Below are 57,671 nucleotides of genomic sequence, written 5' to 3' on the forward strand. Positions count from 1 at the left end.
GTGGATTTTGCAAAAAAATATCTTAATTTAACAAAGGATGAAGGATATAACTGGGGAATGATTAGAGGCGGTATGACCTCTGTTGCTGAAACGGCAATTTTTCAGATGCAAGATATACTTGGTCTTGATAATTCTGCTAGGATGAATTTTCCAGGAACTAGGTCTGGAAATTGGAAATGGAGAATGAAAAAGGGAGATTTTAGTGAAGATTTAGTTGAAAAACTAAAACTTTATACTCAAATGACTGGTAGATTAAAAAAATAAATTAAAAAACCTTCTTTGTATTTTATAAAATGCAATGAAGGTTTTTAATTAGGAAAATTTTATTCCAAAAATAATATGTATCACACACCCAGCTTCGCAAAAAAGTCACAATGCGTTAATTTAGTAGCCAACTCGCTTCAGGCACCCTTGCGGCACACAAAACTAACTACTTAATGCTGCTTCCTCCCGGACCTGACATGGTTCATAGCGCCCTGTTGCGCAAGACCCAAAGGTCAACATCACTTGCTAAATGCAGCCACCACTTCTTTTTTTCTAAGCTGGGAATTCAACCCTGCTGTAGCGGATTGCAGGTTACAGGGCGCCGCTAACCCCCCGTCTAGTGTGAATGGCGGAGAATAAGGGATTTGAACCCTTGAAACACTATTAATGTTTACACGATTTCCAATCGTGCGCCTTAAGCCAAACTCGGCCAACTCTCCATATTCCACTGAAAAAAGATTATACTAAAAAATTTACTCTTTGTCAAATCAAAAATCTTAAAAATAATTTTAGAAAATAATTAGCTTTGCTTTTGAAATGGTGTAAATTTTTTTATATTAAGTTTTTATGGTATAATATGAAAGATGAAGGAGGAAAAATTATGGCAATTTATAGGGATTTTAGACCCAAAACTTTTGATGAAGTGCTTGGACAAGATGCGACTATTAAAGTTCTCAAAAATCAAATTAAAACAGGGAATATTTCTCACGCCTATATTTTCTCCGGAATAAGAGGATCTGGAAAAACTTCTTCAGCAAAGATTTTTTCAAGGGCAGTAAATTGTTTGAATCCAAAGGATGGGAATCCTTGCAATGAGTGTGAAGCTTGTAAAAGTATTTTAAATGGAGAAACTATTGATGTAGTAGAAATGGATGCCGCTTCTAATAGGAAGATCGATGACATTAGAGATCTTAGGGAAAAGGTAATGTATCCTCCAAGCTTTTTAAAGTATAAAGTTTATATAATAGATGAAGCTCACATGATTACCAATGAAGCTTTTAATGCTCTTTTAAAAATAATGGAGGATGCTCCAAGTCACCTTATATTTATTCTGGCTACAACTGAGCTATCGAAAATTCCAGAAACGATTCAGTCCAGGTGCCAGAGATTTAATTTTCAAAGAATAAATGATGAAATGATAGCCTATTCTTTAAAAAATATTTCTAATAAGCTGGGATATAATTTAAGCGATGAAGCAATCTCTCAGATAGTAAAGGCATCTAATGGTGCTCTTAGAGATAGCCAATCGATTTTAGATAAGGTTATTTCTTCCTCTTCTTCAAAAGAAATAGACGAGATGAGTGCTTCAAGGGCAATTGGCTTAACTGAATCTTACCTTGTAAGAGATATTTGCTCTATGATTTTAAATAGGGATTTAAGAGGATGTTTTATCTTAATTGATAAAATATATAGTGAGCTTTTAGATGCAAAAGATTTTCTAGGGTCCATACTAGAGACTTTTAGGGGACTTATCCTATACAAATATGGCATAGACCAAGATTTTTCAAAGGAAGATATAGATTTTTTTGAAAAATATAAGGATGTTGGGGATGAGAAACTTATCTTTTTCATTGACACTCTTTTAGAAGATGAGCTTAAGATTAAGACTTATGAATTAAAAAGAGTAATACTTGAAAGCTCAATGGTAAAACTTGTTAATTTTGAAGGAGCAAATGAAATAAATTCAAGGCTTTTGGCCCTAGAGGAAAAAATGAAAAGTCCTATTATAGCGCATTCTGCAGTGGATAAGATAGCTTCTACAAATTATGATTTTGAAAAAAAATTAAAAGAAAAAGAGAAAAATTATAATTCAGCTGATGATATTTTCTCCAATAACAAGAATATGAATGAAGCTAAAGAAACTAAAGAAGCTAAAGAGACTAAAGAAAACCTAACAGATTCTAAGAAAGGCTCTAGTGAATCTAAGGAAGGTTTAATAAGTGATTCAGATAAATACACTGATTTAAAAAATAGTTTTAAGGAGATTTTTAAGAATATACTAGAAAAAAATGGCGAATTAACTTCTCTTAATGAGTCTTTATTAAATAGGCTTTATGTTGATAAGATTAAAGATTCAGTCATTTACCTATCTTATGATATAGATATAATCTGGGAAATTATAATGAAGCATAGACAAGAGCTTTTAGACACTTTAGATGAAAGATTTAATGAGAAATTTTCTATTAGTAAACATGAGCCTGATGCAGAGATTAAGGAAGATCTTCTAAATTATTTCGAGGGTAAAATAAAATTTAAGTAAATAAAAAAATATATTTTAGGAAAGGATGATTTTTATGGCAAGAGGTGGATTTCAAAGAGGCGGAAACATGGGAAATATGATGAAACAAATGCAGCAAATGCAAAGAAAGTTAGAGGAAACTCAAGCTAGACTTGAAGAGCAGCTTGTAACTAAATCTTCAGGTGGAGGTGTTTGTGAAGCAACTGTAAATGGGAAAAAAGAACTTGTTTCTATTAAGCTAGACAAGGAAGTAGTTGATCCTGATGATGTTGAAATATTACAAGATTTAATTGTTGCAGCTGTAAATGAGGCCCTAAAGGAAATTGAAGAAATTTCTGAAAGAGAAATGGGTAAACTTACTGGCGGATTAAATATTCCAGGTCTATAAAATGGATTATTATCCTGAGCCTATAGAAAATTTAATATCCGAGTTTGCAAAACTACCTTCTATAGGAAAAAGATCTGCTGAAAGACTGGCTATTTCTTTAGTTTTTGAGGATGATGATAAGGTTAACTCTTTCATTGAAGCAATTAGATTAGTTAAGTCTACAGTTAAACAATGCACTATTTGCGGAAATCTTACAGATGGTGAAATTTGCTCTGTATGTAGTGACAGATCTAGAAATGGTAAACTTTTATGTGTGGTTGAATCGGTTAAAGATCTTATAGCGATTGAAAAATCAGGAGAGTTTAGGGGAAAATATTTTGTTTTAGGAAATCTATTATCTCCTATAAAAAATTTAGAATTATCTGATATTGTGATTGATAAACTAAAAAATAGGGTAAAAGATGGAGTAGAGGAAGTTATACTTGCAATAAGCCCAACTATAGAAGGTGAAATGACTGGTATATTTATTAAGGAAGTTCTAAAAGAATTTGATGTGGTTGTTACAAAAATTGCTTCAGGTATTCCTGTAGGGGGAAATCTTGAGTATTTTGACGGCGACACTTTATTCAAAGCCTTAGAAGACAGAAGAGAAATTTGATTTGAAAGGAAGGTCTAAATGAAAGTTTTAGTAAAGAATATTTCTGAAATTGCAACCCCACTTGGTTTTGAAAAAAAATGCGGAAAAAGCATGAAGGATATTAAAGTTTATAAAAATGCTTATATTCTCACTGAAGATGGGGTAATTGTAGAAGTTGCTGAAGGTAAATTTGATGAAAGTGGATTTACTGGAGATATTATCGATGCTGAAAACAAGGCTGTAATTCCAGGATTTTGCGACTCTCATACCCACTTTATCTTTGGAGGATATAGGGATGAAGAATATGATATGAGACTTAAGGGTGCAAGCTATATGGAAATTCAAGAAGCTGGAGGAGGAATTAAGTCAACTGTTGCTGCTACTAGAGAGGAGTCCTTTGACACACTTTATGAAAAAGGACTTGATAGGCTTGATTCTATGCTTTCTATGGGGGTTACTACAGTAGAAGGAAAATCCGGATACGGACTAGATATAGAAAATGAACTTAAACAACTTGATGTAATGGAAAAACTTGACAGTGTTCATGCTCTTGATATAGTAAAGACTTATATGCCAGCTCATGATGTTCCTTTTGAATATAAAGATAATAAAGAAGGATATATTGACCTTATGATAAATAAGGGAATTCCATCTGCAAAGGGAAAGGCAACTTTCTTCGACATATTTACTGAAAAGGGAATTTTTGAAATTGAAGAGTCAAGAAGACTTTTACAGGCAGCAAAAGATGCTGGTTTTAAGCTTAAACTTCACGCTGATGAAATAGTTGACATTGGCGGCGGATATCTTGCTGGAGAAATGGGAGCTGTATCTGCTGACCATCTTCTAATGGCTAATGATAAGTCCATAAACAAAATGATTGAAGCTGGAACTATTCAAACCCTACTTCCTGTAACTGCTTTTAGTCTTAATGCTGATTATGCAAGGGCAAGAGTAATGATTGATAATGGTGGAGCTGTTGCACTTGGCTCTGACTTTAATCCTGGTTCTTGTCACTCTAATTCTATAAGTTTGATGATAGCCCTAGCAACTATCTATATGAAAATGACTATAGAAGAAACCCTTACAGCACTTACTTTAAATGGAGCAGCAGCTATGGGAAGAGAAAAAGAAGTTGGATCTATTGAAGAAGGAAAACTTGCTGATTTAGTTATCTTAGATAAAGATCGCTATAAATTTTTATCATATACAATAGGCGTAAATATAGTAGAAAAGGTTATAAAAAGAGGAGAGCTTGTTTACGATAAGAAACAAGCCTATATAGACTAAAATAAAATTAAAAATTAAAGGAGATTTAAAATGTTAGTTGAAAAAAGTGTACATGATTTTATTGAAATTGTTGATTCAAATGAACCTGTTCCAGGAGGTGGATCAGTTTCAGCTCTAGCTGGATCTATTGCAGCTGCCCTTGGAAGAATGGTTGGATCTTTAACTTTTAACAAAAAAGCGTTTAAAGAATATGATGAAAGTATTCAAAATTGTCTTAGAGAAAGCTCTGAAAAACTTCTTTCATTAAAAGAAGAATTAGAAAAGGGCGTAGACAAAGACGCCAATGCTTTTGATAAAGTAATGGAAGCTTTTGCTATGCCAAAAGAAACTGAAGAAGAAAAGAAATTAAGAAGCGAGAAAGTTCAAGAAGGATATAAAATTGCTCTAGAAACTCCTAGAAGAGCTGCTAAAGCTTGCATGGAAGTTCTTGATCTATTAGAACCTTTTGTAAAATATGGAACAAAAGGAGCGGTATCTGACGTTGGAGTTGGAGTTCTTATGGCTACAAGTGGAGTTGAAGGATCTATATTTAATGTAAAGATCAATCTTCTTGCTATGAAAGATGAAAAATATATTGAAGAAGCTAACAAGGAAGCTGATGAAATAATCGAAAAGATGAATAAAAAAAGAGATGAGCTTCTAAAGATAGTTTATGAAAGACTTAAATAATTAAAATTTTGCCTGGCTAATAGCCAGGTTTTTTTGTTGCTTTTTTTTGGATAATATAAAATTTACTTTCCTATCTTTCTAATATTAATTGTTGTGGTTTAAAAGTAAAAACATTAAAAAATTTTTTATTTACAGAAAAATTGTTATAGCTTAAAATATAAGTATAGAGCTAAAAAAGGAGGCCAGTATGGAAAGACACTTAAAAGATAGCGAATATAAATTTACAAAAGAAGAACTAAGAGATTTTGCCATAGAAAAATTAAAAGAAAGAGGAGTAGAATTAGAAGATATTTGTGAAATTATCTATATTCTACAAAAAGATTATGTAAAAGATTTAAATCTTGATATCTGTATGCACCACCTAATGAGAGTGCTTTCAAAAAGAGAGGTAGTCAATGCCATCTTAACTGGAATTGAAATTGATATTCTTGCAGAGAAAGGTCTACTATCTGAGCCTATGCTTTCAGTTATTAGGTCTGATGAGGGACTTTATGGTATAGACGAGATTCTACCTCTTTCTATAGTTAATATATATGGTTCAATAGGACTTACCAACTTTGGATATTTAGACAAGAAAAAAATAGGAATAATTGAAAAAATAGATAAGGCAAAAGATGATACAGTTAACACTTTCTTAGATGATATTGTAGCTGCTCTTGCAGCAGCATCAGCTTCAAGACTTGCCCATTCAAACAAGGAAAAATATGGCGCCTAAAAAATATTATGCAGTTGCAAAAGGTAGACTTACTGGGATTTTTACAAGCTGGGATGAATGCAAGAAGCAAGTTGATGGATTTTCAGCTCCAATTTATAAAAGTTTTAAAAGTCTTGAAGAAGCAAAAGAATTTTTAGATAAAAATATGGCTTCTACTAATAGTGACAGAATAGCCTTATTTGGGTCAAATAATAGTTTTGAAAGAGAGATTAATGAGCTTTATAAAAAACTTGACGAGAAAGAGGCTCTAGCCTTTGTTGATGGATCTTTTTTAAAAAATGAAAAATCTGCTGGATATGGTTTGGTTTATGTTAAAAAAGGATCCTACAAGTTAGTTTCAGAAAATGCTGTCGGAGATTTAAGTTTAAGAAATGTTTTAGGCGAAATATTAGCTGCTATGGAGGCGGTAAAGCTTGCGATAGAAGATGGACTTGATAAAATTTCAATCTACTATGACTACACAGGCCTTGAATATTGGGCAAATGGTTCCTGGAAGAGAAATAACAGTCTTACAAAAACATACTTTGAATTTATGCAGGAAGCAAAAAAGCAAATTAAAATAGAATTTTTTAAAGTTGAAGCTCATAAAGGCATTATTTTGAATGAAAAAGCTGATAGCCTAGCTAAAGCTGGTGCATTAAAAAAATAAATTTTTTAAGAAAATTGGCTTTATTAAAAGCAATAAAAATATAAAATATTTGATTTTTATAAAAACTTACCTTTAAAATCCCTAGAAATAGGGATTTATTATTTACATATTATTTTTTAAAAAATACACTATATATTGTGTATCCTCTTGAAGATGATAACTATTTGTAGTATAATTTATTAAAAGAAGAAGGGAGATGTTTAGGGTGAAAGTTATAAAAAGAAATGGCTCAAAAGTAGATTTTGATAAAGAAAAAATTGTTGTAGCCATTGAAAAAGCCATGAACTCTTCATCTGGAATATACACACCAGGACTTGCTGATAGAATTGCGTCGGAAATTGAAGACTTTGCAAGGGTTTTAAATAGAGATATAACCATATATCAAATTGAAGATCAAGTTTATTATAAATTACTTGAACACAAAAATCCTGCTACGGCTAGGGCTTACGAAAACTACAAGGCAGTTCAAGCATTTAAAAGAAGAGAAAACACAACTGATGATGATATTATTGGACTATTAAATAAGTCAAATGAAGAGCTTATGACAGAAAATTCCAATAAAGATGCTTTTATAGTATCAACTCAAAGAGATTTAATAGCTGGGGAAGTATCGAAAGATATCGCAAGAAGAAAACTAATTCCTACAGATATTGTTCAGGCTCATGACTCTGGAGCAATCCATTTTCACGACATGGATTATATTATTCAGCCAATGTTTAATTGCTGCTTAATAAATCTTGAAGATATGCTTACAAATGGAACTGTAATCAATGGCAAAAAAATTGATTCGCCAAAGAGTTTTCAAGTTGCCTGCACAGTAACTACTCAAATAATTGCTCAAATTGCTTCCGGTCAATATGGTGGCCAGTCAATTAATGGAATAGATAGGATTCTAGCACCATTTGTGAGAAAATCATACAACAAATATTACAAACAAGCTACTGAAGAACAAAAAGAGATTTACCATATAGAAATAGACGAAGAAAAAGCCAGCGAGATTGCACTTAAGAGGACAAAAAAGGAAATAAAAGATGGTATTCAAACTATGCAATATCAGATAAATACCCTAATGACTACAAATGGTCAAGCACCTTTTGTTACCTTATTTATGTACACAAAACCAGGCTATGAGTACGAAAAAGGAAGCTGCTCTAATAACTGAAGAAATTCTTAGACAGAGAATAGAAGGAATTAAGAATGATAAAGACGTATATGTTACTCCAGCTTTTCCTAAACTTATCTATGTACTAGATGAGCACAATGACCATGAAGGTTCAAAGTACTATTATTTAACTAAGCTTGCCGCAGAGTGTACAGCAAAGAGAATGTACCCAGACTATATTTCCGCTAAAAAGATGAGAGAAATTTATGACGGTAATGTCTTTAGTCCAATGGGATGTAGGTCTTTCTTAGCTCCTTGGAAAGATGAAAATGGAAATTATAAGTTTGATGGAAGATTTAATATGGGAGTTGTTTCTATTAATCTACCTCAAATTGGCCTATTAACAAAGGGCGATGAAGAAGCTTTCTTTAATCTTTTAGATAAGAGATTGGAGCTTTGCAAGAAGGCACTTTTATTTAGATATAATCTTTTAAAAGATGTAACTAGTGATGTTTCTCCTATCCACTGGCAGTATGGTGGCATTGCAAGACTTAAACCAGGAGAAAAAGTTGAAAAATTCTTAAAGGGTGGATATGCTACTATATCCTTGGGTTATATAGGAATATATGAAGCATCTTTACTTATTACTGGAAAGACTCATACAGATCCAGAAGGTAAGAGATTTGCCTTGAAGATAATGGATGTTTTAAATGACCATGTAAAAAAATGGAAGAGTGAAACTGGAATTGGTTTTGCCCTATATGGAACTCCAGCTGAAAATCTTACAAATAGATTTGCAAAAATTGACAGAACAAGGTTTGGAGAAGTTGAAGGAATTACTGATAAGGGATATTATACAAATTCTTACCATGTATTTGTTGGAGAAGAAATTGACGTATTTTCTAAATTTAAATTTGAATCAGATTTTCAAGCAAGATCAACTGGCGGCTGTATATCTTATGCAGAAATTCCTAATATGACTAATAATGTTGAAGCAGTTCTTACTATGGTAAAATATATTTCAGACAATATAACTTATGCAGAATTTAATACAAAACTTGATTATTGCCATGAATGTGGATATGACGGAGAAATTATTGTAAATGATGACAATGAGTGGGAATGTCCACATTGTCACAATAAGGACAAGAAAAAGCTTACTGTAATTAGAAGAACATGCGGTTATCTTGGGGAAAACTTCTGGAATGAAGGCAGAACCAAAGAAATTAAAGCAAGGGTACTTCACATATAATGAAATATGCACAAATAAGAAAGTTTGATGTCGCCAACGGACCAGGCATTAGAACAAGCATATTTGTAACGGGCTGTACACATAATTGTAAGGGATGTTTCAACAAGGAATATCAATCTTTTTCCTATGGGGATGACTGGACTAATAAAGAAACAGAAAAAGTTATAGAGTATTTAAAAGATAAAAATGTATCGGGCCTTACTCTTTTAGGCGGGGAGCCTTTTCAAAATGTTGATGGTCTTTTAGAAGTTATAAAAGAAGTTAAAAAAAATATAAAAAAAGATATTTGGGCATACTCTGGTTATACATTCGAAGAAATAATAAATGACCCAAAAAGACTTAAACTTTTAGAAGAGGTTGACGTTTTAGTAGATGGAAAATTTGTAGAAGAAAAAAAGAATTTAAAGCTCAGGTTTAGAGGCTCATCTAATCAGAGAATTTTAGACTGTAAGAGAAGTCTTGAAGAGCAAAAACCCATCTGGTTAGAGGAATTTAAATAGAAAAAATCTTACTTTTTTGCAAGATTGATAGTTTTGGCAAAATCCAAAAATTTTACCTAGAAAAATTAATTTCTAAATCATATAAATATGTAAATCTAAAGCTTATTAAGGCGTGGATAGTTTGATTTATACCCCCTTTAATTTGATTTATAGTAGATTATTTTTGTTAAAGGTTTATATTTGGATTTTGTCATTTTATTAAGATTATAGTCTTGCTTTTGGCAAGATTTTTTTATTTAAAAAAACAAATTGAATATAAGTAAAATTTTACTTATAACCAATTTATAAGCCTTATTATTGGGTATATATAAATAGCTATTAAGTTAAATTTTATATAATTTTTGAATAGTGATTTAATTAAGACATAAGAAAAGGAAAAATTATATAAGTATATTCAATTAGAATATAATATTTAAAAATCACCAAAAAATCATTTTAAGGAGGATGCGATGAAATTATCTATATTAGATCTTATGCCTTTTTTTGAAAACGACACAGAAGCAGCTGTTATCGAAAGGACCAGAGAAGTTTGCGTAGCAGCGGATGAAATAGGATACAATAGATACTGGATTGCTGAACACCACAACGCCCCAAATGTTATGAGTTCAGCCTCAGCCATTATGGTTAAAGACTTACTTGAGAGGACTAAGAATATAAGAGTTGGGGCTGGAGGAGTAATGCTTATAAATCACATACCATTTTTGATTGCGGAAACTTATGGAATGCTTGATGTAATGTATCCGGGTAGAGTTGATTTAGGCCTTGGTAGAGCTCCAGGTACTGACTATAAAACAGCCCAAATTATATATAGAGGAGACATACAAGAAGAAAAATTTTTAGAAAGCGTAAACCTACTTAGGAAGTATTTTGATAAAGATGATTCTTCACTAGAATCAAGACCATATCCAGCTGCAGGTAGGAATATTCCAATAATAATTTTAGGATCTTCTTTATCTTCAGCAAAAATAGCAGCTGAAATTGGCGCTATATATTCATTTGCTGGCCATTTTTCTCCTTCTCTATTAGATAGTGCAATAAAAACATATAGAGATAACTTTAAAGCTAGTAAATATCTTGAAAAGCCTTATTTAATATTAGGATATTTGGCTTATGCATCCGATAGCAAGGAAAGATCTGAATTTTTATTTAGTTCAGCTCAGCAGGGAATCCTAGATATAGCTAGAGGGAATAAGGATCTTTTTAAACATCCAACTGAAAACTTTTTAAATAGCTTAAATTCTGCTGAAAAAATTCTTCTAAAAACTAGAATGGGAATTAAACTTTTGGGTGACAAGGAAGATGTTAAAAAGCAGCTCAAAGAATTTAAAGAAAAATATAATCCAGATGAACTTGTTGGAGTAACATACATGAAAGATGCTAAGGATATTATAAATAACTATAAAACTATTTTAGAAGCATCAAAAGAAATCTAAATTTTTCATTGATTTAAAAGACATATTTTTGATATGTCTTTTTTTTTATTTTTCATTAAATTAAAAAGAAAGTTTATCACGGAACATATATTCTTTTTTTAAAATGTATAGTATAATCATAGTATGGAAAAAAATATTATAATATTATCTAAAAAAGCGGGCTCAGGTAAGAAGCTCTTAAACAAGGAAAAAATTGAAGAAATATTTTCTAAAAACAACAAATTAGATAGTCTAACTATCATAACTACTAAAGATAAGGAAGATGTATATAATCTTTCAAAATATTATTCTGAAAAATATGGAGAAAATCTTAAGCTATTTATATCAGGCGGAGATGGAAGTATAAGCGAAGCGATAGGAGGAATTGTTGGAACTGAAACAAAACTTGGAATTTTGCCGACTGGTACAGCTAATGATTTTGCTAAATATTTATATAAAAAGAATGTTGATCCATATAAACTTATAGAATCTAGCTTTGAAGCTGAAAGCAAAAAGATGGACCTTATGGCTTTTGGTGATAGCTTTGCCGCTAATATTATTTCACTTGGCTTAGACTCTGTAGTATTAAGAGATGCACTTATTGGAGTAGAGAAAAATCCATCCCTTGGACATCTAAATTATCTTAAGTCAGTTTTTAAGAATCTAAAAAATAAAAAAGATTATAAGATTTCCTATGAATTTGTATTGGAAAATGGAGAAATTGTTAAGGACGAGGCAAATATTCTCATAATGGCTATTTGTAATGGCGCATTTTATGGATCAGGATTTAACCCAGCTCCATCTGCATCAGTTTTTGATGGAGTTTTGGATCTTGTTATAGCTTATAAAATGAAGCTTGGGAGATTTTTACTTGAAATTGTTAAATATAAATTTGGAAAAAATAAAGAAAGTCAGTATTTTAAAAGATTTAGAATTAAGGAGCTTTCTATAAAGTCATTATCCGAAAAAATTCCAGCTAATTATGATGGAGAGCTTTTCTACCTTGATGAGCTTAATATAAAAGTTTTAGAGAAAAAAATTAATTTATTAATTCTTAAACCCTAGAATTTCAAACTTTTAAAATAAGGATTTTATTATTATATAATTTTATTTTTCTTGAAAGGAGGAGAAATTTATGGAAAAAGTATATTTTGCTATTGACCTAAAATCTTTTTATGCATCATCTGAATGTGCTATAAGAAAACTAGACCCACTTACTACAAACCTTGTTGTTGCAGACACTACAAGAACTGATGGTTCAATCTGCCTTGCGGTTTCTCCTTCTTTAAAAGAATTTGGCGTTCCTGGTAGGCCAAGATTATTTGAAGTTAAAGAAATTATAAGTAAAATAAATTATTTTAGGAGAAAAAAGCATCCTGAAATAAAGGAATTTAAAAAATCTCCATTTAAAAAAGATCTAAATGATGATAGGGTCCTAGTAGATTTTATAATTGCTAGACCAAGGATGAGCCTTTACCTAGATTATTCGGCAAAAATAGTAAATATATATAAAAGGTTTGTTCATCCTGAAGATATACACATCTACTCAATAGATGAGGTTTTTATAGATGCTACAAGCTATATTAAAAAATATAAGTCTAGCCATGACATGCTTCTTGAAATAATAAAAGCAGCCCTATACGAAACCGGAATTACAGCAACAGCAGGCATTGGACCCAATCTATATTTGGCAAAGATTGCTATGGATATTATGGCTAAAAAAATGAAAGCAGATAAAGACGGGATTAGAACTTACTTTTTAGATGAGAGAAAATATAGGGAAGAACTTTGGGACCATCTTCCACTTACAGATTTTTGGAGACTTGGCAAGGGAACAGAAAAAACCTTAAATAAGAATGGAATTTACACCATGGGAGATATTTGCCTTGCCTCCTTAAATAAATTTGGCGACTCTAGATGTGAGGACCTTCTCTATAAACTTTTTGGAGTTGGGGCTGAGCTTCTAATTGATCATGCATGGGGGAAGGAGACATGCACAATAAAAGATATTAAAAATTATAAGCCAAAGAGAAATTCTATCTCCTCTGGCCAGGTTCTTTTTAGACCCTATTCTTTTGAAGAAGGTAAAACTATACTTTCAGAAATGGTGGAGAATTTTACCTATAAGCTTATAGAATCCTCTCAGCTCACTGGCCACATATCCCTTACCATATCCTTTGATGAAAAAAGTTTGGAAAATATAAAAGATGACTACAAGGGAGAAATTAGAATAAATTCCTATGGACGAAAAGTGCCAAGATATGCACATTTATCCAAAAAACTTGATAGCCTAACTATGTCTGTAAATACTTTAAAAAGTGAATTTTTTGAAATATATGAAAAAATTGTAAATAAAGATTTCTACCTTAGAAAAATTTCAATTTCCTTTGGAGAACTTGTTGATTTAAAAAAGGCTAGGGAGGAAGACCTAATATATAAGCAGCAGTCTTTATTTGACCTTGAGAAAAACTATTCCAGCAAAACTGAGCTGGACCAGGAAAAAGAGTTGAGACTGCAAAAAACCCTTCTAAATATTAGACAAAAATTTGGGGCAAATTCAATTATGAAGGCGGACAGTCTAAAAGAAGAAGCTACTGGAATAGATAGAAATAATCAGATAGGAGGTCATAGAGCCTAATGGATAAAAAATATATGGATATTATTAACCTAGACTATAAGCCGTCTTTAAAGCACCCAAGGATGCCAAGGCAAAATAGAGCCTGTCAGTTTCAAGCCTTTAAAGCTCTTAGGGGATATGAGGAGCGAATTTACGAATCATCTAAGGAGAAAATAAAAAAAAAACATCTAGCAAGCGACCAAAAAGATTTAATAAATTACCGCCTATCGGAGATAATATCTGGAAAAATTAAAAAAAATTATAAATTTGTTTTCTTTAAAAGGGACGACTCTTTCATATATGGAAAGTACGAAAACGTTTGTGGAAAAGTACAAAAAATAGATTCCTATGAAAAAATTATCTATTTAGAAAAAGGAGAGAGGATAAACATAGAAGATTTAATAGCAATAGAGGAATTATAAAAAACTTTTTTTAATCTTTAATTAGAGATTTTATAAAAAACATAGTAAAAATATAAATTTTTTGCAAAAATATAAAATAAGCTTCTTTAAGAGGAAAAAGATTGTAAATTAGTTAAAATATTTTCTTAAAGGTAAAATTTTGCAAAATTTTACAAATCTATAAATCTTAAATTCAAATATTAAACTAATCTTTTAAATATTATAGGTTGGATTTTATAAATACTATGCTTTTTAAAATTAATTACAAGGGTCATATAACTATGACCTTTTTTTAATTCCAATAAATAAAACAAAAATTTAACCGAAAAATAGGATAGTGAAAACATTTGTATTGTATATTTTACACAAATGGGATATAATAAAGTCGTATAAATACAAAGAAAGGATGTGCATAAATTGCAAAAATTTCAAAAAAGAATATTAGCATTCTTTTTAGCACTAGTAATGATATTACCATCATTTGCAGGAACATATGCTGCTGGAAATGCTAATAAGCCTGTACAAAAAAGTACAAGCCAAAAAGTTGAAAATAAGAAATTTAACAGAACTATAGATCCGACACTTAGAAAGATGATAAGTGGCAATCAATCTGTTAAAAAGGTTAAAGTTATTATTGAGTTAAAGGAAGACTCAGTTTTAGAAACTGCAGCTAAAGAAGGTAAGGCTCTACAAGACTTATCAGCTACAGAAGTTAAAAACATAACTGAAAAAAATACTGAAGCTCAAGAAAAACTTGTAAAAGATCTTGATATTAAGGCTGAAGATAAGTTCTCAAACGCTATCAACGCTATAAGTACAGAAGTAAGCTTATCTGAAATAGAAGATATAGCTAAACACAAAGACGTTAGAGAAATTCGCCTTTCAAGAAGATATTTAAGACCTGCTGAACCAACAATGTCTGAAGCAGTTAAAATAACTGAAGCAGATAAAGTTTGGGCTGATTATGGTTATAAGGGAGAAGGAAGCGTTGTAGCTATTATTGATACAGGCTTTGATGTAAATCACCCTGACTTCAAATTAACTGATACAGACAAAGTTAGATACAAAGAAGCTGATATTGAAGCTTTAAAAAATAGCGACAATACTCTTCTAGGAGTATACCACAATGAAAAATTCCCTTATGTGTATGATTATCAAGACTCTTCAACAAATGTAAGAGAATACAAAGATGAATCTCACGGCCAACACGTTGCTGGTATTGCAGCAGCTAATGGTAAGGTAGTAGGGGTTGCTCCAGAAGCTCAAATTCTTGCAATGAAGGTTTTCTCAAATGAAATGACAAATGATTCTGTTTGGGAAGAACAATATATTAGAGCTATAGAAGATGCAACAAAGCTTCAAGCTGACGCTTTAAATATGTCACTTGGTGGAATCGCTGGAAACTCATATTATGACGATGAAAATACAACTTTAAATAAGGTTTTAAACGATGCAAATAAAGCTGGAGTTGTATGTAATATAGCTGCTGGTAATGATAGAAACCAAAATGACGGAAGAGATGTTCCTCACAACTTCTTAACTGACCCAGACGTAGGAGTAGTTGGAGATCCTGCAACTTATGAAGGCTCTTTTGCAGTTGCTTCATATAACAACGACAAGAGTATGTTCAACTATGTATCTTTTACAGGTAAAGATGGAAAGACTCTTGAAATTCCTGCAATTCTTCACGAAGGTTCACCTCATGATAATCTAGGAAAAGAATATGGTATAGTTTCAGTTGGATATGGTGCTAGTGATGATGATTATGCTGGAGTAGACGCAAGTGGTAAGATTGTTCTAGTACAAAGAGGAAATGCATCATTTACTGAAAAAACAAGACTTGCTGAAAAACATGGAGCTACAGGAATAATTATCTACAACCACGAAGCAGGTGGAAACGACTTAATGGGCATGATAATTGATGCACCATATCAAATTCCTATGGCCTTTATTGGACACGCAGATGGACTTAAATTAATAGATGCTACAAAAGCTACTATAGGAAATGATAAAAAACTTATAGATAGCCCTACAGCAAAACAAATGGCTAAATCTTCTTCTTGGGGACCTGCACCAGATTTAAGAATGAAGCCAGAAATTACAGCACCAGGTAACAACATTTACTCTCTTCAAAATGACGGAGAATATATGGTTATGAGTGGTACTTCTATGGCTACTCCTCATGTTACTGGAGCAACTGCTCTTATTGCTCAAGCTCTAAGAGATAGATTTAATATTACTAGAGACAAGCAAGCATTCCTTGCAAAGACAATAATGATGAATACAGCTCACCCTATAGCTGACCCAACTACAGATGGATCTTACTATTCAGTTATGGAAGCTGGAGCTGGTTTACTAAATGTATTAGATGCTGTTAAAACAAATGTATATGCAACAGCAGTTGGTGGAGCGGACACAAAAGCCGATGGAAAACTTGAACTTAAATCAATTGGTACAAAGAATTTCAAAACAACTATAACTTTTAACAACCTTTCAGAAAAGGCAGTTAAATTTAATGCTCCATCAGTAATCGCTTTAACTCCAGAGATTAATCCTGATGGATGGTATACAGACAAGTCTCAAAGACTAAACGCTACTGTAAGCGCTGACAAGGAAGTTACCGTTCCAGCAAATGGAAGCATAGATGTAGAAGTTGAAGTTTCTGTTACAGACGAAGTTCAAAAGAATCAATTCCTAAATGGATATATTACATTTGATTCTGATAGTAACTCAAGTATAACTATTCCATTCTTAGCTTTCTATGGAAATTGGGCAGAACCAGCACCATTTGGTGGATTCTGGCAATACAATGAACCAAACTACTATAAATGGCAAGCATTCTCATCTAGACCAAAAGATAATGGCTGGACACACCTACCAAATATAAAAGTTGGAGATGGGGAAGAAGTTAAAGACTATGCTGTTTACTTCTCTTATGAAACTGCAGTTAACCCTGTATTAACTATTATGAGAAACTTAAATAGTATAGACGCAATCTATACAGATAAAGATGGAAAAACTTTAAAAGAAGGAAATATAACATTAGAGTCTTGGGGACTTAAGAAATACAATGGAAGAATATTCCCTGAAACTCAATTCTTTAACGAACTTGGATGGGAACCAAGCGGATTAGTTGATGGAGAAGAATACTACGCTCAGCTTAAGGCAGACCTTAATGGTACACCTGAAAAAGACGATTATACTTCTCCAAAATATAAATTAATCGCTGATATCGTTAAGCCAACAATTAAGAATTATGAGCTTGATCCAGTTAATAGAACTATAACTATTGAATTTGAAGACAATCTATCAGGTGTATCTTACGTTGAAATTTGGAACAAGACTTTAGATAGCGTTGTAAACCTATATCCTAATATGGCTAAAAGCGATCAAGAGCGTAAAGATATTATAGAGCAATTCAATTCAGGAAAAATCACTCTTAATTTACCTGAAAATTGGTCTAAGGGTCAAGATTTAAGTATCTATATAGAAGATAAAGTATTTAATGGAACAGGACTTAATATAGAAAACACTTTAACTAACACTAATGTTCCAAACCCAGATTCTTCTGTAAGAATATCTGTTCAAAATCCAAAAGATAACTTCTCATATCCAAAAGATGTAAATGATGTAAATGGATTTGTTTGGGGAATAGATGGAGTAGATGATATTAAGATTGAGCTTGTTAACCCTAAAACTGGTGAAGTAATAGAAAGCGGATATGATATAGAAGTTAAACCAGTTGAAAATGTTAAATTTGGTGAAGGCGAAGATGCTAAGGAATTTGGACCTGGCTTTAGCTTTAGTGGTAAAATCAAAGGAAACTTCGATATTCCACTATATGATGTAAGAGTTAGCGTAAAACCAATTAATAGCGACAAATACGTAACAGTTGCTAAGCATTTCTTCGTAAATCAAATGGCTCCTGAAATTGAAATATTAGACATCGTAAGATGTACAACTGATGACAAGGGATATGCTAAGATCAAAATCACAGATGACTATAACTATGTTCAAGTAGTTGAAGGAATAGTTAATGAAGATGGATCTGTAGAAGATGGTAAACTTCTTGCTTCATTAGATAAGTGGAGTTATACAGCTGGACGTTATACAAGAGAATTTGAATATAGACCTGACCTAGTTGATGGAGAAAACAATTTAGCACTTATTGTTTATGACGATGCTGGCGATAGATCTGTTATTAAATTTGTAATCAAAAAGGCTGAAGCTTGTGACCCTAATGAAGAAAATGAAGAAATAACTAAGGATATCTCAGGAGTTGTAAACTTCTATGGTGAAGTTGGAGATGTAAGACCTGAAAGTGTTAAAGTTACTCTACTTGATAATGGAGTTGCAGTTGATACATTCGAAGTAAGTTCTAAAACAAATTGGATGTACACATTTAAAGATAAGGTTGCTTTAGATAAAAATGGTCAAAAACATGACTTTACTATTCAAGCTGAAGATTTAGATTCTTATACTAAAAAGATTAATGGACTAAATGTAGATTACACTTATGTTCATACAGCTGAAAAAACTACTGAAATAAAAGGTAAAGTAACTTTTGAAGATACTCAAAAAGATTTACCTGAATATGTAAATGTTTCAATATATAAAAATGGAAGCCTTTACGCAGTTGTTAAAGCTGAAAAAGATAAAGGATATGTATTTAAAACAACTGGTCCTGAAAGTGAAAATGGAAAATTAAATGTTTATACTGTAGATGCTAATCTTCCAGGATTTACTTCAGAAGTAACTGGATATGATATTAAGCTAAAAGCTAAAAAAGATTATCCAACACCAGGCACAGATCCAATCCCAGGACCTAACCCAGGAACAAAACCAGATCCAAAGCCTGAAGTAAAACCAGAACCAAAACCAGAAAAGAACATCTTTGATGGAATTGAACTAGAAAGACAAGCTGGAGACAACAGATACCAAACAGCAGTAGAAATCTCAAAGAAAAACTTTGAAAGTGCAGAGACCGTAATCCTAGTAAATGGAGAAAAAGAAGCAGACGCACTAGCAGCAAGCGTACTAGCAAAAGAAAAGAATGCACCAATCCTACTAATCAAGAAAGACATGACTCCAGACGAAGTAGCAAAAGAAATAGAAAGACTAGGAGCAAAAAACATAATCCTAATAGGTGGCTTAAACTCAATAACACAAAAAGCAGTAGAAAATCTAAAACAAAACATTACAAGAATAGCAGGAAAAGATAGATTTGAAACAGCAGTTAAAATAGCAAAAGCCGCAGGAAAAACAGAAAAACTAATCCTAGCAAACGGAATTACCCTAGTAGATGCCCTAACAGCATCAAGCCTAGCACAAGTAGAAGACAGAGGAATAATACTAGTAAACAAAGATAGCGTACCAGAATGTGCAAAAGAACTAGTAGAAAAAGCCAAAGACATCCTAATAGTAGGCGGAGAAAACTCAGTAAAACTAGGAGTAAAAGCGGACAGAATCTCAGGAAAAGATAGATTCGAAACAGCAGTAAAAATAGCAGAAAGAGCATTTGTAAATCCAAAACAAATCGCCCTAGCAAATAGCACAGCTTATGCAGACGCACTAGTATTTGGAGCAATAACAGGAAAAGTAGAAGCCCCAATACTATTAACAAACAAAGATAAATTACCACAAGTAGTAAAGGAATATCTAGAAAGAAACAAAATAGAAAAAATCTTTGTACTTGGAGGAGAAAATAGCGTAAGCAAAAATCTTTTCAAATAGAGATAAACTCAAGAGAGTGGATAAGTCCACTCTCTTTTTACATATAAAAGCAAAGAAAGATAAGTAAAGTTTTTTAAATTCTAAAACACAAAACTCATCTATTCAAGTATTTAAATTAAAAAAACAATATCAAATAAAATAATTATAAGATAAAAAATATAGGCTCCCGATTAAACTAGAATTTATTAGCTTTTAGGAATTAAAACTAATTAAACTCCTCAATGGGCTAAAGGACAATTGATTTTTATATCTCCATAAAAATATTAAAATGTATGCTTACTGTTCTTAGAAAAAAACTTCAAAATTGAAATACTAAAAATATAAAGAATTTAATTTGACAAAAAAGCATTAAAGCTTTTATATTTTAATATATTTATTTTTAAATATGTTTAGTGGTATAATAAATCTGAATTTTAAATTGAAAGGTTGATTTTATGGAAGAAAATTATGGTCCTCTTCTTTCTGTAAGGAAAGAAATAGATAATGCTAGAAAAAAACTTGGCCTAAATAATGATATTTATGAGATTTTAAAAAATCCTATGAGAATTATTGAAGTTAATTTACCGGTGAAATTAGATGATGGAAGTGTTAAGGTTTTTAAGGCTTTTAGGTCTCAGCACTCAAATGCACTTGGTATATTTAAGGGTGGAGTAAGATTTTCTCCTTTAGTTACTAGAGAGGAAGTTATGACCCTATCCATGTGGATGACATTTAAAACTGCAATTGCTGGTATTGTATTTGGAGGTGGAAAGGGAGGAGTTAATTTAGACCCTAAAAAATATTCCTCTTCTGAACTTGAAAGAATTGCTAGAGCTTATATTGATGCTATTTCCGCTTACGTTGGGGAAGAAAAAGACAGCATTGGCCCAGATGTAGGTACAAATGAAGAGATAATGGGGATTATGGCTGATGAATACGAAAAATTAGAAAATAGAAAAGCCCCTGGCGTAACCACAGGTAAACCTATTGCTTTTGGAGGCAGCAAGGGTAGGAGTGAATCAACTGGTCTTGGCGTAGCAACAATATTAGAGGCTTACTTTTTAAATTGCGGCGAAAGTTTGGCAGGAAAGACTATTTCACTTGAAGGTTTTGGAAATGTCGGATCTTTCTTTGCTAAAAATGTCTTAGAAAAAAACTCTAAAATCATCGCTATAAAAGAATTAGACTACAAGTCCGAGCCAATTTATTTGTATAAAGAAGATGGATTTTCATTTGATGAGTTAGTAAGTCTAAAAGAGTCTTCATATAAAAATCTTACTTGTGGTGCTAAATTTATTAGTAGAGAAGACTTTCTATCACTAGATGTAGATGTATTTGCTCCTTGTGCTTTGGAAAATTCTATTGATGAGGATGAGGCTAAAATTTTAAATGCTAAGCTAGTTATAGAAGGAGCCAATGGGCCAACAACATCAAGGGCTGATGAAATTCTAAAGGAAAAAAATGTGAATGTTATTCCAGATATTTTGGCTAATTCTGGTGGAGTTATAGTTTCATATTTTGAGTGGGTTCAAAATAGGACTTCCTTGTATTGGACTAGGGATGAAGTTATTGAAAGATTAATAAATTGTCTAAAGAGTTCTTTTGAAAATGTCTTAGAGATCAAAAATTCTTACAATTCTACCTTAAGAGAAGCTTCTTATATGTTTGCATTAAAAAGAATTAATTCTGCTCTAAGAGCCAAAAGACTTATTTAGTAACAAAATTTTACAGGCTATTATTTTTAAAACTTCATTTATTAGTTAAAATATAAAAATTTTACTTCTAGATTCTTATATCAAATACACAATAATTTATTAGGAATATAAACTCGTTTTTTTCTATAAAAATAAATTTATTTTTTGGTAGTTTTTTAAAAACTCTTATGAATAAGATAAAATTATTATTTTGTGTGGAAAAGTTAGAATGTGGGTATAATATATATAGTTAGTTTTGAAAAAACAAAATTAACTATATATAAACTGGGCTAGATGAAAGTGTAAATAGACTAATAGTAAAAAAACAGTTACAAACCTTACAGTCTTGTAATATATATTGACTTTTCATTTAACACAGTTTATAATTGTAAATGTCTTAGTTAGACAAATACTTAAAAAGAAGGAAGGAAGAAATTTAGATGAAAAAAGTAATATTAGCTTTAATGCTAATGGCAAGTTTATCATTTGCCGCATGTAACAAAGACACTACTACACCAGATAATAGTACTACTAGTAACCAAGCAACAACAACAGATGATGCTAACAAAACAGATGATGCTAACAAAACAGATGATGCTAACAAAACAGATGATGCTGAAAAACCAGAGGATAATGCTGGAGAAAAAGCTGAAATCAAATCAATTGATGCAGCAGAACTAGAAAAAATGCAACTAGATAAAAAACTTAAAGAACAAAATCTAGTTGTAGACGTTAGATCAAAAGAAGAATATGACGCTGGTCACTTATCTCACGCAGTAAATATTGGAGTTGATGATATAGTTGCAGATCCAAGTATTCTAGAAGAATATAAGGACAAGCCAATCATTTTATATTGCAACTCTGGTAAAAAATCAGGCAAGGCTGCTGAAGCTTTAGTTAATGCTGGTTACAAAGATATTACTAATGCTCCTGGCGTTAAAGAATTTGAATATACTTTAATTGATATCCCAGCTGTTCTTGGAAAAGACCTTCAAAAGGTTGCAGATGAAGGAAGTGCTACTCTAATAGATGCTAGAGATGCAAAAGATTATGAAGAAGGACACTTAAAGGGAGCTATCAATGCTAATGCTGACAATGTAAAAGATATGTTAGCTGATATTCCAAAGGATAAACCTGTTTATACTTATTGCTATTCAGGAAATAAATCAATTGAAGTTGCTAAGATTTTAAAAGCTGAAGGATATGAAGTTTACAACTCAAATGATGGAACAAAGGAATATGAATTTACACTTGAAAAATAATTAAAATAATCTGGCTCTCCTAGGAGAGCCTTTTTTTACATATTAGAAAAAATTAAAACTATTTTAAAATTTTTTAGATTAAATTTTAACTTAGCTTAGGGTGATTAGATGAGAAATTTGATACTTATTTATGCCAAGCCTCATATAGATGGGGTTAGCAAAACAAGACTTTCAAAAGATTTAAATATAGAAGATAGCATGAGGCTTTCTAAAAGTTTACTTGAAAAAAATATCAATCTTGTAAAAAATTCTAACTTTAACTTTTTATTATCAACGAGCAAGGAAGAATATGTGGATATTTTAGAAAAAAAATATGGGGTTAAAACAATTCTTCAAAGAGGTTATGACCTTGGCTCAAAAATGTATTATTCTATTTACGATGGCCTAAAACACTACGATAGTGTTACTATAATGGGGGCGGATGTAGTTGACTTTGAAAAAAATATGCTTTTAGAGCTTGAGAGCAAAATTAAAAGTTACGATATGGTCGTTTCTAATACTTTGGATGGAGGCTACAGCCTTATTTCATTGAAGGAAGCTTACAAGACTCTTTTTATTGGTAAAACTTTCTCCCATAATAAAGTTTTTACAGAATTAATTGACTCAGCAAATAAGATTAATTTAGAAACATATATTTTAAAAAGAACTATGGATATTGATGATATAAATAGTCTTGCTAGCTACATAGGTGGAATTAGGACAAAGAAAATCTATGAAGATGAAAAGTTAATCCACTTTAGTAATGGTTCTAAGACTTTTGTTTTTTATAAAAAAGAGAGTAAGGGGTCTTATATAGATAAAATTTGTAATGTTAAATACGATATTATTTAAAAATTAGAATTATAAATTCATGAGGGATTAGATGGAAGATGGGTTAAGTGTTATAGTGCCAGTATATAATGAAGCTCAGATTTTAGAGGGTTTTTTTGAAAAACTTGCAATTTTTTCTAAAGATACGGAGATAATTTTTGTAGACGGAGGATCTACTGATTCTACCTTTGAAAAAATAAAAAAAAGTGGATATAAGGTCTATAGTGGAGATAAAGGTAGGGGAAAGCAGCTAAATTTGGGAGTAGAAAAGTCATGTGGAGATAATATTTTAATACTACATTCTGATAGTTTTTTTAAAAAAAGTCCAGAAGAAAATATAAAATCCACTCTTGAAAAATATAAAATTGGATGCTTTAGCTTGGAATTTATAGAAAAATCGCTTGGACTTAAAATGGTAGCTAGAAATTCTAGTAGAAGGGTTAAATATAGAAATATTGCCTTTGGAGACCAGGGAATGTTTTTTAGAAAGGAGTATTTTTATTCTTTAGGGCACTTTAAAAATATAGATTTTATGGAAGATTATGACTTTTCTATAAGGGTTAAAAAAAATGGAGATAGGATAAAATTACTAGACCAGAAAATCTATAGCTCAGGCAGAAGATTTATAAATAATGGACTTTGGAAGACAATTATTACCATGCAAAAGGCGCAGAGTATGTATAGGAGGGGGAAAAGCGTTGAAGAAATTAGAAGAATCTACAGACTATCTTGAAAATGTTCGCATGAAGTGTATTTCTTGTAATAAATGCAAAAAAGCCTGTCCTTTTTTAAATAAATATGACTTGGATTTAAAGGAATATACTGATAGAGTTGACCTTGCCTATAACTGCTTTATGTGTGGTAAGTGTAAATCGGTCTGTCCAATGTCTTTGGATGGAAAAAAAATTTCAATAATACTTAGAGCTGAAAAAGGAAAAGTAGGAAGTAATTTAGTTAAAGATTATTTTCCATTTAAGAATAATGTAAAAAAAAGTTCAAAAAGTATGGATATTTATTTTCCTGGATGTAATTTTGCTGCATTCTACCCTGAGACCAACGCTAAAATAGTTAAATTATTTTTGGAGAGAGGTGGAGATTTTTCATTTGACTGCTGCAAATTACCAATTAAATTAGCTGGAGATTTTAAAAGGGCAGAAAGATCTTTAAGTAAATTAGAAAAACTTCTAATAAGTTCAAAGACCAAAAGACTTGTTACTGCATGCTCAAATTGCTATTATTATCTTAAAGAAAATACAGACTTAGAAATAATTTCAATATATGAATGGCTTTTGGAAAATAATATAGGAAATAAAATAAGGGAAAAAATTCTTATTCACTTTCCTTGCCCAGACAGATATGAAAGAGAAATATTTAAATATATAGAAGAATTTTTGGAAAACTCATACTATGAAAAATACCAGGAAGTAAACTGCTGCGGGATGGGAGGAGGAGCTAGGGCATTTGAAAAAGAAATTTCAGATTCTATGATTCATTCAATAAAAGGTGAAGAGCTTTACACCTACTGCTCAACCTGCTCAAGGGTTTTTATGAAAAATAATAATACACACCACATACTTTCTGTAATTCTTGGAATTGATGAAAAAGTTAATCCAAATTATTTTGTAAATTCACTGAAATTCAAATTTAAAAATAGAAAAATATAGTTTTTTAATTAAGATATATACTGGCATAAGCCTTTATCAGACTGCCTACAAAGTGGCAAAATCCAAAAGGCACGCTGCATACGAAAGAAATTGTAAGAAATTCAAATTGAAATAATTCGCCCGTAAATCAAACTGTTTGAGCGTTAGCGAGCTATCGATTTACAGGATTATGAGATTTAGAATTTTGGGGTTTCTGCAGTCGGATAAGCATTTTTGGATTTTGTCTACACTCTGGCCTTTATATATCTTTTTTTTATTAAAAATGAGTAGCTGCAGCAATTTAAAAATAAAAAAGCAAAAAACATAAAAAATATAAATTCAAAAAATCAAGAAATCATACATATTTAAAAAAGATAAACATATAATATTTCAAGATTAAAAATTGTAAATTTAATTTAACAATAATTAATGCGACATATAAGGCTATTCATCTTGCTTGTAGAAAAAGATAAAAAATGTTAATGAAATGTAACATTTTATTAATTGTATAAATATAAATTTCTTACCTGTTTTACTTTTATTTTTATACAAAATTTAGCAGATTCTATTTACTTTTTATATGATTATAACAAATAAATATCAGAATCAAGGAAAAAATTTTTTACAAGCATGATAAATTTTAAAAAAGTAAATTATTTTTAAAATTTTATATAGTCAAAATATACAAAGATTGATTTAATCCTAGTATATTGGTCGTGCTTTGATTTTTATATTTATATGCATAAGAAAACGTTTAACTTAATTTTTTTACATTATTTTATCCATTTTAGTAGTTAAAGTGTTCATAATTCATTTACTTTTTAAGAAATTATACATATAATATTTATATCTTTAATATAAAAGGAGGAATTATACATGCATCAAAATAAAAGACTACTTTCTTTGCTACTTGCATTTGTAATGGTATTTTCTTCAATTCCATTTACTTTTGCCAGTGAAAAAGTTGAGACAAGTAGTCAATTTGACAAATTTGTTGACCCTAAGGACAAAATTGATCCTAACTTACTTAACGATGACTCTAAAGAAGAAAAAAGAGTTATTATTGAATTTTCTAAGGACCCTATTATTGATAGGGCTACTAAACTTGGAAAATCTGTAGGACAACTATCAAAAGCTACTTATGATAGTTATTCTAAAGAAATTTCTAATGAACAAAAAAGTGCTAGTAAAAAAATTGAAAGAACTGGAGCGAGGATTGATAAGTCTAAGACTACAGAAGTTATTTTAAACCAAGTAACTGCAACTGCAAGCTTAGAAGAAATTAGAAAGATTGCAGAGCTTCCAGAAGTTAAGAATATTTTTGAATCTAGATACTATCTAAGACCAGAAATTACTCCAAGCATGAACAACTCAGATAAGCTTATAAAGGCTGATGAAGTTTGGAAAAGAACTATTAGTGATGGTCTTACAAACATAGAAGGTCAAGGAACAGTAGTAGCTATTGTTGATACAGGAATTGATTTTACTCATAAAGACCTTAAACTAACAGATCCTTCTAAAGCAAAACTTACTAAGGAAAAGGTTGCTCAAATAGGTAAAGATAAAGGTTTAAGTTTATTTAATAATGGAGCTGACCAAGCTTATTACTCAGACAAAGTTCCTTACGGCTTTGACTATGCAGATGGGGATAAAGATTTTAAAGATAATAAATCAGCTGAACCACACGGAATGCACGTTGCAGGAACTGTTGGAGCAAATGGCGACCCAGAAAATGGTGGAATAAAAGGGGTTGCACCTGAAACTCAACTTCTTGGAATGAAGGTATTCTCAGACAATGCTGGCTTAAATGGAGTTTACTCTGATTCATATATAGTAGCTATAGAAGATGCTATTAAACTTGAAGCAGATGCTATAAATATGTCACTTGGAGCACCAGCAGGTCTTTATATTGGTGGATCTGAGTCGCCAGAACAAAAGGTATTTAAAAAAGCAACAGCTAATGGTATAGTTGTAGCTATTGCAGCTGGTAATGATAGAAATATATTAGATGGAACTGGCCTTCAAATGCCTAAGACAAATCCTGACTTAGGAAATGTTGGCTCTCCATCAACTTATCCAGAATCTTTATCTGTTGCTTCATTTGAAAATACTCATACATGGTCAAATACTATAAAGATTTCAGATGGACAAAATGAAATGACTTATCTTGCAAGCCTTGTTTCAGCATCTCCTTTAGACAAACTTCCAAAGGAAGCTGAAATAGTAGACGTAGGACTTGGTAAGACTGAAGATTATGAAGGAAAAGAAGTAGCTGGTAAGGTTGCTCTTATTCAAAGAGGCGGAATTACTTTTACAGAGAAGAAAGATAATGCGCAAAAAAATGGTGCTATAGCTGCAATTGTTTATAATAACAAAGAAGGTTCTTTTGGAATGGCTATTCAAGGAGAGGTTACAATCCCTCTAGTTTCTATTAGCCAAAAAGACGGTGAAGCTATAAAGGCAAATATTGATAAAATAAAAGTAACATTTAATGGTGAAAAAGAATTTTTAGAAAATCCTGAAAAGGATAAGATGAGTGTATTCTCAAGCTGGGGACCTACTTCAGATCTTAGAATGAAACCTGAAATCACAGCTCCTGGTGGAAATATTTACTCAACTTTAAATGACGACACTTATGGATTAATGAGTGGTACTTCAATGGCTACTCCTCATATAGCTGGAGCAAGTGCTTTACTTGCACAAGTTTTAATGGATAGGGGTATAGCTAGAGAGGATCATAATAATTATATTAAACAGCTTCTAATGAATACAGCTGAACCTATCGCTAATCCATCTGGATACACTTATTCAGTTATGGAGCAAGGTGCAGGTCTTGCTAATGTATTAAATGCTATAAATACAAAAGTTAGATTAAACGTAACTGGAACAAATGATAGTGAAAATGATCCAAAATTAGAAATCAAATCTATAGGTACTGAATCTTTTGAAGCAGTTATAGAACTAACTAATGATTCTAAAGAAGAAATTAAATTTACTCCAGAAGTTATAGCTTTAACAGAAGAAATTGTAGATGAAAAATATACTGAAAAAACTACAAAAGTAAAAGCAAGCTTAGATGGAGACAGTGAAATAGTACTAAATCCTAATGAAACTAAGAAAGTAACTTATAAAGTTAACTTTAGCGGAGTAGAAAGAAATCAATATATTGATGGATTTATTCTTCTAAAGAGTGAAAACAACCCAACTTTAAATGTTCCATTCCTTGGATTCTATGGAGATTATAGTGAGCCTTCAGCTACAGATGGCCTAGTTGGCTTTGAAGAATCTTTCTTCGGAAAGTCTTACCTAACAAACAAGACAGGTGAATTTCCACTACCAATAGCTGAATATAAGGGCGAAAAAGTTGCTTTCACAAATAAGTCTTTAGGTCTTAATGCAATAATCACTTTCTTAAGAAATGCAGAAGTATTTAGACTTGCAGTTGAAGGACCTGATGGAAATGAAATTAAAACAATAAATAACTTTGAAAACAATAGAAAAGTTTATAGAATATCAGCTGATAATCCACCTACTACTTTTGACAAGTGGAATTACTGGGACTTAAGTCTAAGAGATGGAAAACTTGCTACAGAAGGTGAAGTTTACAAGGTTATTTTTGAAACTAAACTAAACTATGATGGAAAAACTCAAGTTAAGAAATATCCTTTAGTACCAGACTATACTGGACCAGAAGCTCAGTATTTAGGTTATGACGAAGCTAAGGGAGAAATCGTAGTTACAAGTAAAGACGCCCTATCAGGCTCTCTAGCAATCGAAGTTTTAGACAAAGATAATAAAGACGACAAAACTAATAGTCAGTTATTTAAATTTAGAACAGAAGATGCTTACAAAGATTTTAAAGAAGGCGGAAAGATTGTATTTAAGCTAGATGATGCTTTTAAGGATAAGGAAAATCTTGTAGTATATGCTTATGATAGAGTTACAAATAAAGGTAAAGAAGTAAAGGTTGACTTTACTAAGAAGATAAAAGCTGATGAAGATACTGGCAGCACTGATGATACTATCGACGATCTTAAAAAACTAAAAGCTCCTTATTCTATAAGTTTCATTACCCCAAGTCTTGCTAGGGCAATGTATGACGACAAAGATCCTACTAAGATGATAGTTGCAGGAAATATTGGTGGAGCAATAGACAAAGACGAAATAAAATCAGTTCAAATAGACCAAATAGATACAACAACAAATAAGGTTATTGCATCTGGAGTTGGAATGCCTTCAAATACAAAAGATGGAAAGGTAATGTTTATTGGTCTAATAAAACCAGTTCCAAATCCTCTTATCAAATTAAGAGTAACAATTAAAGCTGATGGAAGAAGAGACAGTGTAGCTGCTCAAATCCACCTAATTGATAATGAAAAACCTAAGATGGATGTAGAAGCTAAGTGTCTAACAGATGGAAATATAGAATTTACATTCAAAGTAAAAGATAATTTCTGGCACGTTGAAGTTTACGAACAAGTTCCAACAAGCTACGGCTCTTGGAAAGACTTCCAACAAGTTGGAGTTCTTGACAAGTCTGATGGACCTCTAGGCGGATATGGAATGGAAGGAGAATTTACTAAGGTACTTCCTGCTCAAAAGGGTGTAAACACTTATAAATTCGTAGCTAGAGACCTATTTGGAAACGAAAGCTCAAGAGTTGTTGAAGTTAATACAGAAAATGGATGCGGTCAAGAGTATAAGAAATCTACTCAAAATATTTCAGGTATTATCACTTTTGTAAATGATAATAAAGCTGTTAGACCAACAAGTCTAAAATTAAACCTATATAAGAAGGGTGAAACAGAAGTCCTTCAATCTATTACAGTAGAGCCTTTTAAGTATTCACCAGATTCAACTATGTGGTTCTACTCATTCCCAGATGAAGTTGTAGTAGAAGATGAAGAGGGAAATTCTTTTGAGTATGATGTAAAATTAGAAGAAATTCCAGCTGGCTACGAAGTAAGCTATGGTCTGGTTAGATCAACTTCTATAACACTAACTTACACTGGTCAGGTTAACCCAGATGACCCTAACACTACTGTTATAACTGGAGAAAAGAAATGGGTTGGAGATGCTCCAGAAGAAAGACCAGAAGAAATTACAGTTGGTCTATATAAGGGAGTTACTAAACCAGAACTAATTGAAAAAGTTACAACCAATAAAGAAAAAGGCTGGAAATATTCATTTAGTAAAGTTCCAGTAAATGATGAGAGTGGAGTGCCTATACTTTATTCTGTGTATGAAGATGAAGTTGAAGGTTATACTAGTGAATGGGATAAAGACAATCCATATAATATAGTAAATACTAAGATTACTGGAGGCGGAGAAGATCCAGGCCAAGTAGGCGACAAAGAAATTAAGGGAAAAGTATTTTGGGTTGGCGATGAAGGTCATGAAGACAAGAGACCAGCTGAAGTAACTATAAAACTATATAGCGGATCTTATTTAAATAAGAAGTATGTAGCTGAAACTACAACTTCTGCTGACAAAAATTGGGAATATACTTTTAAAAACCTAAAGAAATACGATGAAAATAACAAATTTATTCTATATTATTTAAGCGGAGAAGCTGAAGGATACCATGATTCTCCTTTAGCAGATAGCAATGCAAGCTTAGATGATGTTTGCTTAGTATATGATGGAGAAGAAGAACCAGGCGATGAAAACCAAAAAAGAACTAAAGGGTAAAGTTGAATGGCCAGATGAAAATGCTACAAACCTTCCAAAAACTCTAAAGGTTAAACTTTTAAAAGGATCTGAATTTACTGAAGTTACTGAAGTTACAACAAGCGCTGACAAGAAATGGGAATATTCTTTTGGAAAACAAGATATTAACGATGAAAATGGACTTCCAATTTTCTACACTGCTGAAGGTGAGGATGTTTATGGATATATTCAAACAATTTCACCATTAGATAGAAAATTAGATGTTATATATGAAGTGTTTGACGAAGAAGAACCAGAAGAACTTAATAAAACAGAACTTCAAAAACTAGTAGATAGTGCAAAGAAAATAGATTTAACAAACAAAACAGAAGAATCTAAAAAAGCTTTAGAAGAAGCAATCAAAAAAGCAGAAGAAGCTTTAGAAAATGCAACAAGCCAAGAAGAAATAGATAAGGCAAAAGAAGCCCTAGAAAAAGCAATAGAAGGCTTAAAAGAAAAACCACAAAAGCCTGTAGATCCAACACCAGGCGAAGTACCAGGCACAGATCCAATTCCAGGAGAAAAACCAGGAACAAAACCAGATCCAAAGCCTGAAGTTAAGCCAGAACCAAAGCCAGAAGTAAAACCAGAAAAGAACATCTTTGATGGAATAGAAAAAAGAAAGACAAGCTGGAGACAACAGATACAAGACAGCAGTAGAAATCTCAAAGAAAAACTTTGAAAGTGCAGAGACCGTAATCCTAGTAAATGGAGAAAAAGAAGCAGACGCATTAGCAGCAAGCGTACTAGCAAAAGAAAAGAACGCACCAATCCTACTAATAAAGAAAGACATGACTCCAGACGAAGTAGCGAAAGAAATAGAAAGACTAGGAGCCAAAAACATAATCCTAATAGGCGGCTTAAACTCAGTAACACAAAAAGCAGTAGAAAATCTAAAACTAGACCTAAATAGAATAGCAGGAAAAGATAGATTCGAAACAGCAGTAGAAATAGCAAAAGCCGCAGGAAAAACAGAAAAACTAATCCTAGCAAACGGACAAAGCCTAGTAGATGCCCTAACAGCATCAAGCCTAGCACAAGTAGAAAATAGAGGAATAATACTAGTAAACAAAGATAGCATACCAGAATGTGCAAAAGAACTAGTAGAAAAAGCCAAAGACATCCTAATAGTAGGCGGAGAAAACTCAGTAAAACTAGGAGTAAAAGCGGACAGAATCTCAGGAAAAGATAGATTCGAAACAGCAGTAAAAATAGCAGAAAGAGCATTTGTAAATCCAAAACAAATCGCTTTAGCTAATAGCACTGCATACGCAGACGCACTAGTATTTGGAGGGGTAACAGGAAAAGTAGAAGCCCCAATACTATTAACAAACAAAGATAAATTACCACAAGTAGTAAAAGAATATCTAGAAAGAAACCAAATAGAAAAAATCTTTGTACTTGGAGGAGAAAATAGCGTAAGCGAAAATCTTTTCAAATAGAGATAAACTCAAGAGAGTGGATAAATCCACTCTCTTTTTTTCTTGTTATATTTCAAAAAATTAATATAAAAGTATGCCTATCCTTCAAGTTAAAATAATTTTAAGATAAATAAGGATTTTATTATACTTAAATTTTTAATATATTTTATGTAAATATTTTTAATATAGAAATAATTTGCTATAAGCAAAAACTTTATTAAATAAATATTATTTTCTAAAAAAATAGAAAGAGAGGAAAAATTTTTAAAAAAAAAAGAGAATCATTTCCGATTCTCTCAATTTGTTGACAAAGTAGCAAAATCCAAAAGGTAGCGTTCCATACGAAAGAAATTGTAAGAAATTTAAATTGAAATAATCCGCCCGTAAATCGCACTGCTTGAGCGTAAGCGAGTTTGCGATTTACAGGATTATGAGATTTAGAATTTCTCAATTTCTGTAGTCGGAAAAGCATTTTTGGATTTTGTCTACACTATGAGAGAATCATTTCTGATTCACTATAATAATTATAATTTTTATAAATCGTCTAAAGCATTATCGAAACATCTATCCTTTGCTATCATATATGCTAATATATGAGGAATACCGCAGCCTGTAGTTATAACTAGGTCATCTTTTTGGACTGTTTTATAGATATAATCTTTTGCTTCTTCAAATGTTTTTATATATTTTGCATTAACTCCTCTTTCCACTAAAAGTTTAACTAGGTCTTTTGAATGAATTGTTGGGTCGAAGTGTTCTCTTGCTGCATATATTTCAGTTACTATAACTTCATCAGCAGAGTCGAAACTTTTTTCAAAGTCATGAAGAAGTATCTTGGTTCTTGAATAGGTATGAGGCTCAAATATACAAACAAGTCTATTTTTCTTATGTTCAGATAGGGCATCTAGAGTTGACTTAATTTCCTTAGGATGATGGCCATAATCTGTCATTATACTTGCTCCCTTATATTCTCCTACTATTTCCATTCTCCTATGAAGGGGTTTGTAAGATTCTATTCTTTCTTTGATAAGGTCCTTATCTACTTCTGTTACAAGCATAGCTACAATACTTGCCATAGCATTGTAGATATTAAATCTGCCAATTACTGGAAGACTTATTCTGAAAATCTTTTCTCCATTTTCTATAAAATCAAAACTTGGTCTACCAGCCTCATCAAATTTAATGTTCTCTGCACTATATTTTGCGTCTTTATTTTCAATTCCAAATGTATGAATTTTCCCTTTTACATGGCTAAGCAAGGAGTGGGTATTTGGATCGTCAATATTTATTATAGCATTGGCATCCTCATTAAGATTTTCCATATATCTTTCAAATGTATGAATAAGGTCATCCAGGCCCTTGTAAAAATCTAAGTGGTCTGGGGAAATGTTTAAAACTATTACTGTAGAAGGATAATAATTTATTATATTTGCCTTGTATTCGCAAGCTTCTGTTACTAAATAGTCCCTATCTCCAACAAGCACGTTTCCCTTTATTGAGTCTAAATCTCCCCCTAAAAGTATGGATGGATTATATTTTGTATTGTAAAGAATTGATGAAATCATACTTGTTACCGTTGATTTTCCATGAGATCCTGAAATTGCAATTGAATGGGTGTAGTTTTTCATAAGTGCACCTAAAAACACACCCCTAGTCACTACTGGAACACCAAGAGTTCTTGCATATATAAGTTCTTCATTATCATCTAGGATGGCATCTGTATAAACTATTAGGTCCGGCTTTTCAATACTTTGTAAATTATTTTTTGTCTGCTCGTAATAAATTTTAATTCCAAGTTTTTCAAGTTGTTTTGAATGTGGATTTTTTTCCTCTATCTGAGCCAGTTACTTTAAATCCTCTGTCATGTAGTAAGTGGGCGATACCGGACATACTTACCCCACCTATACCTATAAAATGAACTTTTATTTTTGGATTTATATCTAAATCAAATTGGAACATGGCTACCTCCGTTTCTATAACATTTCTATTATAGTTAATTTATAATTATTTTACAAGCTTTTAATCTTTTTATAATTATGATAAAATTAATTTGAATAAAAATTTTTATATATTGAAGGAGGGATTTGTTTGATAGTTTCGGTAATTCTTGCTGCTGGTGAAGGCAAAAGAATGAAATCGTCATTTTCAAAAGTCTCTACAAAAATTTTAAATAAGCCAATGATAAGTTATATTTTTTCTGCAGCTAAAAATTCTGGATCAGATAAAATCTGTATAGTTGCTGGAGAGAATAAGGCTTACTTAGAAGATTTATTTAAGGGAGAAGATGTGGAGTTTTTGCATCAAGAGGTGGGTCCGGGTCTTCCTTATGGAACTGCTTATGCTGCAAATTTAGCAAGCCCTTTTATTGATGATTGTGATCAGGTTCTTGTTTTAAGTGGAGACATTCCACTTATAAGAGCTGAAACTTTATCTAAGTTTATTGAATTTCATAAAAATGGAGGTTTTGATACATCCCTTATAACTGCCGAAAAAGAAAATCCTTTTGGATATGGCAGGATTGTAAAAGATGAAAACAATGTTTTAAAGAAAATTGTTGAACAAAGAGATGCAAGTCCAGAAGAACTTCAAATAAGGGAATTTAATCCTGGAATATATATTTTCAGGGGAGATCTTTTTAAGAAACACCTAAAGGAAATTGGAACAGATAACGATCAAAATGAATATTATATTACTGATATGATTGAAATTCTATCAAGTAATGGTAAAAAAATTGGCGTATATAAGACTTGCGACAATATTCAGGTTGAGGGTGTAAATTCTAAAGACCAGCTTTTTCATCTTGAGATGGAGCTTAGAAAAAGAGTTAATGTAGACTTTATGAAAGAGGGAGTTCTTTTAAGAGGGGAAGATATTTTTATTGAGCCTGGTGTTAAAATTGGAAGAGATACTGAAATATTTTCTGGAGCAAGGATTCTTGGAAATACTTCTATCGGAGAAAGGTGCCTAATAACAGGGGACTCTTATATTAAGGATTCTATTATAGAAGATGATGTTGTTATTAAGTCTTCTTATATTGAACAGTCAAGGGTAGAAAAAGGAAGCGATATGGGACCTTTTGCCCATCTTAGACCAAATTCTCACTTAAAAGAAAAAGTTCATCTTGGAAATTTTGTTGAGGTAAAAAATTCTACTATTGGAAAAGGAACAAAGGCTGGACATTTAGCCTATGTTGGAGATGCAGATCTAGGAGAGAATATAAATATAGGCTGTGGTGCTATTTTCGTAAATTATGATGGGAAAAATAAACACAGGGCAATAGTTGAAGATGGATGTTTTATTGGCTCCAATGCAAATATTGTTGCTCCTTTAAAGCTAGCTAAAAATTCCTTTATAGCCGCTGGGTCTACTGTAACAACTGATGTTGAAGATGGCGATTTATTTATTAATAGGGCAGAGTCAAGACATATTAAAAAATGGGTTTATAGAAAAAATTTAAAAGAAGAAAAATAATATTATTTATAGGGAGGAAAATTAAAGAAGTTATGGAAGGAAAGTTAAAGGTTTTTACTGGTTCTAGTAATGTTAAACTTGCTGAAGATATAGTTAAGAATATTGGAATTGAACTAGGAAAGATTAAAATTGAAAAGTTTAAAGATGGAGAAATTTCTGTAGTTATCGATGAAACTGTTAGAGGTTATGATATTTATATTATTCAGCCTACTTCTACTCCTGTTAACGATAACTTAATGGAGCTTCTTATTATGATAGACGCTGCTAAAAGGGCATCAGCAGGCAGAATAAATGCAGTTATTCCATACTATGGATACGCTAGACAAGACCGTAAAACAAGGGGTAGAGAGCCTATATCAGCTAAATTAGTAGCAGACCTTTTAGAAATGGCTGGAGCAGATAGAGTTATTTCTATGGACCTTCACGCTGGACAAATCCAAGGTTATTTCAATATTCCAGTTGACCATCTTTCTGCAGTAAAAACTCTATCTAAATATTTTAAAAATTTAGTTAAAAATCAAGATGATTGGGTTATTGTTTCTCCTGATCTTGGTGGGGTTACAAGAGCTAGAAAGTTTTCTAATTTTTTAAATCTTCCTATAGCTATTATTGAAAAGAGAAGACCAAAGCCAAATGTATCTGAAGTTATGAATATAATTGGAGATATTGATGGTAAAAACTGTATTATTATAGATGATATTATAGACACTGCTGGAACTATTACAAATGCAGCAAATGCTTTAATTGACAGGGGAGCAAAGGAAGTTTATATTACAGCTTCTCATGGAGTTTTATCCGGCCCTGCTATTGAAAGGATAGATTCTTCCGTTGTTAAAAAGTGCGTTATAACTGATACTATTGATATTTCTAATAAAGAAAAATCTGATAAGATTGAGATTGTTTCAGTTGCTCCAATTATTGCAAATGTAATAAAAAATATTAACACTAACGACTCTGTATCTAAATTATTTGATTAATGAAACTTATAGTAGGTCTGGGAAATCCTGGTTCAAATTATGAATATACAAGACACAATGTTGGGTTTAAGGTAATAGATGAACTTGAAAAAAGATATAATTTTAAAGTAAAAAAGATTAAGTTTAAGGGCGTTTATGACAAGGGAAATATTTTAGGGGAAGATGTTATACTCCTAAAACCTTATACTTATATGAATGATTCTGGTATATCTATTAGAGAGGCACTTTCTTATTTTAAGCTAAGTCAAAAGGATCTTATAGTTATATATGATGATTCAGATATTGAGTTTGGAACTATTAGAATTAAAAAGAAGGGGTCTGCTGGAACTCACAATGGAATGAAATCAATACTCTACCATATTCAAAGTGATGAGTTTGATAGGGTAAAATTATCTATTGGTAAAAGAGGACCTTTTATAGATATGAAGGATTTTGTTCTTAGCGGGTTTGATAAATCTGAGATAAAAACTATTGAGGGCGAGATTGATTTGGCAGCAGATGCTGTTGAAGAAATTATAAAAAACGGATCTGATTCTGCTATGAATATTTATAATGGAAAAAGTGTAATATAATGAAACTTGAAGAGATTTTAAAAAAGTCTGAAGAATACAAGAAAATAGTTTCTGATCTAGAGGGAGAGGGCAGAATTTACCTACATGGTATGGTGGGTGAGGCCATCCCTCATTTTGCATTGTCTTTAAATGAAAGTTATGCTGGATCAATTGTTTTATTTACAGAAGATGATTTAAGAGCTAAGGAAGTTTATTCAAGCCTAAAAAAACTAGGACTTAATAATATTTATTATTATCCTACAAGTGAAATTTCATTTTATAATATTAGGGCAATTGAGGATGATAGGGAAATTGAGAGAGTTTGCGTTCAAAATAAGCTTTTAAATAATGAGAAAATAATAATAGTAACGTCTATTAATTCATCTTTTAAAAAAATATCGACTCCAAACTATTTTAAATCTCTTAGAAAAACTTTAAATTTATCTTCTACAGTTGATACTACTAGTCTAAGTCTTGAGCTTATAAAGATGGGATATGAAAGGGTTGAAAAAGTAGAAGCAAGGTCTGAGTTTTCTATAAGAGGAGGTATTATTGATATTTATCCACCTCTTTATGAGGATCCATATAGGATTGAGCTTTTTGGTGATGAGATAGATAGGATAAGCGTATTTGATGTAAATACTCAAAGGTCTTTAGAAAATAAGGACGAAGTCGAGATAATACCAGCAAGAAGTTTTTTATTAAAGGATAGGGATTTTAAGGATATAGGAAAGGGAATCGAAAAAGATTTAAAGTCTTTAGAATTTTCTAAACTTTCTGATGAAAATAATGAAAAGTTAGCTAATAAGTTTGAAATTTTACAGCAAAGTCTTGAAAATATGGATTTTATAAAAAATCTAGATCTTATTAGCCCATACATTAAATCTGATTCTTATGCTTCAATTTTAGACTATCTAAAAGCTGATGACCTTATAATTTTTGAAGATATTACTAGGCTTTATGATAAGGCATACCTCTATGAGAAAAGTTTTTTAGATAACGTCACAAGTAGAATTGAGGAAGGAGAGATTTTTTCATCTTTTGAAAAGGCGATTATATCCTTTAAGGATACTTTAAAAGCTTTCAAAAATTTCAAATATATAAATATTACTTCAATACTAAAAAGAAGTAGAATTTTAGATTTTGATAGTGAGATAAAGATAGTTTCTTCTGAAGTTTTCGCCTTCAACAGAGATTTTAACAGACTAATAGAATATTTAAGAGAAAATATTAGAAACGGTTTAAAAACAGTTCTAATGGAAGAAGGCGAAGAATCTAGAAAGGAATTAAAAAAAGTTTTAGATTCTAATGGACTCTACACAATTTCATTTGATGAGACTAATGATTTAAAGTCATCTGGCATTTATTTAGCTAATAAAAGTTTTTCTAAGGGATTTGAATATAAAAATTTAAATACTATTTTTTTAACTGGTCATGAAATTTATGGAAAAACTCTTAAAATATATAGAAAAAATAAAAAAGCAAAAAAATCTAAGGACTTACTTTCTTTTACAGATCTTAAAGTTGGAGATTATGTAGTTCATGAAATTCATGGAGTCGCTCAATATAAGGGGATTAGTAAAAGAGAGATAAATGGAACGACAAGGGATTTTCTAACTTTAGAATATAGGGGAGAAGATAAACTCTTAGTTCCAACTGACCAGATGGATGTCATTCAAAAGTTTATAGGATCAAAAGGAGAAGCACCAAGACTTACTAGGCTTGGTTCAGGAGAATGGCAGAGGATAAAGCAAAGGGCAAAAAAAGCTATTGATGAGATTGCTGAAGATTTGGTAAAACTTTATGCCAAAAGACTTAAACTTAAGGGCTATAAATTTTCAAAAGACACTCCTTGGCAAAGGGAGTTTGAAGATTCATTTATCTATGAGGAAACATCTAGCCAGTTAAGAGTAATAGATGAGATAAAAAAGGATATGCAAAGCGATAATCCTATGGATAGGCTTCTTTGTGGAGATGTTGGATATGGAAAGACAGAAGTAGCACTAAGAGCTGCATTTAAGGCTATTATGGATGGCAAGCAGGTTGCATTTTTAGTTCCTACAACTATTCTTGCAAACCAGCATTATGAAACAGCTCTTGAAAGAATGAAAGATTTCCCCGTTAAAATAGAAATGCTTTCTAGATTTAGGACAAAAGCTCAGCAAAATGCAATACTAGAAAACACGAGAAAAGGTTATGTGGATCTTTTGATTGGAACGCATAGGATATTATCAAGTGATATAAAATTTAAAGACCTAGGATTACTTATAGTAGATGAAGAGCAGCGTTTTGGAGTAAGGGCGAAAGAAAAGTTAAAAATTTTAAGAGAAAATATTGATGTTTTAATGCTCTCTGCAACTCCAATTCCTAGAACGCTTCAAATGGGACTTGTGGGCATAAGAGATATGTCTCTTTTAGATGAAAGACCGGTAAATAGATTTCCAACAGCAACCTATGTTTTAGAATATGAACCTGGAATAATTAGGGAAGCTATCATTCGAGAAATGGAAAGAGATGGGCAGATTTATTTTGTCTACAACAAGGTATTGGATATTGATAGAGTTTCTCTTGAGTTATCTAATTTAGTTCCTGAAGCAAGAATAGCAATTGGACATGGAAAGATGACACCAAGAGCATTAGAGAAGGTTATGAAAGATTTTAATGACTATAAATATGATATTTTACTTTCAACATCTATTATTGAGACTGGACTAGATATAAAAAATGCAAATACAATGATAATATATGGTGCGAACCGTATGGGCCTATCTCAAATTTACCAGCTTAAAGGTAGAATAGGAAGAAGTGATAGAACTTCTTTTTGTTATGTAACTTACGAAAAAAATATATCTCTTACTGAAATTGCAGAAAAGAGATTAAAGGCAATAAAAGATTTTCAAGATTTAGGTTCTGGCTATAAAATTGCTATGAAGGACTTAGAGCTTAGAGGGGCCGGTAATATGCTTGGAGAAAGTCAGTCGGGTCATATTGATCAAATAGGATATGATCTTTATGTTAAGTTTTTGGAAGAGGCTCTTAAAAAAGTTAAGGGAGAAAAGATTACTAGCCAAAATAGTGATATAACTATTGACCTTAAACTAGATAGCTATATTTCATCATCTTATATAAAGGATTTGGATAGCAAGATAGAAATCTATAAAAGAATATCTGAAGTTGAGACTTACGATGAGCTGCTTGATTTAAATGATGAACTTCTTGATAGATTTGGAGAGATTCCAGTTCCAACTCAAAATGTTATAAAAACAGCTCTTATTAAAAATATAGCAAAAGATTTTTCATTTAAAAGGGTATATAATGATGGTAAGTATATTAATTTCTTTTATGAAGATATGAATGCTTTCTCACTTGAAAAATTTTCTTCCCTAAGGGAAAAATATAGGGAAAATATTGAATTTTCAATGTCTAGCCCATTTTCAATAAAAATATTAATTGTAAGTGGAGCTTTTGAGGATTCACTTAATTTTCTGGAATATTTAAAAAAACTTGAAAAACACTTGAAAAATGCGTAAAATACTATATAATAATAAAGAAGATACGATTTATAGGAAAGGAAGATTATATGAAAAAGATTAAATTTTTAGCTCTATTTTTAGCTTTAGCAATGACTTTTACAGCTTGCGCAAATAAGCCAAAGGGAGCGGTAGCAAAAGTTGGCAAGGAATATGTTACAAACGAGACGTTTAGCTCTAACTATTCCATTTTAAGAAAGATGTACTATGGAACATTTCCAGAGGAAGAATTTGAAAAACCTGGACAAGATGGTATGAGTCAACAAGTGAAACTTGGAAATCAAGTTATAGATATGCTTGTTATGGATGAAATTGTAAAACAAGAACTTAAGAAAAATAATGTTGAAGTTAGTGAAGAAGATATAGATAAACAAATTGAAAATATGAAGACTGCTTCAGGATCTGAAGAAGCTTTCAAAGCTCAACTTGATAATTATGGTATTACAGAAGAAGAATTTAGATCTCTAATTGCTCAAAACGCTAGAACTGAAGCCTTAATGAATAACTTCATTTCTAAAAATGCTCCAAGCGATGCAGAAAGACAAAAATATTTTGACGAAAACAAAGATAAGCTTATAAAATATGATGTGTCTCATATATTAGTTGACACAGAAGAAGAAGCTAAAGAGATTGAAAAGAGTCTTAAAGAAGGAAAAGATTTTGAAGAGTTAGCTAAAGAAAAATCAAAAGATCCTGGATCTGCTGTAAAAGGTGGAGAATTAGGAGAAATTACTATGCAAACTCCTTTTGTTAAAGAGTTTCTAGACAAGGTAAAAGAGATGAAGGTTGAAGAAATATCTGAACCAGTTAAATCTCAATTTGGCTATCATATAATTAGATTAAATAGCATAAGCGGCTCTGTAGAAGAATTAAAAGATGTTATTGATAAAGAACTAGTAAATCCTAAGTACCAAGAATATATAAGTAATCTATATAAAGTAACTCCAGTGGAAAAATATAGTCCAACTGAATATCCAAAGGTAGAAACAAAAGCTGCAGATAATCCAGCTGAACAAACACCACAAGAAGAAGGGCCAAAAGATGATTCTTCTGGAGAAGCTAAAGATACAAATGAAGGCTCACCATCTAAGGATGAGGGTGACACTAAGCCTGTAGATAAACCTAAGGATGAATAAGATATAATAATTAAATATATTAAGCATCTTAAATATGGCAGTTATTAAAAATTTAAATAAATGGCACAAAAAAATAAGGAGGGATTCTGAATGAATAAATCTGAACTACTATCAAAGATTGCTGAAAAAAGTAATCTAACTAAAGTTGAATCAGAAAGAGCATTAAATGCTTTTCTAGAAACTGTAGAAGAAACACTTTCTAAAGGCGAAAAAGTTCAATTAGTAGGATTTGGAACTTTCGAATCTAGAGAAAGAAAAGCTAGAGAAGGAAGAAATCCAAGAAATCCAGAAGAAGTAATCAAGATTCCAGCTTCAGTTGCACCTGTATTTAAGGCTGGTAAATCTTTAAAAGAATCTGTAAACAATGCACATAGCAAAAAGAAGAAATAGTTTTTGTTTTTAGAATCTAACTATAGGTCTAAAATAAATTTATTTTAGTAAAAAAGCAGCTTTTGCTGCTTTTTTTGTATAAAAATGGAGGATATAATGAGAGTAGATATTTTTCTAAAAAATTCTAGGATTATAAAAAGAAGAACAGTTGCAAAGCTTGCTTGTGAAGGAGGAAGAGTTAAAATCAATGAAAAAACTGCCAAGCCAGGAGACGATGTCAAGATAGGAGATATAATATCTGTAGTCTTTGGTGAAAAAGAATATAAGTATAAAGTTAAAAAGATTTTAGAAACCCAGTCAAAATCAAACATGGAAGAGATGGTAGAAGTAATATAAGTTTTTAAAAAATCTCCTTGTATTTTTCGCACAAATATCTTATAATGAAAATAAGCTTAGAAAATATATATAAGGGGGAGGGGAAAATGGAATATAGAAATAAGTTAAGGTCTAGAAAAGAACTTAATAGAGAAATTAGAAAAAGAAACTTAATTACCATAGCTTGCTATATTTCGTTTTTTGCCTTTATAGTTTATTTTTCCATTAGTTTTTTAGGAACATCTTTTAAAATCAAGGACCTAAATACTGAAATTTCAGCTAAGAATGAAAAAAAAGAAAGCTTAATTAAGCAAAAGTTAAAGCTTGAAAAAGAGCTTAAAGAAGTAGATAATGATAAGTGGATTGAAAAAGTTGCTAGAGAAAAGTTAAAAATGGTCTCTAAAGATGATTTAATATATGTTGATGAATCCAAAAATAAAAAAGAAAATAATGAAAAACGACTTTACGAAGATAACTAATTTTTAAAAAAATTAAGCTATCTTCTTATTTTTTAGCTATTTTATCTTGACAATATATATTAAATTAAATATAATCAATTGAGAATATAAATTTTTAGGGAGGAAAAATTCTTTTATGTCCATTGAAGTTGGAGATGTACTTGAAGGAAAAGTAAGTGGGATAACAAAATTCGGAGCTTTTATTGATTTTGAAGGTGGGGCAAGCGCTCTTTTACATATTTCTGAGATTTCAAATGATTATGTGAAAAACGTAGAAGATTATTTAAGTGTTGGAGACTCTTTAAAAGTTAAAGTTTTAAGCACTGATAATGGGAAAATTAGTGTTTCAAAAAGAGCTCTTGAGATTGTAGAGAAAAAGCCAAAAAATTTGCCAGAGGAGTTTGTTTCTAAAAGAGAAACTGAGGAGCTAGATATGTCTTTTGAAGATATGATGTCTAGATTTCTTAAAGATTCTAATGAGAAGATAACTGATATAAACTCTAGAAATGGTAAGAGAAGAGCGGGACAAAAAAATAAAAATAGAAGTTATAATTCAAATTACTAACATACTGCCGGCAGATGCCGGCTTTTATTTTATAAGATAAGCCAAATAATATCCCACCCTATTTTATATTTATGGGTGGGTTATTGTAAAAAGATGGAGGGTTATATGGAATTCTTAGAATTTTCAAGAGCTAATAATTTATTTAGTAAGGGAGACGCGATAATTTTAGCGGTTTCTGGTGGATCAGATAGCCTTTGCATGCTTGGAAAATTTTTGGAAGTAAAAGAAGAATATAATTTAAAGCTTTGCCTAGCCCATGTTAATCACCTTTATAGAAAAGAGGCTTCAAGTGATGCCCAGTATGTAAGAGAATTAGGTGAAAAATATGGTCTTGATTTTTATCTTGAAGAAAAGAGCATGGTTGATGTAGCTAGGAAAGAAGGTCTTTCTATTGAAGAAGCTGGACGCAAAATTAGATATGATTTTTTTTATAGACTTAAAGAAGATTTAGAAAAAAATACTGATAAAAATGTTCTTGTTGCAACAGCACATAATAAGAATGACTTAGTTGAGACCTTTTTCCTTAATTTATTTAGAGGTACAGGTCTAAAGGGACTAACAGGTATTAAAGCTAAAACTGATAGCTTAATAAGGCCAATTTTATTTATGGAAAAAAAAGAAATAGAATCCTATGTAAAAGAGCGGGGCTTTAAGGTTAGAATTGATAAAACTAATTTTCAAAATGACTTTACTAGAAATTCTATAAGAAATGAACTTATTCCATTTATTAAAGAAAAATACCAAGAAAATATAATTGAAAATATTTTTAGAACAGCAGCTTTACTCGGCAGCGACTATGATTTAATAAAACTAAATATGGATGACTTTATTTATGAGTTTGGAGTCTTTAAAGAAAATAAATGTATTTTAGATAGAGATAGTTTTTTATGTAAGCCTAAAGCTTTTAAATTGAATCTTATTAGGAGGATAATTTTTAAGCTTAAGGGGACTTTAGACGGATTTACCAAGGCTCAGTTTGAAGAAATTCTTAACTTTTTAGGGAGTTTAAGCGGTAAGGAAATGAAAATTCTTGGAATTTCATTTAGGATTAGCTTCGATAAAATATTAATTGAAAAAATACTAGAAAAAGATGTGATAAGGGAAATAAACCCAATAATTATATCTACTTTAGAGGATACTAGTATAAATTTTTGCGATTATAAAATTGACATAAAAAGAATCAAGTCTAAAAAGAGGGACAAAACAAAAGCTTATTATTTTTCTAAAGATCTTAATAAGATTATTATAAGATCTAGGAAAGATGGAGATAGACTTTTGTATAGTGAGGGAAAGAGTAAAAAACTAAAGGATATATTTATTGAATCTAAGCTAGATAAAAATCTTAGGGATAAGGAGCCTATTTTTACTGATGAAAATGGGGATATTATTTTGGTTTCAAATATAAGGCGAAGCTCAAGATATTATACTAAAGATGGGGATGAAGAGATGGTTATGATAAATATTAAAAAAGTGAATAAAACTTTTTAGCCTTGACTAAAAAAATAGATTTTCTTTAATCTCAAAATAATAATTTTCTAATTAAACTATGTATTTTTTGGCAAATTGGGTAATTATAAAAAAGGTACTTTTTAATAAAATTTTAAGGATAAATTTATAGACAGGGGTAGTATAATATGAATGATTTACTTAACGACTTAGAAAAAATTCTTTTTACTGAGGATGATCTTAAAAAAAGGGTTAGAGAACTTGGAGAAAGTATTAGTGAGGATTTTAAGGAAGATTCTGCACCCATACTTTTAGTTGGAATTTTGAAAGGTGCTTCTTTTTTCTTAGCAGATCTTGCTAGAGAGATAAATCTTCCAACTGAGATTGATTTTATGTCAGTTTCATCCTATGGTAGAGGTAAAGTTAAGTCAACTGGAGTTGTAAAGATTTTAAAAGATTTAGACGAAGATATTGAGGGTAAAAATGTAATTATTGTTGAAGATTTAATAGATTCTGGTTTAACCCTATCCTATCTTAGAGACATGATGGTTAGACGTGGGGCTAAGAGAGTAAAAATTGCGACACTTCTAAATAAAAAAGCTAAGAGAAAAAAAGAGGTTAATATAGATTATGAGGGATTTGAAGTTCCAGATGATTTTATTGTTGGATATGGAATTGATTATTCAGAAAAATATAGGAATTTAAAAGTTGTTGGATATTTAAAAAAAGAGATATATAGTAAATAAATTATTGATTTATTTGTTAATAAATGCTAAAATAATTATTTAGTAGTACTTAATTTACAAATAATTTTAAGGGGGAAAGATATTGAATAAAAAATTTAGAACTACCCCTGCATATATAATTTTACTTCTTTTATTAGCTTTTTTTATTTCAAGACTAGGAAGAAGTGTTCCACAAGTTGAAGAGGTTTCTTTTTCTACACTTGTGAATTATATTCAGGATGGTAAGGTTGAAAAAAATTTCGCAAAGAGGAGCTGTTATTTCTGCCAGCTTAAAAGATAAAAAAGAAGTTAAAACATTTTTCTCAAAGGATAGTTTCTACACTGACTACATTAAGGAAAAAGTTGACAATAAAGAAATTGAATATATAGAAGAAGAAATTCCACCAAGACCTTGGTATATTGAACTACTTCCTTCTATTATACTCTTAGGTTTAATAATTGGCGCTTGGTATATTTTCATGACTCAAACTCAAGGAGGAAACTCTAAGGTAATGAGCTTTGGAAAAAGTAGGGCTAAACTTCACAAGGATGATGGAGAGCAGATTACTTTTGATGATGTTGCAGGACTTGTGGAAGAAAAAGAAGAGCTTGGTGAAATTGTAGATTTTCTTAAAAATCCAAAGAAATTTACTGAACTTGGAGCTAGAATTCCAAAGGGGGTTTTAATGGTAGGTCCTCCAGGAACTGGTAAAACTTATCTTTCTAAGGCAGTTGCTGGAGAAGCTAAGGTTCCATTTTATTCAATTTCTGGTTCGGATTTCGTTGAAATGTTTGTTGGAGTTGGGGCATCTCGTGTTAGGGATCTTTTCCAAGAAGCTAAGAAAAATTCACCATGTATTATATTTATAGATGAAATTGATGCTGTTGGTCGTAGAAGAGGTGCTGGCCTTGGAGGAGGACACGATGAAAGAGAGCAAACACTTAATCAACTTTTAGTTGAAATGGATGGTTTTAAAACTAATGAGGGAATTATTGTTATGGCTGCAACAAATAGGCCAGACATCTTAGACCCTGCTATTTTAAGACCTGGTAGATTTGATAGAACTGTTAATGTTGGACTTCCAGATGTTAAGGGTAGGGAAGCTATTTTAAAAATTCATACTAGAAATAAACGTTTAGAAGCTGATGTTGATTTGGGAGCGATTGCAAAAACTACTGCAGGATTTACTCCGGCTGATTTGGAAAATCTATGTAATGAAGCTGCTCTTTTAACAGCTAGAAAAAACTTAAAAGCAATTACTAGAGAAATTATAGAAGAGGCGTCTATAAAAGTTGTTGCAGGACCAGAAAAGAAATCAAAAGTAGTTATAGAAAAGGAAAGAGTTCTAACTGCCTACCACGAAGCTGGACACGCTATTGTTTCAAGACTACTTCCAGATACTGACCCTGTTCATATGATTACAATTATTCCAAGAGGAGGGGCTGGAGGTTTTACAGCCTATATTCCTAAAGAAGAATTAAATTATAGCACTAAAAAAGGAATGAAACATAGACTAATTACCCTACTTGGAGGTAGAGCAGCTGAATCTGTTGCACTTGATGATATATCGACAGGTGCATCAAATGATATTGAAAGAGCAACTGAACTTGCAAGAGCAATGGTAACAATTTATGGTATGAGTTCAAGACTTGGTCCTATTAAGTATGGAACAGATGAAAATGATGTTTTCTTAGGTAGAGATATAGGTAGGTCTAGAAACTATTCTGAAGAAGTTGCTTCTGAAATAGACGAGGAAATACGTAAACTTATTGGGGATGCTTATTCAACAGCAACTTCCCTTTTAAATGAAAATATTGATGTATTACATTCTTTGGCAAAAGTATTACTTGAAAAAGAAACTATAAATTCTGACGAATTTGACGCTATTTTCCAAAATAACAAAAATAATAGCGAAGTGGACGAAAGTAAAATACATGAAAAAGTTAAAGAAGTTAGAGAAATGGAAAAAGCTATAGATGAAACTATAGAAACTGCAGCGGGAGATTATGATGAAAAATCCAATGATGCAAGTAACATTTCTAGTGATGAATCTTCTGAAAAGTAGGTTTATAATAAAAAAATATAATAATTTAGAAAATTAAAGCCGAGCTTTTTGGCTTTTTTTTCTATGAAAAGGAGGGAAGATAATGAATACAGATGCTAGTGGAGGTTCACTTGTATTAGGTATATATACAGTTATGGGATTATTTACCATGTATATGCTATTTAATACAATAATGGTTAGAAAAAAACTTAAAAAAGCAATTAAAGTTTTTGATCCTAGATTTAAAATTCTTCAGTCAATACTTATAGCTATGCTTTTATATATGTCATTTTTTACTAAAAGCCTATATTTAAAAATCGTAGTAATATTTATTGCCCTTTTCTTCACTTATATGTCTTTTGAGAGAATAAGAATTACAGAAGATGGAATCTACTATAATGGTAGGCTTGATAAGTGGGAAGATATAGATAGGTGGGAATTTCACCCAAAAGGAAACCTAATGCTAACTATATTGAGGGGAAAAAGTTCAAGAGTTATACCTTTTAAAGTAGAAGACAAATCCGAAGCTGATAAGATCATTAAGGAATATAAATCAGCAAAGAAAAAAGGAAAAAAACAAGTACAAGATTCAAATAAATAAAAATTTATTATTCAAGAATAACCGGCACCCCTTGCGGGCTGGATTAAAGGAGAAAGAATGAAAAAATTAAATACTAAAGAAATTACAGTAGTTGGAATACTACTTGCACTTATGATTGTTCTAGCAGCTACGCCATTAGGTTTTATACCAATAGGACCAATAAATGCTACTACAATTCATATTCCAGTAATTATTGCAGCGGTTTTATATGGTAGAAAGATTTCACTAATTATGGGGCTTTTTTTTGGACTAATATCTTTTGCAAGAGCCTTTTTAAATCCTTCAATTGTAAGTTTTATCCTAATGGATCCACTTGTATCTATTATTCCAAGGATTCTTATGGGATATTTAACTGGTCTTTTATTTGATCTAATTAGAGATAAAAATGATAAGATTATTAAAATAATTGCGGGGATTATTAGTTTACTTCTATCAGTAAATATTATAAGAAGGATTATCACTTCAACAGATACTATAAACACAGTAAGTCTTGTAGTTTTACTATTATTCTTAGTAGCTGGATCTTACTTTATACTAATTAAGTCTGAATCAAGAGCCTATAAAGTTTATTTAACTGCTTCAGTTGGCTCTCTATTAAATACTATATTTTTTCTCACAGCAGTTTATTTTCTTCATGCAGAAGAATATATAAAAGCGATTGGTAAAAGTGGTAGTGCTATAGGAGTTATAATGAACATAGTTTATGTTAATGGTATAATGGAGGCAATTGTTTCAGCAATTATTGTTACTGGAATTTATTTAAGAATTAAAAAAGTTAGGATATTTAAATAATGTTATTAGTTATAGATATAGGAAATACAAATATAGAGGCTGGTCTTTATGATGGGGACCTACTTACAAAGAAATTTAGAATCTCATCAGATACTAGTAGAACAACTGATGAATATAGTATGACATTTGCAACTATTTTCGATATTAACTCTATAAAAAAAGAAGATATAGATGGGGTTATAATTTCATCAGTAGTTCCTAAACTTTCTCACGCAGTTCCAAAGATGTGTGAGAGGTTTTTACACATAGATCCAATAATTGTAGGGGCAGGAACTAAAACAGGCCTTAATATAAAATATTACAATCCAAAAGAAGTTGGAGCAGATAGAATTGTTAGCTCTGTAAGCTGTAAAGAAAATTATGGATATCCTGCAATTATAGTAGATATAGGAACTGCTATTACATTTGACTATTTAGACGAAGAAGGAAGCTATCACGGTGGAGCTATTGCACCTGGTATTCAAATAGCAGCCGATGCACTCTTTTTAAGAACTTCAAAACTCCCTAGAGTTGAATTAGAGGAATCTAAGACAGTTATTGGAAAATCTACTATAGAAGCTATGAAGTCGGGTTTAGTAAATGGATACGTTGGCTTAATAGATGGAATTATTGAAAAAATGTTAGAAGAGCTTGCTAAGGAAAAAAGCCAGGTGAAAATTATTTCAACTGGAGGTTTTTCTAGCCTACTTGCATCAAAAAGTAAATACATTGAACTTTCAGACACAGATCTTATTTTAAAGGGCTTAAAAAGTATCTATGAAAAAAATGTATAAGTTTATAATGGCACCACTTGCCGGAATAACAGATAGGGCATTTAGAGAAATTGTAAAAGAATATGGAGCAGATTTAACTTTCACTGAGATGGTTAATGTAAAAGGCTTATATTATAAGGATGAAAAAACTTTTAGACTTGTAGATATTGGTGAAGATGAAAAAAATGTTGGCATACAAATTTTTGGTAGAGATATAGAAATTATAAAAAAAGTTACCTACGATTATTTAAACACTCTAGCAGTTGATGTAATAGATTTTAACTTTGGATGCCCTGCTCCCAAAATATTTAAAAACAATGAAGGCTCAGCCCTCTTAAAAGAGCCTAAACTTATGGGGGATATTATTAAGGCCATAAAAGAAAATACAGACAAGATGGTTAGCTCAAAGATTAGAATTGGAATAGATAGAGACTTACTAAACTATATGGAAGTTCTAGAAAGTTTAGAAGATGCTGCTCCAGACTTTATAACTGTTCATGCTAGGACTAGAAAAGGCTACTATCATGAGGATGTAAATTATGAAGCAATTAAAAAAATGGTAGAAAAATCTACTATTCCAATTGTTGCTAATGGTGGTATTTTTGATATTGAAACATTAAAAAAACAAGAAGAAACAGGAGCAAAAAGTTTTATGGTAGCTAGGGGGGCTCTTGGAAATCCTTTAATATTTAGGTCATTAAAAGAAGGAAAAAATTTAAGACTATCTTTCGATGAAAGAATGGATTTGATTTTTAAACATTATAGAAAGATGATAGAATATAAGGGCGAAAGATTGGCACTTTTTGAAATGCGTAAACATATTGCTTGGTATTTGAAGGGACTAAAATCGAGCAATAAAATTAAAAATGAGATAAATAATGAAAAATCAATTGAAAGAGTTTTTGAACTCTTAGATAAATATAGAAATAATCAGGAGAATTAGTAGAAGTGGAAAAAGAAGTATTATTAACAAAAGAAGGTTTAAAAAAGTTAGAAGATGAACTTAATGAACTTAAAACAACTAAGAGAAGAGAAGTTGCAGAAAAAATAAAAATTGCAAGAGGCTTTGGAGATCTTTCAGAAAATGCAGAGTATGATGAAGCAAAACTTGAACAAGCGCAAAATGAAGACAGAGTTTTAAAAATAGAAGAAATGCTTAGAAATGCAACTGTAATTGAAGAAGATGATGCAAAAGGAGATATTGTAAAGATAGGTTCAAAGGTTAGACTTTTTGACAAAGAGTTTGATGAAGAAGTTTCCTATACAATTGTTGGATCAACTGAAGCAAATCCAATGAAGGGACTTATATCAAATGTTTCACCAGTAGGTAAGGGCTTAATTGGATCCAAGGTTGGAGAGGAAGTTAGTATTTTAACACCGGGCGGACAAGTAGTTTATAAGGTACTTGAAATTTTAGAATAGGAGGAAATATGACAGATTTAAAAGATTTAAATGAAATGATAAGATTTCGTCATGAAAGGCTGGACGAACTTATTGAAAGAGGAGAAGATCCGCACAAGATAACATCTTTTAAAAATAGGAACTTTATAAAAGATATTAGGGATAACTACTCAGATTATGAAGAAAAAAGCGTTAGAATTGCTGGTAGAATAATGTCTAAAAGGGGACATGGTAAAATTAATTTCATGAACCTTATCGATTCAACTGGAAATATTCAGCTTTTTAATAAATTTAATAATTTCTCTGAAGAAGAATATGGAGAAATAAAAAAGCTTGATATAGGAGATATTGTTGGAGTTGAGGGAGAGGTTTTCACTACAGAAAGCGGAGAAATTTCAGTTAGGTCAAAAAAAATTACCCTTCTTACAAAATCACTACAAATTCTTCCAGAAAAATTTCATGGACTTAAGGACCAAGATTTAAGATATCGTCAAAGATACACAGACCTTATAATGAACCCAGAGATAAAGGATGTTTTTGTAAAGAGAAGTAAAATAATATCAAAGGTTAGGGAATTTTTAGATAGTAAGGGATATTTAGAAGTAGAAACTCCTATATTAAATACAATAGCTGGTGGAGCAAATGCTAGACCATTCATAACTCACCACAATACACTAGACATAGATATGTATTTAAGAATTGCAAATGAATTATACTTAAAAAGACTTATAGTAGGTGGATTTGAAAAAGTATATGAAATGGGCAGAATGTTTAGAAATGAAGGAATGGACCACACACATAATCCAGAATACACTGCAATAGAACTTTATGCAGCATACGAAGACTTTGAAGACATGATGGAGATTACAGAAAATCTAGTTTATTATTGTGCTTTAGAAGTAAATGGAAGTCCTAAGGTTAATTATGCTGGATGCGAAATAGATTTTACTCCACCATGGAGAAGAGTATCAATGGTTGATGCAATTAAAGAATATGCAGGAATAGACTTTGAAGAAATAAAGACTGATGAAGAAGCTAGAGAGCTTGCTAAAGAAAAAAATGTTGAAATTCAGCCTTATTTTACAAGAGGACATGTAATTTCAGAATTTTTTGAAGCCTTCTGCGAGGAGCACCTTATTCAGCCAACATTTGTAACTCACCATCCAGTAGAAATCTCTCCTCTAGCAAAAAAAGATCCAAAGGATCCAAGATATACAGAAAGATTTGAAGCCTTTTGTTCAACTAAAGAAATTGCAAATGCCTTTTCTGAACTAAATGATGCTAGAGATCAAAAAGAAAGATTTTTAGAACAAGTGAAGGCAAAAGAAATGGGCGATGAAGAAGCTCAAATGATGGACTATGATTTTATAAATGCTTTGGAGATTGGCCTTCCTCCAACTGGCGGCCTAGGAATTGGGATAGATAGGCTTATTATGCTTTTAACAGGTCAAGAATCTATAAGAGACGTATTACTTTTCCCAACAATGAAGCCAATAGGCTTAGAAAAGGCAGAAAATAAGGATTCGTCAAAAGAAACTTACGAAACTTACGACAAACTTACGACAGAAGAAATCGACTTTTCAAAAGTGAAAGTAGAGCCATTATTTGAAGATATGGTTGATTTTGATACATTCTCAAAATCTGATTTTAGAGTTGTAAAAGTTAAATCTTGCGAAGAAGTTCCAAAATCAAAGAAACTATTAAAGTTTACTCTTGATGACGGGAGCGGAAAAGACAGAACAATCTTGTCAGGTATCAAAAATTTCTATAGTGCAGAAGAACTTGTAGGAAAAACACTTCTAGCAATAGTAAATTTACCACCAAGAAAAATGATGGGCGTAGAATCATGCGGCATGCTTTTATCGGGCATTTGTGAGTATGATGGAGAAGAAAAACTTCAGCTTATTATGCTTGATGATAATATTCCAGCAGGAGCAAAATTATATTAAAGGACACGCTAATTATGAAACTGGGGTTTGTAATGAATCCCAGTTTAATTTTTATAATGAAGATTGAAAATTGATAAAAAACATTAGTGACTCTAGATTGAAATAAATTAGCTGATCTAAGCAGGGCAGGTTTTTATGTTGCGGTCATAAGTGCTGACATAGTATAGCTATTGTGTATTAAAAAATTTTTAATAGATTTCAAATGTTAATGTATGAGAGGGTTAGAATGAAGAGTGTTTTGATTATAGAGGATAATAAAGAAATTGCTTTACAAATGGAAAAGTATTTAGTTAATAATGGCTATGAGGTAGAGATTGCATCATCTTTTTACGAAGCAAACTATATTATGAATGTAGACATGGATGTGGCACTATTAGACATAAATCTACCAGATAAAGACGGTCAGTATTTAATTGAAAAATTAAAAGATAAAGATATTAGAGTTATAGTTACTACTGTTAAAAATGATGAAGATTTTATAGTTAAAGCCCTTGATCAAGGTGCAGATGATTACTTAACTAAACCATTTTCCATTGCAATATTAAGGGCGAGAATTGATGCAGTTTTAAGGACAATACCTCTAACTCAAGACAAAAAAATCATTTACAAGGATATCAAAATAGATTTAAAAGAATCAAAAGTTTATTTTAAAGGTGATCAAATAGAACTCACTCCACTTGAATATGAAATCCTAGTCTTATTTATTAAAAATCCTCACCGAGTTTATACCAGAGGACAACTTTTGGAAATGTTCTGGGAAGATAGGGATAGGTTTGTAAATGACAATACTCTCACATCAACTATTAAGAGAATTAGAGAAAAGCTTGATAGGGAAATTATCACTACTGTCAGAGGAATTGGATATAGGATGGATTGAGATGCTATATGTATTTTGGATAATAAGTCTTTTACTTCTATATTATTTTTTAGAAAAAAGAAAGAAAAATAGAATAAATGAGCTTATAAATCTGATTGGAAACATGAAAAATCAAAATTACAAAATCCCAATGAAGCAAGATGATTTTTCAATTTTGGAAGATAAAATTTATAAGCTATTTATAGAAATAGTAGAAGCCAAAGAGACAAGTAATAAAAATAGTGAAAAGCAAATAGAATACCTAGAAGATATCGCCCATCAAATTAAAACTCCCATCACATCTATGCTTTTTTCCATAGAAAATTTGGGGATGGATTTTCCAGATATTGAAGATATAGAGATTTTAAAAAGGCAAACAATCAGATTAAATTCTCTATCAGATATTTTACTTAAACTATCAAGCCTTGATGCAAACAAAGATCTTATGAAAAAAGAAAAAATTCGTTTAGATGAATTAGTAGATTATGCTATGGACAGTTTAGACTTAAATAGATCTATCAATATAAAAATAGAGAAGAGTTTAAAGGAAAATAGTATTTGTGGAGATTTTTATTGGCTGGCAGAAGCTCTCATTAATATTATAAAGAATGCTGATAATAGACCGACTTGTGATAAAATTGTGGTTTCATCATACAAAAATCCCCTCTATACAAGCTTAATCATTGAAGACAATGGTGGTGGTATAGAAAAAGAAAATATTAAAAAAATCTTTAAACGCTTTTATAAAACTCCTGATTCAAATGGCTTTGGAATTGGTCTTGCTATGGCAAAGACAATTATCGAAAAAAATAATGGAGAAATTTCTGTTTCAAATACTGATATTGGAGCAAGATTTGAAATAAAATTTTACAATGTCACCTAAAAATCACTTTACTTTTATATGCTTACCTTAACATAAGAAAAAGGAGGCAAGTATGGAAATATTAAAAGTAGAAAATTTAAGAAAAGAATATGGGGAAGGCAATTCCAAGGTGGTAGCCTTAGATGGTATTAATCTAACAATTGAAAGAGGAGAATTTGTAGCTATAGTTGGACCAAGTGGATCTGGCAAATCAACCCTCCTTCATATCATAGGAGGAGTGGATAGTCCAGATGATGGTAAGGTTTATATAGATGGTAACGACATCTCAAAGTATTCTTCAAAAGAATTAGCCTACTTTAGAAGAAGAAAAGTCGGACTAATTTATCAGTTTTATAATTTGATTCCCAACTTAACGGTTCGTCACAATATAGAACTTCCACTAAAACTAGATAAAAGAAAAATAAATCAAGATGAATTTTCAGATATAGTAAAAAAACTGGGTATAGAAAGTAAACTTGACTCTTTTCCAAGTGAGCTTTCAGGGGGTCAGCAGCAAAGAGTTGCCATAGCGAGAAGTCTTATCTACAATCCATCGATCATATTAGCGGATGAACCGACTGGAAACTTAGATAGGAAAAATTCTAAGGAAATTATAGAAATCTTTAAATATTTTAATAAGACTTTAAAACAAACGATTATCCTAATCACCCATGACGAAGAAATAGCCTTACAAGCAAATCGAATTATTACAATAGTCGATGGAAAAATTGTAGGAGATGAAAGAAATGAATAAGAAGAATTTTCCTATTTTTATTTCCTTATTTATTGTAAGTTTGTTTTTTACTGTGGTTTTTTATTATGGTTATACAAATAAACAAGCCAACTATGGATATGCCATGTCAAATAATTTTTATCATTCTGAGATTAAGGATGAGTTATCAAATGAAGAAGTAGAAAAACTAAGGTCTATTGAAGATATCGAATTAATTGGAAAAATGTCACTTAATCCAGATAATGCTAAATATAATAATGATTTTCTTGTCATTAATTATCAGGATGAAGCAATAAATAAAATGAGAGAGTATTCAAGACTTCAAAAAGGAAGATTTGCTGAAAATGAAGATGAAATTGTAGTATCTGAGAGCCTTGCAAAGAAAAATAATATTAATTTAGGTGATGAAATAAAACTTGAAATAGGTAAGAGATTTATAGATGGGGAAGAAATAGGACCTACTAGTGCAAATACTGATAAGGAGATATTTAAAAAAGATTCTACTAAATCTTTTACTGTAGTAGGAGTTTACGGAGACGTTTATAACAAATATAGTAAATTAAATTTTGCTTTAGGATTACAAGAAAAGATGTCATCCTTTAAAACATATGTGAAGTATGATTCATTTCAAAAATCTTATAAAAATAAAGAAAATATTCAGGAAGATATAAATAATAAACTTGGTAGGGATGTAGAACTAAAATTTTCTGATGGATTGATATATTATTACGGTATCGAAAGAGATGCTTTACAAAACATTATGAGTAAAGCGGTTATCGTATTATCTATCTTCGGATGTATAGCCGTCTTTGTATTTTTTATAAAAAATATCTTTTGGGTTTGGGGTCTTCGAAAAATTAGAGAGCTGTCTATATATAAATCTATAGGGTCAACTAATGGTCAAATTTATTTGATGCTTTTAAAAGAAGGTTTAATTATATCAGCCATTCCAATACTTTTAGGTCACATAGCAGGTTATTCCTTTATATATTATTTGTATAGTAATATACAAAAAGGTGATGGAGTAAGTGCCTTTGAAGTAGTAAGATTTAATCCATTATTAAGTTTAGCCATACTATTTGTTTCTTTTATAATTGTTTCCTTGGCTATAAAATCTCCTTCAAAAAAGATTTCTAAAATCAACATTATAGATGGGATTAGAGGAAATATAGATTTTTCCAAGTATAAGAAAAAGAAGAAACAGAACTTATGGCAAGAACTAAGAATTAACAACTTAGCTTCAATAAAATCACAAAGATTTATTTCAGCTATTGGAATTCTAATCATTTCAGTATTTGTAATTGTAATAGGAATTGGAAATTATCTTAGAGACTATTCGTATTATGATAATGGATATAACTTTTCTGTAGATTATTATAGTGATAAGGATGAAGTGCCATCGGTACTAAAAGAGATTGATGAAAAAATTTCTAATGAAAAATCCTATATTTCTAAACAAAAATATGTAATAGTTGAAAATAATAAAGATTTTTCAAAAGAAGCTAGGAATGCAAGCCTAGATAAAGAGGCTGAAAAAAATATTGAAAAATATAATGCAAAGGGAATGGATGGATTTTTAATAGCCTTAGAAGAAGAAGACTTAAAAGAGCTTGGAGGAAATAAGGGAGAATTTCTACTTTATAATATGATCCAAGAAGATTCTTCCATACCTATATCTAAAGCAAAGAAAATTCCATATTTTGATAATCCAACAAGTCTTGATATAAGTATTGGAGATGATTACCAAACAAGTATTAAGATTTCAAAGTCAATAAATGATTTGGGGAAAATTA

General features: G+C 31.1%; 43 protein-coding genes, 1 tRNA gene, 1 other RNA gene and 3 pseudogenes (2 of these 48 running past the window's edge). 45 read left to right on the forward strand and 3 right to left on the reverse strand.

What is annotated here, in order from left to right; all coding sequences use genetic code 11:
• Window positions 1-264 carry the final stretch of a 4-alpha-glucanotransferase gene (malQ, locus tag VLK81_RS03100; RefSeq protein WP_324619137.1) on the forward strand. 1,251 nt of this gene lie to the left of the window's left edge, so the window shows 264 of its 1,515 coding nt (coding positions 1,252-1,515); its start codon lies beyond the left edge, outside the window; its stop codon occupies window positions 262-264.
• A gap of 80 nt (window positions 265-344) precedes the next feature.
• Here malQ and ffs read toward each other — a convergent pair.
• Together ffs and VLK81_RS03110 are read right to left on the reverse strand one after the other, a co-directional pair.
• An RNA gene (ffs, locus tag VLK81_RS03105) (signal recognition particle sRNA large type) lies at window positions 345-610 on the reverse strand.
• Between the two features lies 1 nt (window position 611).
• A tRNA-Ser gene (locus tag VLK81_RS03110) sits at window positions 612-704 on the reverse strand.
• A 161-nt stretch (window positions 705-865) separates the two neighbouring features.
• On the opposite strand from VLK81_RS03110, the gene dnaX reads away from it, so the two are divergent.
• From dnaX to VLK81_RS03220, 22 genes and pseudogenes are all read left to right on the forward strand, one after another.
• Window positions 866-2,524 (forward strand): DNA polymerase III subunit gamma/tau, encoded by a 1,659-nt coding sequence (gene dnaX, locus VLK81_RS03115; protein ID WP_324619138.1) that lies wholly within the window; start codon window positions 866-868, stop codon window positions 2,522-2,524.
• Window positions 2,525-2,558: 34 nt separating this feature from the next.
• The gene (locus tag VLK81_RS03120) at window positions 2,559-2,891 is read left to right on the forward strand and encodes a YbaB/EbfC family nucleoid-associated protein (protein WP_324619140.1); all 333 of its coding nucleotides are present in this window, start codon (window positions 2,559-2,561) and stop codon (window positions 2,889-2,891) included.
• Between the two features lies 1 nt (window position 2,892).
• Complete coding sequence (gene recR, locus VLK81_RS03125; RefSeq protein WP_324619141.1) at window positions 2,893-3,489, forward strand: recombination mediator RecR; 597 nt, start codon at window positions 2,893-2,895, stop codon at window positions 3,487-3,489.
• A gap of 18 nt (window positions 3,490-3,507) precedes the next feature.
• Window positions 3,508-4,755 (forward strand): imidazolonepropionase, encoded by a 1,248-nt coding sequence (hutI, locus tag VLK81_RS03130; RefSeq protein ID WP_324619142.1) that lies wholly within the window; start codon window positions 3,508-3,510, stop codon window positions 4,753-4,755.
• 30 nt (window positions 4,756-4,785) lie between these two features.
• Window positions 4,786-5,424 carry a cyclodeaminase/cyclohydrolase family protein gene (locus tag VLK81_RS03135; RefSeq protein WP_324619143.1) on the forward strand — a complete coding sequence of 213 codons (639 nt, stop codon included), beginning with the start codon at window positions 4,786-4,788 and terminating at the stop codon, window positions 5,422-5,424.
• Between the two features lie 187 nt (window positions 5,425-5,611).
• Complete coding sequence (locus VLK81_RS03140) at window positions 5,612-6,139, forward strand: phosphatidylglycerophosphatase A (protein ID WP_324619144.1); 528 nt, start codon at window positions 5,612-5,614, stop codon at window positions 6,137-6,139.
• Window positions 6,129-6,788 (forward strand): ribonuclease H family protein, encoded by a 660-nt coding sequence (locus VLK81_RS03145; RefSeq protein WP_324619145.1) that lies wholly within the window; start codon window positions 6,129-6,131, stop codon window positions 6,786-6,788. Before VLK81_RS03140 ends, VLK81_RS03145 begins: the two co-directional genes overlap by 11 nt.
• Window positions 6,789-6,984: 196 nt before the next feature.
• Window positions 6,985-9,142: pseudogene (nrdD, locus tag VLK81_RS03150) on the forward strand (anaerobic ribonucleoside-triphosphate reductase).
• The gene (gene nrdG / locus VLK81_RS03155; protein ID WP_324619146.1) at window positions 9,142-9,642 is read left to right on the forward strand and encodes an anaerobic ribonucleoside-triphosphate reductase activating protein; all 501 of its coding nucleotides are present in this window, start codon (window positions 9,142-9,144) and stop codon (window positions 9,640-9,642) included. The pseudogene nrdD and the gene nrdG overlap by 1 nt, the downstream one beginning before the upstream one ends.
• A gap of 449 nt (window positions 9,643-10,091) precedes the next feature.
• Entirely contained in the window at window positions 10,092-11,075 is a 984-nt protein-coding gene (locus VLK81_RS03160) for an MsnO8 family LLM class oxidoreductase (RefSeq protein ID WP_324619147.1), read from the forward strand.
• Between the two features lie 123 nt (window positions 11,076-11,198).
• Window positions 11,199-12,119, forward strand: a complete 921-nt coding sequence (locus tag VLK81_RS03165; protein ID WP_324619148.1) for a diacylglycerol/lipid kinase family protein — start codon at window positions 11,199-11,201, stop codon at window positions 12,117-12,119.
• 70 nt (window positions 12,120-12,189) lie between these two features.
• Window positions 12,190-13,692, forward strand: a complete 1,503-nt coding sequence (locus VLK81_RS03170) for a Y-family DNA polymerase (protein WP_324619150.1) — start codon at window positions 12,190-12,192, stop codon at window positions 13,690-13,692.
• Window positions 13,692-14,093, forward strand: a complete 402-nt coding sequence (locus VLK81_RS03175) for a hypothetical protein (protein ID WP_324619152.1) — start codon at window positions 13,692-13,694, stop codon at window positions 14,091-14,093. The genes VLK81_RS03170 and VLK81_RS03175 overlap by 1 nt, the downstream gene beginning before the upstream one ends.
• A 396-nt stretch (window positions 14,094-14,489) precedes the next feature.
• Complete coding sequence (locus VLK81_RS03180; RefSeq protein WP_324619153.1) at window positions 14,490-19,805, forward strand: cell wall-binding repeat-containing protein; 5,316 nt, start codon at window positions 14,490-14,492, stop codon at window positions 19,803-19,805.
• Between the two features lie 434 nt (window positions 19,806-20,239).
• Complete coding sequence (locus VLK81_RS03185) at window positions 20,240-21,499, forward strand: Glu/Leu/Phe/Val family dehydrogenase (RefSeq protein ID WP_324619154.1); 1,260 nt, start codon at window positions 20,240-20,242, stop codon at window positions 21,497-21,499.
• A gap of 419 nt (window positions 21,500-21,918) precedes the next feature.
• Window positions 21,919-22,740, forward strand: coding sequence for a rhodanese-like domain-containing protein (locus VLK81_RS03190; protein WP_324619156.1), 822 nt, complete (start codon window positions 21,919-21,921; stop codon window positions 22,738-22,740).
• Window positions 22,741-22,848: 108 nt separating this feature from the next.
• On the forward strand, window positions 22,849-23,571 hold the full coding sequence (locus VLK81_RS03195) for a TIGR04282 family arsenosugar biosynthesis glycosyltransferase (protein ID WP_324619158.1): 723 nt from the start codon (window positions 22,849-22,851) through the stop codon (window positions 23,569-23,571).
• A 31-nt stretch (window positions 23,572-23,602) separates the two neighbouring features.
• Complete coding sequence (locus tag VLK81_RS03200; protein ID WP_324619160.1) at window positions 23,603-24,283, forward strand: TIGR04283 family arsenosugar biosynthesis glycosyltransferase; 681 nt, start codon at window positions 23,603-23,605, stop codon at window positions 24,281-24,283.
• The gene (locus VLK81_RS03205; RefSeq protein ID WP_324619162.1) at window positions 24,249-25,214 is read left to right on the forward strand and encodes a heterodisulfide reductase-related iron-sulfur binding cluster; all 966 of its coding nucleotides are present in this window, start codon (window positions 24,249-24,251) and stop codon (window positions 25,212-25,214) included. The genes VLK81_RS03200 and VLK81_RS03205 overlap by 35 nt, the downstream gene beginning before the upstream one ends.
• Before the next feature lie 855 nt (window positions 25,215-26,069).
• Entirely contained in the window at window positions 26,070-30,884 is a 4,815-nt protein-coding gene (locus tag VLK81_RS03210; RefSeq protein ID WP_324619164.1) for a S8 family serine peptidase, read from the forward strand.
• Window positions 30,856-31,584, forward strand: a complete 729-nt coding sequence (locus VLK81_RS03215) for a Cna B-type domain-containing protein (protein WP_324619165.1) — start codon at window positions 30,856-30,858, stop codon at window positions 31,582-31,584. Before VLK81_RS03210 ends, VLK81_RS03215 begins: the two co-directional genes overlap by 29 nt.
• Window positions 31,565-32,344 carry a cell wall-binding repeat-containing protein gene (locus VLK81_RS03220; protein WP_324620438.1) on the forward strand — a complete coding sequence of 260 codons (780 nt, stop codon included), beginning with the start codon at window positions 31,565-31,567 and terminating at the stop codon, window positions 32,342-32,344. The genes VLK81_RS03215 and VLK81_RS03220 overlap by 20 nt, the downstream gene beginning before the upstream one ends.
• Window positions 32,345-32,856: 512 nt before the next feature.
• Here VLK81_RS03220 and murC read toward each other — a convergent pair.
• Window positions 32,857-34,282: pseudogene (gene murC, locus VLK81_RS03225) on the reverse strand (UDP-N-acetylmuramate--L-alanine ligase).
• A gap of 129 nt (window positions 34,283-34,411) precedes the next feature.
• On the opposite strand from murC, the gene glmU reads away from it, so the two are divergent.
• The 22 genes and pseudogenes from glmU to VLK81_RS03345 form a co-directional block, all read left to right on the forward strand.
• Entirely contained in the window at window positions 34,412-35,794 is a 1,383-nt protein-coding gene (glmU, locus tag VLK81_RS03235; protein ID WP_324619168.1) for a bifunctional UDP-N-acetylglucosamine diphosphorylase/glucosamine-1-phosphate N-acetyltransferase GlmU, read from the forward strand.
• Window positions 35,795-35,826: 32 nt separating this feature from the next.
• Window positions 35,827-36,771 (forward strand): ribose-phosphate diphosphokinase, encoded by a 945-nt coding sequence (locus tag VLK81_RS03240; protein WP_324619170.1) that lies wholly within the window; start codon window positions 35,827-35,829, stop codon window positions 36,769-36,771.
• A complete protein-coding gene (pth, locus tag VLK81_RS03245; protein ID WP_324619172.1) occupies window positions 36,771-37,343 on the forward strand; it encodes an aminoacyl-tRNA hydrolase in 573 nt (190 codons plus the stop codon). The genes VLK81_RS03240 and pth overlap by 1 nt, the downstream gene beginning before the upstream one ends.
• Window positions 37,343-40,852, forward strand: a complete 3,510-nt coding sequence (gene mfd, locus VLK81_RS03250) for a transcription-repair coupling factor (RefSeq protein WP_324619174.1) — start codon at window positions 37,343-37,345, stop codon at window positions 40,850-40,852. The genes pth and mfd overlap by 1 nt, the downstream gene beginning before the upstream one ends.
• Window positions 40,853-40,902: 50 nt before the next feature.
• Window positions 40,903-41,988, forward strand: a complete 1,086-nt coding sequence (locus VLK81_RS03255; RefSeq protein ID WP_324619176.1) for a peptidylprolyl isomerase — start codon at window positions 40,903-40,905, stop codon at window positions 41,986-41,988.
• Window positions 41,989-42,078: 90 nt separating this feature from the next.
• Window positions 42,079-42,378 (forward strand): HU family DNA-binding protein, encoded by a 300-nt coding sequence (locus tag VLK81_RS03260; protein ID WP_324619178.1) that lies wholly within the window; start codon window positions 42,079-42,081, stop codon window positions 42,376-42,378.
• Window positions 42,379-42,474: 96 nt separating this feature from the next.
• Window positions 42,475-42,714, forward strand: coding sequence for a S4 domain-containing protein (locus tag VLK81_RS03265; protein WP_324619180.1), 240 nt, complete (start codon window positions 42,475-42,477; stop codon window positions 42,712-42,714).
• Between the two features lie 86 nt (window positions 42,715-42,800).
• Complete coding sequence (locus tag VLK81_RS03270) at window positions 42,801-43,172, forward strand: septum formation initiator family protein (RefSeq protein ID WP_324619182.1); 372 nt, start codon at window positions 42,801-42,803, stop codon at window positions 43,170-43,172.
• Between the two features lie 115 nt (window positions 43,173-43,287).
• Entirely contained in the window at window positions 43,288-43,716 is a 429-nt protein-coding gene (locus VLK81_RS03275; RefSeq protein ID WP_324619183.1) for a S1 RNA-binding domain-containing protein, read from the forward strand.
• Window positions 43,717-43,821: 105 nt separating this feature from the next.
• On the forward strand, window positions 43,822-45,204 hold the full coding sequence (gene tilS / locus VLK81_RS03280; protein ID WP_324619184.1) for a tRNA lysidine(34) synthetase TilS: 1,383 nt from the start codon (window positions 43,822-43,824) through the stop codon (window positions 45,202-45,204).
• 146 nt (window positions 45,205-45,350) lie between these two features.
• Window positions 45,351-45,908, forward strand: a complete 558-nt coding sequence (gene hpt / locus VLK81_RS03285) for a hypoxanthine phosphoribosyltransferase (protein ID WP_324619186.1) — start codon at window positions 45,351-45,353, stop codon at window positions 45,906-45,908.
• A gap of 82 nt (window positions 45,909-45,990) precedes the next feature.
• Window positions 45,991-47,953: pseudogene (gene ftsH, locus VLK81_RS03295) on the forward strand (ATP-dependent zinc metalloprotease FtsH).
• A gap of 82 nt (window positions 47,954-48,035) precedes the next feature.
• Window positions 48,036-48,533, forward strand: coding sequence for a DUF5673 domain-containing protein (locus VLK81_RS03300; protein ID WP_324619190.1), 498 nt, complete (start codon window positions 48,036-48,038; stop codon window positions 48,531-48,533).
• Window positions 48,534-48,590: 57 nt separating this feature from the next.
• On the forward strand, window positions 48,591-49,325 hold the full coding sequence (locus VLK81_RS03305) for an ECF transporter S component (RefSeq protein ID WP_324619191.1): 735 nt from the start codon (window positions 48,591-48,593) through the stop codon (window positions 49,323-49,325).
• On the forward strand, window positions 49,325-50,098 hold the full coding sequence (locus VLK81_RS03310; protein ID WP_324619193.1) for a type III pantothenate kinase: 774 nt from the start codon (window positions 49,325-49,327) through the stop codon (window positions 50,096-50,098). The genes VLK81_RS03305 and VLK81_RS03310 overlap by 1 nt, the downstream gene beginning before the upstream one ends.
• Window positions 50,082-51,020, forward strand: a complete 939-nt coding sequence (locus VLK81_RS03315) for a tRNA dihydrouridine synthase (protein WP_324619195.1) — start codon at window positions 50,082-50,084, stop codon at window positions 51,018-51,020. Before VLK81_RS03310 ends, VLK81_RS03315 begins: the two co-directional genes overlap by 17 nt.
• 5 nt (window positions 51,021-51,025) lie before the next feature.
• Window positions 51,026-51,499 (forward strand): transcription elongation factor GreA, encoded by a 474-nt coding sequence (greA, locus tag VLK81_RS03320; RefSeq protein WP_324619197.1) that lies wholly within the window; start codon window positions 51,026-51,028, stop codon window positions 51,497-51,499.
• 8 nt (window positions 51,500-51,507) lie between these two features.
• Window positions 51,508-53,427 (forward strand): lysine--tRNA ligase, encoded by a 1,920-nt coding sequence (lysS, locus tag VLK81_RS03325; RefSeq protein ID WP_324619199.1) that lies wholly within the window; start codon window positions 51,508-51,510, stop codon window positions 53,425-53,427.
• Between the two features lie 226 nt (window positions 53,428-53,653).
• Window positions 53,654-54,304 (forward strand): response regulator transcription factor, encoded by a 651-nt coding sequence (locus tag VLK81_RS03330; RefSeq protein ID WP_324619201.1) that lies wholly within the window; start codon window positions 53,654-53,656, stop codon window positions 54,302-54,304.
• Window position 54,305: 1 nt separating this feature from the next.
• Window positions 54,306-55,166, forward strand: a complete 861-nt coding sequence (locus VLK81_RS03335; RefSeq protein WP_324619202.1) for a sensor histidine kinase — start codon at window positions 54,306-54,308, stop codon at window positions 55,164-55,166.
• Between the two features lie 52 nt (window positions 55,167-55,218).
• The gene (locus tag VLK81_RS03340) at window positions 55,219-55,899 is read left to right on the forward strand and encodes an ABC transporter ATP-binding protein (RefSeq protein WP_324619203.1); all 681 of its coding nucleotides are present in this window, start codon (window positions 55,219-55,221) and stop codon (window positions 55,897-55,899) included.
• Window positions 55,892-57,671, forward strand: partial view of an ABC transporter permease gene (locus tag VLK81_RS03345; protein ID WP_324619205.1) — the 5' portion only. 656 nt of this gene lie beyond the right edge of the window; 1,780 of the gene's 2,436 nt are visible here — the first part of the coding sequence; its start codon is at window positions 55,892-55,894; its stop codon lies beyond the right edge, outside the window. The genes VLK81_RS03340 and VLK81_RS03345 overlap by 8 nt, the downstream gene beginning before the upstream one ends.

The sequence above is a fragment of the Citroniella saccharovorans genome (assembly GCF_035481615.1).
Taxonomy (GTDB): domain Bacteria; phylum Bacillota; class Clostridia; order Tissierellales; family Peptoniphilaceae; genus Citroniella; species Citroniella saccharovorans.

Bases quoted from the DNA above. Each gene is read 5' to 3' on its own strand.
- VLK81_RS03135 (WP_324619143.1), top strand. From the start codon at position 4,786: ATGTTAGTTGAAAAAAGTGTACATGATTTTATTGAAATTGTTGATTCA.
- VLK81_RS03335 (WP_324619202.1), top strand. From the start codon at position 54,306: ATGCTATATGTATTTTGGATAATAAGTCTTTTACTTCTATATTATTTT.
- hutI (WP_324619142.1), top strand. From the start codon at position 3,508: ATGAAAGTTTTAGTAAAGAATATTTCTGAAATTGCAACCCCACTTGGT.
- lysS (WP_324619199.1), top strand. From the start codon at position 51,508: ATGACAGATTTAAAAGATTTAAATGAAATGATAAGATTTCGTCATGAA.
- recR (WP_324619141.1), top strand. From the start codon at position 2,893: ATGGATTATTATCCTGAGCCTATAGAAAATTTAATATCCGAGTTTGCA.
- VLK81_RS03170 (WP_324619150.1), top strand. From the start codon at position 12,190: ATGGAAAAAGTATATTTTGCTATTGACCTAAAATCTTTTTATGCATCA.
- VLK81_RS03275 (WP_324619183.1), top strand. From the start codon at position 43,288: ATGTCCATTGAAGTTGGAGATGTACTTGAAGGAAAAGTAAGTGGGATA.
- VLK81_RS03210 (WP_324619164.1), top strand. From the start codon at position 26,070: ATGCATCAAAATAAAAGACTACTTTCTTTGCTACTTGCATTTGTAATG.
- VLK81_RS03160 (WP_324619147.1), top strand. From the start codon at position 10,092: ATGAAATTATCTATATTAGATCTTATGCCTTTTTTTGAAAACGACACA.
- VLK81_RS03260 (WP_324619178.1), top strand. From the start codon at position 42,079: ATGAATAAATCTGAACTACTATCAAAGATTGCTGAAAAAAGTAATCTA.
- mfd (WP_324619174.1), top strand. From the start codon at position 37,343: ATGAAACTTGAAGAGATTTTAAAAAAGTCTGAAGAATACAAGAAAATA.
- dnaX (WP_324619138.1), top strand. From the start codon at position 866: ATGGCAATTTATAGGGATTTTAGACCCAAAACTTTTGATGAAGTGCTT.
- VLK81_RS03255 (WP_324619176.1), top strand. From the start codon at position 40,903: ATGAAAAAGATTAAATTTTTAGCTCTATTTTTAGCTTTAGCAATGACT.
- VLK81_RS03165 (WP_324619148.1), top strand. From the start codon at position 11,199: ATGGAAAAAAATATTATAATATTATCTAAAAAAGCGGGCTCAGGTAAG.
- VLK81_RS03240 (WP_324619170.1), top strand. From the start codon at position 35,827: ATGGAAGGAAAGTTAAAGGTTTTTACTGGTTCTAGTAATGTTAAACTT.
- VLK81_RS03145 (WP_324619145.1), top strand. From the start codon at position 6,129: ATGGCGCCTAAAAAATATTATGCAGTTGCAAAAGGTAGACTTACTGGG.
- VLK81_RS03120 (WP_324619140.1), top strand. From the start codon at position 2,559: ATGGCAAGAGGTGGATTTCAAAGAGGCGGAAACATGGGAAATATGATG.
- VLK81_RS03190 (WP_324619156.1), top strand. From the start codon at position 21,919: ATGAAAAAAGTAATATTAGCTTTAATGCTAATGGCAAGTTTATCATTT.
- VLK81_RS03305 (WP_324619191.1), top strand. From the start codon at position 48,591: ATGAAAAAATTAAATACTAAAGAAATTACAGTAGTTGGAATACTACTT.
- VLK81_RS03300 (WP_324619190.1), top strand. From the start codon at position 48,036: ATGAATACAGATGCTAGTGGAGGTTCACTTGTATTAGGTATATATACA.
- VLK81_RS03265 (WP_324619180.1), top strand. From the start codon at position 42,475: ATGAGAGTAGATATTTTTCTAAAAAATTCTAGGATTATAAAAAGAAGA.
- VLK81_RS03140 (WP_324619144.1), top strand. From the start codon at position 5,612: ATGGAAAGACACTTAAAAGATAGCGAATATAAATTTACAAAAGAAGAA.
- pth (WP_324619172.1), top strand. From the start codon at position 36,771: ATGAAACTTATAGTAGGTCTGGGAAATCCTGGTTCAAATTATGAATAT.
- VLK81_RS03315 (WP_324619195.1), top strand. From the start codon at position 50,082: ATGAAAAAAATGTATAAGTTTATAATGGCACCACTTGCCGGAATAACA.
- VLK81_RS03195 (WP_324619158.1), top strand. From the start codon at position 22,849: ATGAGAAATTTGATACTTATTTATGCCAAGCCTCATATAGATGGGGTT.
- VLK81_RS03310 (WP_324619193.1), top strand. From the start codon at position 49,325: ATGTTATTAGTTATAGATATAGGAAATACAAATATAGAGGCTGGTCTT.
- VLK81_RS03215 (WP_324619165.1), top strand. From the start codon at position 30,856: ATGAAAACCAAAAAAGAACTAAAGGGTAAAGTTGAATGGCCAGATGAA.
- VLK81_RS03340 (WP_324619203.1), top strand. From the start codon at position 55,219: ATGGAAATATTAAAAGTAGAAAATTTAAGAAAAGAATATGGGGAAGGC.
- VLK81_RS03330 (WP_324619201.1), top strand. From the start codon at position 53,654: ATGAAGAGTGTTTTGATTATAGAGGATAATAAAGAAATTGCTTTACAA.
- tilS (WP_324619184.1), top strand. From the start codon at position 43,822: ATGGAATTCTTAGAATTTTCAAGAGCTAATAATTTATTTAGTAAGGGA.
- hpt (WP_324619186.1), top strand. From the start codon at position 45,351: ATGAATGATTTACTTAACGACTTAGAAAAAATTCTTTTTACTGAGGAT.
- nrdG (WP_324619146.1), top strand. From the start codon at position 9,142: ATGAAATATGCACAAATAAGAAAGTTTGATGTCGCCAACGGACCAGGC.
- VLK81_RS03175 (WP_324619152.1), top strand. From the start codon at position 13,692: ATGGATAAAAAATATATGGATATTATTAACCTAGACTATAAGCCGTCT.
- VLK81_RS03270 (WP_324619182.1), top strand. From the start codon at position 42,801: ATGGAATATAGAAATAAGTTAAGGTCTAGAAAAGAACTTAATAGAGAA.
- VLK81_RS03200 (WP_324619160.1), top strand. From the start codon at position 23,603: ATGGAAGATGGGTTAAGTGTTATAGTGCCAGTATATAATGAAGCTCAG.
- VLK81_RS03185 (WP_324619154.1), top strand. From the start codon at position 20,240: ATGGAAGAAAATTATGGTCCTCTTCTTTCTGTAAGGAAAGAAATAGAT.